Source organism: Actimicrobium sp. GrIS 1.19, assembly GCF_035984655.1.
Taxonomy (GTDB): Bacteria; Pseudomonadota; Gammaproteobacteria; order Burkholderiales; family Burkholderiaceae_D; genus Actimicrobium.
The window spans coordinates 115,344-170,822 of the sequence record NZ_JAXCHT010000005.1; the positions used below are offsets into that span (position 1 = coordinate 115,344).

The 55,479-nt window shown below is 61.6% G+C and carries 42 protein-coding genes (1 of these 42 cut by a window edge); 33 read left to right on the forward strand and 9 right to left on the reverse strand.

The annotated features are described in order from the left end of the window. The 9 genes from mdcA to RCH09_RS06070 all read left to right on the forward strand — a co-directional run. Positions 1-602, forward strand: the 3' portion of a protein-coding gene (gene mdcA, locus RCH09_RS06030; protein WP_326940146.1) for a malonate decarboxylase subunit alpha. 1,066 nt of this gene lie to the left of the window's left edge; the window shows 602 of its 1,668 coding nt (coding positions 1,067-1,668); its start codon lies beyond the left edge, outside the window; it ends in the stop codon at positions 600-602. An 11-nt stretch (positions 603-613) separates the two neighbouring features. Continuing rightward, on the forward strand, positions 614-928 hold the full coding sequence (mdcC, locus tag RCH09_RS06035; RefSeq protein ID WP_326940147.1) for a malonate decarboxylase acyl carrier protein: 315 nt from the start codon (positions 614-616) through the stop codon (positions 926-928). Next, positions 925-1,827, forward strand: coding sequence for a biotin-independent malonate decarboxylase subunit beta (locus RCH09_RS06040; RefSeq protein ID WP_326940148.1), 903 nt, complete (start codon positions 925-927; stop codon positions 1,825-1,827). Before mdcC ends, RCH09_RS06040 begins: the two co-directional genes overlap by 4 nt. Next, positions 1,827-2,543, forward strand: a complete 717-nt coding sequence (gene mdcE / locus RCH09_RS06045) for a biotin-independent malonate decarboxylase subunit gamma (protein WP_326940149.1) — start codon at positions 1,827-1,829, stop codon at positions 2,541-2,543. Before RCH09_RS06040 ends, mdcE begins: the two co-directional genes overlap by 1 nt. Continuing rightward, on the forward strand, positions 2,527-3,207 hold the full coding sequence (gene mdcG / locus RCH09_RS06050) for a malonate decarboxylase holo-[acyl-carrier-protein] synthase (RefSeq protein ID WP_326940150.1): 681 nt from the start codon (positions 2,527-2,529) through the stop codon (positions 3,205-3,207). The genes mdcE and mdcG overlap by 17 nt, the downstream gene beginning before the upstream one ends. Continuing rightward, positions 3,195-4,052 (forward strand): triphosphoribosyl-dephospho-CoA synthase MdcB, encoded by an 858-nt coding sequence (gene mdcB, locus RCH09_RS06055; RefSeq protein ID WP_326940151.1) that lies wholly within the window; start codon positions 3,195-3,197, stop codon positions 4,050-4,052. Before mdcG ends, mdcB begins: the two co-directional genes overlap by 13 nt. Then, positions 4,049-4,948 carry an ACP S-malonyltransferase gene (locus RCH09_RS06060; RefSeq protein ID WP_326940152.1) on the forward strand — a complete coding sequence of 300 codons (900 nt, stop codon included), beginning with the start codon at positions 4,049-4,051 and terminating at the stop codon, positions 4,946-4,948. Before mdcB ends, RCH09_RS06060 begins: the two co-directional genes overlap by 4 nt. Before the next feature lie 145 nt (positions 4,949-5,093). Beyond that, positions 5,094-6,971 carry a potassium transporter Kup gene (locus tag RCH09_RS06065; protein WP_326940153.1) on the forward strand — a complete coding sequence of 626 codons (1,878 nt, stop codon included), beginning with the start codon at positions 5,094-5,096 and terminating at the stop codon, positions 6,969-6,971. 2 nt (positions 6,972-6,973) lie between these two features. Then, positions 6,974-7,471, forward strand: coding sequence for an arsinothricin resistance N-acetyltransferase ArsN1 family B (locus RCH09_RS06070; protein WP_326940191.1), 498 nt, complete (start codon positions 6,974-6,976; stop codon positions 7,469-7,471). Between the two features lie 81 nt (positions 7,472-7,552). On the opposite strand, the gene RCH09_RS06075 is transcribed toward RCH09_RS06070, so the two are convergent. After that, on the reverse strand, positions 7,553-11,194 hold the full coding sequence (locus RCH09_RS06075) for a hydantoinase B/oxoprolinase family protein (protein WP_326940154.1): 3,642 nt from the start codon (positions 11,192-11,194) through the stop codon (positions 7,553-7,555). 29 nt (positions 11,195-11,223) lie between these two features. Between RCH09_RS06075 and RCH09_RS06080 the strand changes: the two genes are divergently transcribed. The 7 genes from RCH09_RS06080 to RCH09_RS06110 all read left to right on the forward strand — a co-directional run bounded on the left by RCH09_RS06080 (position 11,224) and on the right by RCH09_RS06110 (position 17,125). Continuing rightward, complete coding sequence (locus RCH09_RS06080) at positions 11,224-11,556, forward strand: hypothetical protein (RefSeq protein WP_326940155.1); 333 nt, start codon at positions 11,224-11,226, stop codon at positions 11,554-11,556. A 120-nt stretch (positions 11,557-11,676) separates the two neighbouring features. Next, a complete protein-coding gene (locus RCH09_RS06085) occupies positions 11,677-12,897 on the forward strand; it encodes an ABC transporter substrate-binding protein (protein ID WP_326940156.1) in 1,221 nt (406 codons plus the stop codon). 99 nt (positions 12,898-12,996) lie between these two features. Then, entirely contained in the window at positions 12,997-13,860 is an 864-nt protein-coding gene (locus RCH09_RS06090; protein ID WP_326940157.1) for a branched-chain amino acid ABC transporter permease, read from the forward strand. A gap of 73 nt (positions 13,861-13,933) precedes the next feature. Beyond that, complete coding sequence (locus tag RCH09_RS06095; protein WP_326940158.1) at positions 13,934-14,938, forward strand: branched-chain amino acid ABC transporter permease; 1,005 nt, start codon at positions 13,934-13,936, stop codon at positions 14,936-14,938. Beyond that, on the forward strand, positions 14,935-15,648 hold the full coding sequence (locus RCH09_RS06100; protein WP_326940159.1) for an ABC transporter ATP-binding protein: 714 nt from the start codon (positions 14,935-14,937) through the stop codon (positions 15,646-15,648). The genes RCH09_RS06095 and RCH09_RS06100 overlap by 4 nt, the downstream gene beginning before the upstream one ends. Further along, complete coding sequence (locus tag RCH09_RS06105; protein WP_326940160.1) at positions 15,648-16,352, forward strand: ABC transporter ATP-binding protein; 705 nt, start codon at positions 15,648-15,650, stop codon at positions 16,350-16,352. Before RCH09_RS06100 ends, RCH09_RS06105 begins: the two co-directional genes overlap by 1 nt. Beyond that, complete coding sequence (locus tag RCH09_RS06110; RefSeq protein WP_326940161.1) at positions 16,352-17,125, forward strand: putative hydro-lyase; 774 nt, start codon at positions 16,352-16,354, stop codon at positions 17,123-17,125. The genes RCH09_RS06105 and RCH09_RS06110 overlap by 1 nt, the downstream gene beginning before the upstream one ends. 110 nt (positions 17,126-17,235) lie before the next feature. On the opposite strand, the gene dbpA is transcribed toward RCH09_RS06110, so the two are convergent. From dbpA to RCH09_RS06125, 3 genes are read right to left on the reverse strand one after another with little or no spacing between them, the layout of a single operon-like run. Beyond that, the gene (dbpA, locus tag RCH09_RS06115) at positions 17,236-18,624 is read right to left on the reverse strand and encodes an ATP-dependent RNA helicase DbpA (RefSeq protein WP_326940162.1); all 1,389 of its coding nucleotides are present in this window, start codon (positions 18,622-18,624) and stop codon (positions 17,236-17,238) included. Further along, a complete protein-coding gene (locus RCH09_RS06120) occupies positions 18,625-19,092 on the reverse strand; it encodes a cyanophycin metabolism-associated DUF1854 family protein (protein WP_326940163.1) in 468 nt (155 codons plus the stop codon). Beyond that, positions 19,089-21,347: a cyanophycin metabolism-associated ABC transporter gene (locus RCH09_RS06125; protein ID WP_326940164.1), complete on the reverse strand. Its 2,259-nt coding sequence runs from the start codon at positions 21,345-21,347 to the stop codon at positions 19,089-19,091. The genes RCH09_RS06120 and RCH09_RS06125 overlap by 4 nt, the downstream gene beginning before the upstream one ends. Before the next feature lie 357 nt (positions 21,348-21,704). On the opposite strand from RCH09_RS06125, the gene RCH09_RS06130 reads away from it, so the two are divergent. Together RCH09_RS06130 and cphA are read left to right on the forward strand one after the other, a co-directional pair. After that, positions 21,705-23,876: a cyanophycin synthetase gene (locus tag RCH09_RS06130; protein WP_442785009.1), complete on the forward strand. Its 2,172-nt coding sequence runs from the start codon at positions 21,705-21,707 to the stop codon at positions 23,874-23,876. 47 nt (positions 23,877-23,923) lie between these two features. Continuing rightward, positions 23,924-26,494 carry a cyanophycin synthetase gene (gene cphA, locus RCH09_RS06135; protein WP_326940166.1) on the forward strand — a complete coding sequence of 857 codons (2,571 nt, stop codon included), beginning with the start codon at positions 23,924-23,926 and terminating at the stop codon, positions 26,492-26,494. A 61-nt stretch (positions 26,495-26,555) separates the two neighbouring features. On the opposite strand, the gene RCH09_RS06140 is transcribed toward cphA, so the two are convergent. Further along, positions 26,556-27,692 (reverse strand): class I SAM-dependent methyltransferase, encoded by a 1,137-nt coding sequence (locus RCH09_RS06140; RefSeq protein ID WP_326940167.1) that lies wholly within the window; start codon positions 27,690-27,692, stop codon positions 26,556-26,558. Between the two features lie 147 nt (positions 27,693-27,839). Between RCH09_RS06140 and RCH09_RS06145 the strand changes: the two genes are divergently transcribed. From RCH09_RS06145 to RCH09_RS06205, 13 genes are all read left to right on the forward strand, one after another. Next, entirely contained in the window at positions 27,840-29,024 is a 1,185-nt protein-coding gene (locus RCH09_RS06145) for an NAD(P)H-dependent flavin oxidoreductase (RefSeq protein ID WP_442785010.1), read from the forward strand. 26 nt (positions 29,025-29,050) lie between these two features. Beyond that, positions 29,051-29,488: a universal stress protein gene (locus tag RCH09_RS06150; RefSeq protein ID WP_326940168.1), complete on the forward strand. Its 438-nt coding sequence runs from the start codon at positions 29,051-29,053 to the stop codon at positions 29,486-29,488. 112 nt (positions 29,489-29,600) lie between these two features. Next, positions 29,601-31,541 (forward strand): phosphate transport regulator, encoded by a 1,941-nt coding sequence (locus RCH09_RS06155; protein WP_326940169.1) that lies wholly within the window; start codon positions 29,601-29,603, stop codon positions 31,539-31,541. Beyond that, entirely contained in the window at positions 31,541-33,253 is a 1,713-nt protein-coding gene (locus RCH09_RS06160) for a PEP/pyruvate-binding domain-containing protein (RefSeq protein ID WP_326940170.1), read from the forward strand. The genes RCH09_RS06155 and RCH09_RS06160 overlap by 1 nt, the downstream gene beginning before the upstream one ends. Next, positions 33,250-35,943, forward strand: coding sequence for a magnesium-translocating P-type ATPase (gene mgtA / locus RCH09_RS06165; protein WP_326940171.1), 2,694 nt, complete (start codon positions 33,250-33,252; stop codon positions 35,941-35,943). The genes RCH09_RS06160 and mgtA overlap by 4 nt, the downstream gene beginning before the upstream one ends. A gap of 302 nt (positions 35,944-36,245) precedes the next feature. After that, the gene (locus RCH09_RS06170; protein WP_326940172.1) at positions 36,246-37,898 is read left to right on the forward strand and encodes a 3-(methylthio)propionyl-CoA ligase; all 1,653 of its coding nucleotides are present in this window, start codon (positions 36,246-36,248) and stop codon (positions 37,896-37,898) included. A 56-nt stretch (positions 37,899-37,954) separates the two neighbouring features. Further along, on the forward strand, positions 37,955-39,196 hold the full coding sequence (locus RCH09_RS06175) for a branched-chain amino acid ABC transporter substrate-binding protein (protein ID WP_326940193.1): 1,242 nt from the start codon (positions 37,955-37,957) through the stop codon (positions 39,194-39,196). Positions 39,197-39,281: 85 nt separating this feature from the next. Then, positions 39,282-40,229 carry a branched-chain amino acid ABC transporter permease gene (locus RCH09_RS06180; RefSeq protein ID WP_326940173.1) on the forward strand — a complete coding sequence of 316 codons (948 nt, stop codon included), beginning with the start codon at positions 39,282-39,284 and terminating at the stop codon, positions 40,227-40,229. Next, complete coding sequence (locus tag RCH09_RS06185) at positions 40,226-41,503, forward strand: branched-chain amino acid ABC transporter permease (protein ID WP_326940174.1); 1,278 nt, start codon at positions 40,226-40,228, stop codon at positions 41,501-41,503. The genes RCH09_RS06180 and RCH09_RS06185 overlap by 4 nt, the downstream gene beginning before the upstream one ends. Next, positions 41,500-42,267 (forward strand): ABC transporter ATP-binding protein, encoded by a 768-nt coding sequence (locus RCH09_RS06190; protein WP_326940175.1) that lies wholly within the window; start codon positions 41,500-41,502, stop codon positions 42,265-42,267. The genes RCH09_RS06185 and RCH09_RS06190 overlap by 4 nt, the downstream gene beginning before the upstream one ends. Further along, positions 42,264-42,965: an ABC transporter ATP-binding protein gene (locus RCH09_RS06195; RefSeq protein WP_326940176.1), complete on the forward strand. Its 702-nt coding sequence runs from the start codon at positions 42,264-42,266 to the stop codon at positions 42,963-42,965. The genes RCH09_RS06190 and RCH09_RS06195 overlap by 4 nt, the downstream gene beginning before the upstream one ends. Before the next feature lie 60 nt (positions 42,966-43,025). Beyond that, on the forward strand, positions 43,026-44,252 hold the full coding sequence (locus RCH09_RS06200) for an ABC transporter substrate-binding protein (protein ID WP_326940177.1): 1,227 nt from the start codon (positions 43,026-43,028) through the stop codon (positions 44,250-44,252). Positions 44,253-44,412: 160 nt separating this feature from the next. Further along, positions 44,413-46,491: a 3-hydroxyacyl-CoA dehydrogenase NAD-binding domain-containing protein gene (locus RCH09_RS06205; protein WP_326940178.1), complete on the forward strand. Its 2,079-nt coding sequence runs from the start codon at positions 44,413-44,415 to the stop codon at positions 46,489-46,491. Positions 46,492-46,539: 48 nt separating this feature from the next. On the opposite strand, the gene RCH09_RS06210 is transcribed toward RCH09_RS06205, so the two are convergent. Continuing rightward, positions 46,540-47,328, reverse strand: a complete 789-nt coding sequence (locus RCH09_RS06210; protein WP_326940179.1) for a ferredoxin--NADP reductase — start codon at positions 47,326-47,328, stop codon at positions 46,540-46,542. A gap of 232 nt (positions 47,329-47,560) precedes the next feature. On the opposite strand from RCH09_RS06210, the gene RCH09_RS06215 reads away from it, so the two are divergent. Then, positions 47,561-48,607, forward strand: a complete 1,047-nt coding sequence (locus tag RCH09_RS06215) for an ABC transporter substrate-binding protein (protein WP_326940180.1) — start codon at positions 47,561-47,563, stop codon at positions 48,605-48,607. Positions 48,608-48,615: 8 nt separating this feature from the next. Continuing rightward, entirely contained in the window at positions 48,616-50,697 is a 2,082-nt protein-coding gene (locus RCH09_RS06220; protein WP_326940181.1) for an ATP-binding protein, read from the forward strand. Here RCH09_RS06220 and RCH09_RS06225 read toward each other — a convergent pair. From RCH09_RS06225 to RCH09_RS06235, 3 genes are read right to left on the reverse strand one after another with little or no spacing between them, the layout of a single operon-like run. Then, positions 50,671-52,059, reverse strand: coding sequence for a SpoVR family protein (locus RCH09_RS06225; RefSeq protein WP_326940182.1), 1,389 nt, complete (start codon positions 52,057-52,059; stop codon positions 50,671-50,673). The two genes, RCH09_RS06220 and RCH09_RS06225, sit on opposite strands and share 27 nt — an antisense overlap. Next, positions 52,056-53,228, reverse strand: a complete 1,173-nt coding sequence (locus tag RCH09_RS06230) for a DUF444 family protein (protein WP_326940183.1) — start codon at positions 53,226-53,228, stop codon at positions 52,056-52,058. Before RCH09_RS06230 ends, RCH09_RS06225 begins: the two co-directional genes overlap by 4 nt. Before the next feature lie 7 nt (positions 53,229-53,235). Continuing rightward, positions 53,236-55,155: a serine protein kinase gene (locus RCH09_RS06235; protein ID WP_326940184.1), complete on the reverse strand. Its 1,920-nt coding sequence runs from the start codon at positions 55,153-55,155 to the stop codon at positions 53,236-53,238. Positions 55,156-55,479: the final 324 nt, after the last annotated feature.

Sequence of the window (55,479 nt, forward strand, 5' to 3'; positions counted from 1 at the left end):
CGACGCTGCAGATTGATTTGCAGGGCAATTCGTCGACCGCCACGCTGGGCCGCATTGCCGGGTTTGGCGGCGCGCCGAACATGGGCGCCGATGCGCGCGGGCGACGTCATGCCAGTGCCGCATGGCTGAAGGCCGGGCAGCAGGCCGGACAGGGCCGCAACCGCATGCCGCGCGGGCAGAAGCTGGTGGTGCAGATTGTCGAGACCTTTCGCGAGCACATGCAACCGGCCTTCGTCGAGAAGCTCGACGCCTGGGAACTGGCCGAGCAGGCCGGCATGGCGCTGCCGCCGGTGATGATCTACGGTGACGACGTGACCCATATCCTGACCGAGGAGGGGATTGCCAACCTGCTGCTGTGCCGCACCGATGAAGAACGTGAACAGGCCATTCGCGGCGTTGCCGGTTACACCCCGGTCGGCATGGCGCGTGACCGTCGCATGGTGGAGAACCTGCGCGATCGCGGCATCGTCCAGCGCGCCGAGGACATGGGTATCGACAAACGGCTGGCCACGCGTGACTTGCTGGCCGCGCGCAACATGAAGGATCTGGTGCGCGCATCGGGTGGCCTGTACATGCCACCCAAACGCTTTCGGAACTGGTAACGAAAGAGACGATGGAAAATTTGATATTTCATTTTGACGGCGGACGCGCACGCGGTGCGCGACAGGCGCAACTGGTGGGCGTGGTCAGCTCGGGCAATCTGGAAGTGCTGATCGAGGCCGCCGCGCTGCAGGGCGCTTGCGAGATTCACGTGCAAACCGCGGCGCGGGGTTTCGGCGCGATCTGGCAAGCGGTCATGACCGATTTTCACGCGCGCTGGCAACTCGCCGACACGCGCATTTCGATTAACGACATGGGCGCCACGCCGGCCGTCGTGAGTCTGCGGCTGGATCAGGCGGTCGAATCGATGCTGGGAGAATCCGCATGATGGCGCAAGCCCACAGCTACCTCGAAGCGAGCGCGCGCGAGCGCCTTGGCTGGCTGTTCGAAGACGCCGGTTTCGAGGAATGGTTGCCACCGGCGGCGCGCATTGTCAGCCCGCATCTGGCGCAGCTCGATGCACCGATCTCGTTCGACGACGGCGTCGTGATCGGGCGTGGCACGCTGGCCTGCAAGGTTATTTTTGCCGCGGCGCAGGAGGGTGGTTTCATGGGCGGCGCGGTCGGTGAGGTGCATGGCGCGAAACTGGTCGGCCTGTTGCGGCGGGCGGTCGTCGAGCGGCCCGACGCGGTCATTCTGCTGCTGGAAACCGGCGGTGTGCGGCTGCACGAAGCCAATGCCGGACTGATCGGCGTCTCCGAAGTCATGCGCGCGCTGCTCGACGTACGCGCCGCAGGCATTCCGGTGATCGTGCTGATCGGCGGCTCGAACGGCTGCTTCGGCGGCATGGGCATCGTGGCTTGCTGCGCCAACGCCATCGTGATGTCGGAGCAGGCCCGCCTTGCCATGTCCGGTCCGGAAGTCATCGAAACCGCCAATGGCGTCGAAGAATTCGATTCGCGCGACCGTGCGCTGGTGTGGCGCACGACCGGCGGCAAGCATCGCTATCTGCTGGGGGACTGCGATTGCATCGTGGCCGACAGCGTCGACGCATTTCGTGCTGCCGCACTGGCGTTGCTGGACCAATTGGCGCCTGCCGATGTGCCGCTGACGCTGGCCGCGCTCGAAGCGGAACAGTTGCGGCTGCAGCGTCGCCTGACGCTACACGGCGCCGCCACCGAGCCGATGGAGATCTGGCGGCAGCGCGGGATTGTCGACCCGGACAGCATTGCGTTAATGGAGCCCGATGCATTCATGGCCGTGGCGCGCCCGGCAAGGAGTCGTTGATGGATTGGCAAACACTGACCGGGCAACTGTTTCCGCTCGGGCACCAGGTTACCGAGCAGGATTGTTTTCTGAGTGGCACGGCCCGCGTCGGCGAGCAGACCATGGCAATCATCGGCACCACCGGGCACACGCCGATCGGTGTCGAAATCGCACTGGCGCAGGCGAAGGCGGTGCTGGCGACGGTGCGGGATTTTCCGCAACGACCGATTCTGATCCTGGTCGATACCCAGGGCCAGCGCTTGCGGCATCGCGACGAAATGCTGGGCATCAATGCCTACATGGCGCATTTGGGCAAATGCATCGCGCTGGCACGGCAATCAGGTCACCGCGTCATCGGACTGGTGTACGACCAGGCCCTGTCGGGCGGTTTCATCACCAGTGGCTTGATGGCCGATGATTGCTACGCACTGCCGCAGGCGACTATCCGCGTGATGGGCCTGCCGGCGATGGCGCGCATCACCAAGGTGCCGGAGGCGCGCCTGACCGAGCTGGCCAAGGACAATCCGGTGTTTGCCCCTGGCCCGGAAAATTATGTGCGCATGGGCGGCTTGCAAGGACTCTGGGAAGGCGATCTGGCGCAGTGCCTGGCAAGCGCGCTGAGCGACGCCGATCCAGTCGATCGTCGCAGCAGCCTTGGCTTGCAGCGGGGTGGCCGCAAGATGGCGGCAACCGTGACCGCAGCGGTGCTTCGGGATGGTCATGCCACCGCGCCATAGTCTGGTCCGACTGTCCGCGGCAGGCTGGGATGTGGCGCACCGGCAGATTCCGGCGGCGTATCACGCTGATGTGCAGCGCTGGGCCGCGGCCGATTGGCCGGTGATTGCACGCCGCCAGGAACCGGATTGTCCGTCCGATATGTGTTGTCTTGGGTTGGCTTTACCGCCCCATCCCGTAACGTATGAAAAGGTTCGGCTGCCACTGCGCATTCCGGTCAACGAGATTACCGATGCGCGTGCACCGTTGATTCTGGCAGACGTCCTCGATACCGTTCCGGCGCCCTGGCGTGCGCCCTTGCTGGCTCTGGACGCCGAAGCGGAAACGGCCGAGCTGGCGCTGCGCGTGTACGGCTCGGCCGCGTTGCAGGCGATTACCGGCTTGCGCTACCTGCATGCGCAATCAGACCTGGATGTGCTGCTCAGCCCGGTCATCCCGGACCAGCTTGACCGCGGCCTGGCGCTGCTGATGGTGGCCAGCGCAACCTTGCCGCTGGACGGCGAAATCGTGTTCCCGTCCGGCGATGCGGTGGCGTGGAGAGAATGGCGCAATGCCGATGCACAGCAGGTGCCGTCGCGTGTGCTGGTCAAGCGCCGCGTCGGCGTTGCCTTGCTGACCATGTCGGCATTGCGCGCCACGCTGGAGGGTGCGGCATGCGCGGGCTAGTGCTGCAACCGGATGCCGGTCGCATTGATCCGGGCCGGATCGTTGCGCGCCTGGCCCTGCGCAGCCTGCATGCGGAACTGGTGTTGCATCCGAAGCCAGGACTGGTATCACCGCACGACAACGGCAGCCATCGCGACATGACGGCGGTGACGTTTGCGCGCAGCCTGTTCGCGTTGCGCCACTATTTTCGCGACATCGCCCGGGCCGGCGCGGACGGCGCGCCATTTCACGTGTTGCGCCAGCTCGGTATCGATGCCGAGCGCACCATGTTGCGGGCCACCGGCGGCGTCAACACCCATCGCGGTGCGATCTTTTCCAGCGGCATGCTGGCAGCGGCGATTGGCGCTGCGATGCAATCTCCGCGTCCGCTGAGTGCGGCATTGATCCGGCAAACACTGCGCGTGCGCTGGGGCGCGGCGCTGGCATTGCATACCAATGCCGCCGCCTCGCACGGGCAAACCGTGCGTCTGCTGCATGCCGCCAGCGGCGCGCGCGAGGAGGCCGAGCGTGGTTTTCCCGCCGTCTTCGAGCTGGCCTTGCCGCGCTTGGACGCGACGCTGGCGGCCGGACGCAGCTTGCGCGAAGCCTGTGTCGACACATTGTTTGCGCTGATCGCCCACATCAGCGATACCAATGTCGTGCATCGCGGCGGCGTGGTTGGCGGCATCAAGGCACGTCAGCTGGCGCAGGCTTTCCTGCAGGCGGGTGGCACCGCCGCCGCCGACTGGGAGGCGCGTGCCGACGCATGCGGCCGGCAGTTCGTGGCGCTGAATCTGTCGCCGGGCGGTGCGGCAGACCTGTTGGCGGCCACCTGTCTGGTCCATCACGCGACGCGGCAGCAATGACCTTGCGCTTTGCCATCTTGTGCCCGGGGCAGGGGGGCCAAACTGCGGCGCTGTTTGCGCTCACGCCTGACGCGCCACGACCTGCGCTGGCCGAGCCGATCGAGCACATCCTCAACGATCCGGCGCTCCTGTTCGCCAACCGCCATGCGCAACCGCTGATCGTCGCCGCAGGACTGGCGCGCTGGCAGGCGCTGCGAGCGCACATCCCGCCGCCAGCGCTGGTGGCCGGGTACAGTGTCGGCGAGCTGACTGCCTACGGAGTGGCCGACGCGTTGCCGAGCGATGCCTTGCTTGCGCTGGCAGTACAACGCGCCGTCCTGATGGACGCCTGTGTCGATCCGGCCTTGCCGCAGGTGATGCTGGCCATCGGCGGTATCGGGCACGCCGAGGCCGCGCTCTTGCTGCGTGAACACGGCATGGTCGTCGCGATCGACAATGGCGCCGACCGCATGATTGCGGGCGGGCTGGCGCGCGATGCGGCGGCACTCGAAACGGCCCTCGCCAGGGCCGGCGCCAGCTGCCAGCGGCTGCGGGTGGAAGTCGCCTCGCACACCCCCTGGATGGCCGGCGCGCAAGCCGGGTTCGCCACTGCGTTGGCGCAGCACGACTGGCATGCCTGTGCCGTTCCGGTGCTGGGCGGCGTGCGCGCCGAGCGTATTCAGACGCCCCTTGCGGCGCAGGCGGCGCTGGTCGATCAGCTGGCGTCGCCGATCGGTTGGGCCGATTGCATGGATGCGCTGGTCGAATGCGGTATCGCGGTGGCGCTGGAACTTGGCCCTGGCGATGCGCTGTCGCGCATGCTGCGCGAGCGTCATCCGGGGCTCGAATGCCGCTCGCTCGACGCCTTTCGCAGCATTGATGCGGCGGCGGCATGGCTGCAACGGCGCATCGCTTAGCCGAAGCGGCGCAAACGAATCGACCGGCAACCCATTCGCCACCATCACGATTGCACGCCCCAAGCCTCAAATCCGGTGCTGTTTAGTGCTACGATCCGTGCCTGAATGTGTGATGCCTCGAATTTGAATAGCGATCCCAACCTCAATGACTTCTTCGACTTCTTCAAAAAATGTCGCCGCCCTGACGCTGGCTGCCGTTGGCGTGGTGTATGGCGACATCGGCACCAGTCCACTGTATGCACTCAAGGAAGTGTTCTCCGGCAGTCATGGCGTCCCGCTCAACCATGCCAATCTGTTTGGCATTGTCTCGTTGATCGTGTGGGGGTTGACCATCATCGTGTCGCTCAAATATGTCACGCTGATTCTGCGCGCCGACAATCGCGGCGAGGGCGGCATCATGGCCCTGATGGCACTGGCGTTGTCGTCGGTCACCACGAAATCGGCCTGGTACCGGCCACTGACCATCATCGGCTTGCTCGGCGCTGCGCTGTTCTATGGCGACAGCGTGATCACGCCGGCGATCTCGGTGCTGTCGGCCATCGAAGGAATCGAACTCGCGACGCCAGCATTTAATGCGTATGTGGTGCCATTGACGGTGTTTGTGCTGGTCGCGCTGTATCTGGTGCAGTTCAAGGGGTCGGCCGGCATCGGCAAATGGTTCGGACTGGTGATGCTGGTGTGGTTTGCCACGCTGGCCACGATGGGCGTCATCAATATCATTCGCATGCCGGAGATTCTGCAGGCACTCAATCCGTATCACGCGTTGGCATTCATGGCCGGTCATCCCTGGATGGCGTTCGTTGCCCTGGGAGCGATCGTGCTGGCATTCACTGGCGCCGAAGCCTTGTATGCCGACATGGGACATTTTGGCCGCCAGCCGATCCGCATGGCGTGGGCACTGATCGTGTTTCCGGCGCTGGCGCTGAATTATCTGGGCCAGGGCGGGGTCCTGCTGGCCGACCCGGGCGCAATCATCAATCCGTTTTATCACCAGCTCGGCGCATGGAGCATTTATCCGCTGGTGATCCTGTCGACCATGGCCACCGTGATCGCTTCGCAGGCCACCATTTCCGGCACCTTCTCGATGACGCAGCAGGCCATTTCGCTGGGCTTTTTGCCGCGCATGCGGGTGGATCACACATCCGAGCGCGAAATCGGCCAGATTTACATTCCGACCGCAAACTGGGTGCAACTGGTGGTGGTGCTGCTGGCGGTGATCGGTTTCGGTTCGTCGACCAACCTGGCTGCCGCCTACGGCATTGCCGTGACGGCGACGATGACCACCACCACGATTCTGACTTTCTTCGTGGTGCGCTATGCGTGGGGCTACCGCTTGTGGTTGTGTCTGCTGGCGACCGGGTTCTTCTTCGTCATCGATGCCACGTTCTTCTCTGCCAACCTGCTCAAGGTGGCGCACGGCGGCTGGTTCCCGCTGGTGCTGGGCGCCATCATGTTCACCGTGATGATGACGTGGAAGCGCGGCCGCCAGCTGGTCTTCGATAATCTGCTCAAGCACGCCATTCCGCTGGAGGAGTTTCTGAATTCCCTGTTCCTGAGTCCGCCGGTGCGCGTGTCCGGCACCGCGATCTTCCTGCGCGGTGAAGGCGACGGCGTGCCACACGCCATGCTCCATAATCTGTCGCACAACAAGGTGTTGCATGAACAGGTGTTGTTTCTGACGGTGCGCAATCGTCATATTCCCCGGGTGCCGGAGAAAGATCGCATCTGCATCGTGCCGCTGGGACATGACTGTTATCAGATTTACGTTGATTACGGTTTCAAGGATGAGCGCGATATTCCCGCAGCATTGAACGCGTGCCGCATGAACGGCATCGATTTCGAAATGATGGAAACCTCCTTCTTCATCTCGCGCCAAACCGTGATTCCAACCGTGGGCAGTGGCATGGCCTTGTGGCGTGAGCGCCTGTTCGCCACGATGTCGCGCAACTCCCGCGATGCGGCAGATTATTTCCGGATTCCCAGTAACCGCGTGATCGAGTTGGGCACGCAAGTCGAGATTTGATGATGATTCGCCTCGCAACCCCCGCGGACGCGGCTGACATTTGCGCAATCTACAACCAGTACGTGATCAGTTCGACCATCACGTTCGAGGAGGTCGCCGTCAGTGTCGACGAGATGGCGCAGCGCATCGCCACCATCGGTGGCGCGCTGCCATGGTATGTCTATGAAGCGCAGGGAAGGGTGCTCGGCTACGCCTATGCAACGCCTTGGAAAGCGCGCAGCGCCTATCGGTTCTCGGTTGAAAGTACCGTCTACGTCGATTTGCACCATGCCAAGAAAGGCATTGGGATCGCGCTCTACGAAAGGCTGATTGACGATCTGCGCGCACGCAGAACGCACATCGTGCTGGCTGGAATTGCGCTGCCCAACCAGGGCAGCATTGCCCTGCACCAGAAACTTGGCTTCATGCAGGTCGCGCAGTTGCGCGAAGTCGGTCGCAAATTCGATCGCTGGGTCGACGTTGGTTACTGGGAGCTCGTGCTGGGCGATGCGCCAGACTGACACGCATCGCGCGTCGGTCCCTGGCAGCCGGCGCGCAATCCCGGTTCGACTTGAGATTGCGCGCCTGCGTGTCACGTCAGGTCATTGCTGCTCTGACGCTTTTCCGTAGCCGCCGCCGCCGGGCGTTTCGATCACAAAGACATCACCGGCCTGCATCTCGGTACTTGCCACGAACCCCAGTTCTTCACGACTGCCATCGGCACGAATGACATAGTTCTTGCCGCATTCCCCGGGCTCGCCGCCAGCGCAGCCGAATGGCGGCACGATGCGGTTGTTGGACAGGATCGATGCACTCATCGGCTCTAGGAAGCGCACCTTGCGCACACCACCATTGCCGCCATGCCACCGGCCCGCACCGCCCGAATGCGGCCGGATTTCGTAACTTTCCAACCTGACCGGATAGCGCCATTCGAGAATTTCCGGATCCGTCAGCCGCGAATTGGTCATGTGCGTCTGCACCACATCCGTACCGTTGAAGCCATTGCCGGCGCCGGAACCGCCCGCGATGGTTTCGTAGTACTGATGCTCCTTGTTGCCGAAGGTGAAGTTGTTCATGGTGCCGGGCGCCGATGCCAGCACCCCCAGTGCACCGTACAGGGCATTGGTGATGCAGCTCGAGGTCTCGACATTGCCGGAAACCACCGCCGCCGGATAGCGCGGGTTCAACATGGAACCCTCGGGAATGGTGACCGTCAGCGGCTTGAGGCAACCGGCATTGAGCGGGATCTCATCGTCGGTCAGCGTGCGGAACACATACAGCACGGCCGCCATGCAGATCGCGCTTGGCGCATTGAAATTGTTGTTCAGTTGCGGCGAGGTGCCGGTGAAGTCGATTTCTGCGCTGCGGGCCGACTGGTCAATCCGGATCGCCACCTTGATGACTGCGCCGTTGTCGAGCCGATACGTGTAACTCGAATCCTTCAGGGTCGTCAGGACCCGGCGAATGGCTTCTTCGGCATTGTCCTGCACATGTCCCATGTAGGCCCGGACCACATCCAGCCCGAAGTGGTCAACCATCTTCAGCAATTCATCGACGCCTTTCTGGTTGGCGGCGACTTGCGCCTGCAAATCGGCAAGATTTTGCGGAATGTTCCGCGCTGGATAGCGCCCCGACGACAGCAGAGCGATGGTTTCCGCTTCGAGAAACCGGCCGCCGCGCACCAGCTGGAAATTATTGATCAGCACGCCTTCCTCTTCCACCACGGTGCTGTCGGCAGGCATCGAGCCAGGGGTGATGCCGCCAATGTCGGCGTGGTGCCCGCGCGAGCCAACATAGAACAGGATGTTCTCGCCGGCGCGGTCAAACGCAGGCGTGATCACCGTGATGTCCGGCAAATGGGTGCCGCCATGATAAGGATCGTTGAGCATGAACACATCGCCCTGGCGCATCTTGCCGGCATTCTCGCGCATGATGGTCTTGATGCTTTCGCCCATTGAACCGAGATGCACGGGAATATGCGGCGCGTTGGCAATCAGGTTGCCGTCTGCATCGAACAGGGCGCAGGAAAAGTCGAGCCGCTCCTTGATATTCACCGAAAAGGCGGTGTTTTGCAGTCGCAATCCCATTTGCTCGGCGATGCTCATGAACAGGTTGTTGAAGACCTCGAGCATCACCGGATCGGCTGTCGTCCCCACGGCCCTGCGCTGTTTTCTGGCCTCCACCCGATTCATGACGAGATGATTGAGCGCAGTGACTTCGGCGACCCAACCCGGCTCGACGATATTCGTCGCATTTTTTTCTGCGATGATGGCCGGGCCACGAATCCGGTCGCCCGGGCGCATGTCGTCGCGCTGGTACAGCTCGGTTTCATGCCACTCGCCACCGGAGAACAACCGCACCAGCTCGGTGGGGCGCAGCGGCCCTGCGCGGGTCGACAGCAGCTCGTTGACTTCATCGCGGTCGAGCGACTTGCCAATCACCTCTACCGAAATGGCTTCGACGACCAAGGGCTTGTCGGACATCAGGAACGAATAGCGTTTTTTGTAGGACTGCTCGAATTGGGCGGTCATGCTGGCAATGCTGCCGAACGGCACCACGATGACCGAATCGGTCCCGTCGTAGCGCAGATGCACCCGTTCCAGCGTCTCGATCTGGGACGCCTGCACACCCTGCGCCAGCAAGTCGACCCGGCCTTCTTCGGCCAGCAGCCGCAGTTGCGCCGCCACGGTCGCCAGTGCACTCTCCGGCAGGGGGATCTCCAGGGCCTTCTCGCGCATCGCGGTTTGGTCCGCGAGACCCATTCCATAGGCCGACAGCACGCCGGCGAAAGGATGGGCAAACACGCGCGTCATGCCAAGGGCGTCTGCCACCAGGCAGGCGTGTTGGCCGCCAGCGCCGCCGAATGTGCTGAGCGTGTATTCGGTCACATCGTGGCCGCGCTGGACCGAGATGAATTTGATGGCATTGGCCATGTTTCCGACGGCGATTTCAATGAAGCCCTCGGCGACTTCTTCCGGCGTGCGCCGAATGCCGGTGGCACGGTAAATATCTTCCGCCATGGCGGAGAACTTTGCGGCAACGGCATCGCGATCCAGTGCGGCATCGGCATTGGGTCCGAATACGGCAGGGAAATAGCCCGGCTGGATCTTGCCCATCATGACGTTGCAGTCCGTAACCGCCAGCGGGCCGCCGCGCCGATAGCTGGCCGGGCCCGGGTTGGCGCCGGCGCTATCGGGACCGACACGATAGCGGGCGCCGTCGAAATGCAGGATCGAGCCGCCGCCGGCGGCAACGGTGTGAATGCTCATCATGGGCGCGCGCATGCGCACGCCGGCCACCTGGGTTTCGAATTCGCGTTCGAATTCGCCGGCGTAATGCGATACGTCGGTCGACGTGCCGCCCATGTCGAAGCCGATGATCTTGTCGAAGCCAGCCGTTTTCGCAGTGCCGACCATGCCGACGATGCCGCCGGCCGGGCCCGACAGAATCGAATCCTTGCCCTGAAAGCGGTGTGCATCGGTCAGGCCGCCATTGCTTTGCATGAACAGCAGGCGCACTCCGTTCATCTGGTCGGCGACCTGATTCACATAGCGTCGCAGAATGGGTGACAGATAGGCATCGACCACGGTGGTGTCACCGCGTGAAACCAGTTTCATCAGGGGGCTGACCAGATGCGACACCGAAATCTGGGTAAAGCCAACCTCGGCCGCGATCCGCGCAAGTGCAGTCTCGTGTTGCGTGAAGCGGTATCCATGCATCAGGACGATCGCCACGGCGCGCAGGCCCCTGGCATGCAGGTCGCGCAGGTCGCGCAACGCGGCAGCCTCGTCGAGCTCGGTCACAACGGCGCCGTGGGCGTCAATGCGCTCATCGACTTCGACCACCTGTTCATACAGTAGCTCGGGAAGAATGATGTGGCGGTCAAACAGGCGCGGCCGGTTTTGATAGGCGATGCGCAAGGCATCGCGGAAGCCGCGGGTGATCAGGAGTGCGGTTGGATCGCCTTTGCGTTCGAGCAGCGCATTGGTCGCAACGGTCGTCCCCATTTTTACGGCTTCGACCAGTTGTGGCGAAATTACCTCATCGCTGTGCAGGTTCAGCAGTCGCTTGATGCCGGCAACTGCAGCATCGGAATATTGTTCCGGATTTTCGGAGAGAAGTTTGTGCGTGAGCAATTTGCCGTCCGGTTTCCTCGCGACGATATCGGTAAACGTGCCGCCGCGATCGATCCAGAATTGCCATCGTTTGTCGAAAGTGCCGGCCGTGGTGAGATGCTGTTCCATAACGTGATCGTCCCTCCTGAAGGATTGAGATGAGCTGCAAGAATATTTTTAATATTGTAGTTGTCTTGATGAAAAATAGTAATATAATTTATCAACAATTTATCGGTAAAACGCCAGGCAGTAATCTTTGTGCGCGGCCGCCGGCAAATTTTTTATCACTGAATCACCGGAAAAAGATACCGTATCAAAGATATCTACGTTCCGGTTTTGCGCCGAAACATGCGTTGTTCGGAGACCGCAGGAATCGGGAAGAGAGAGTGCGCGGCGTGTGCGACATGGTCAGCAGAGCCATGCACATGCCGTCAAGCGCCACCCGGATAGCAATGCGTCCTGTTTGTGCTGGATTGCAAAAAAAGCAGTAGCAAATTTCTCCCCTATAGCTGGACCATGGCGGGATTGTTTTAGTTGGCACTAAAAAAAAGGAGCGTCTCACTATGCGAATCAAAAGTATGTTCAGGCATCTTGCGCAGGCAGGAGCGGCAATGGCAATCAGCGTTTCGGCCCATGCGCAACAGGAAGTAAAAATCGGCGTCATTTACCCGCTCACGGGTGCCGCGGCATCGTCCGGTGCGGAAATGAAAAATGCGCTCGAGCTCGCCGCCGACATCATCAATAACGGTGCGAAATCGGTGCCGAACCTGCCCTTTTCTGCGGGTGGCGGATTGCCAAACCTGAAGGGTGCAAAGATCAAGCTGGTCTTCGCCGACCACCAGGGCAATCCACAGGTGGGCGCGACCGAAACGGAGCGGCTGATTACGCAGGAAAAGGTCGTTGCCATTGTCGGCGCCTATTTCAGCAACGTCACGGCCACCGCCAGCCAGGTGGCGGAGCGCTACAAGATCCCGTTCGTCAATCCGGAATCCTCCTCGGCGTCGCTGACGCAGCGTAACTTCAAGTGGTTCTTCCGCACGACCGCGCACGACGACCTGTTCGTCCACAATTTCTTCGATTTCTTCAGGGATCTGGAAGCGAAGAAGGGCATCAAGGTCAAGCAACTGGCTTCGTTCAACGAAAACACGCTGTGGGGCAATGAAACCACCAAGCTGGAAACGAAACTGGCGGAAGAGAAGGGCTATGCGCTGACCAAATCGATTTCGTATCCGGCCAAGAGCACGCAGTTGACCTCCGAAGTGCAATTGCTCAAGGCTGCCGCGCCGCAGGTGGTGATGCAGTCGTCATATCTTGGTGACGCCATCATGGCCATGAAGACCTACAAGGAGCTGGGGTTTTCGCCGGACATGATTTTGGCCAATAACGCCGGCTTTACCGACACCGAGTTCATTCGCACGCTCGGCAAGGACGCCGACTATGTCATCACGCGCGATGTGTGGTCGCTGGATCTGGCAAAAAACAATCCGCTGATCAAGCAGGTCAATGACTTGTATTTTGAGCGTAACAAGGCAAATTTCACCGGCAATTCGTCGCGCACCTTTACCGGTCTGATGACGCTGGCAGATGCGATCAATCGTGCCGGATCCACCGAACCTGAGGCAATTCGCAAGGCACTTACGGAAACCAACATCCCCGGTAACAAGATCATCATGCCGTGGAAGGGGATCAAGTTCGACGAGAAGGGCCAGAACGTTTACGGCTCCGGAATCCTGGTGCAAATCATCGACGGGAAATACAACACGGTGTGGCCGTTTGACCTGGCAACCCGCGACGTCGTATGGCCGATGCCCAAGTGGGATCAACGCAAGTAACGGTCTTTTCTGGAAGTGGTGTCGCCTGTTTTTCGTTTGACAGGCGCACCCGTGATCGCTGCCGCCTGTTCGTCAACACGAAGTATTGAAGAGGAATATATGTCTGAAATTCTGATACAGACGCTGGTTTCCGGCTTGCTCATCGGGCTGATTTACGCGCTCGTCGCAATCGGCTTGACGATGATTTTCGGCGTGATGGATATCATCAATTTTTCTCACGGCGAGTTCCTGATGTTCGGCATGTATTCCAGCTTCTGGATGTACTCCCTCTACGCTCTCGACCCGTTGTTCACGCTGCCGTTGACGGCACTGTTCCTGTTTGCCCTGGGCGTCATCATTTATAAGCTCGTCATCAGCAAGATCACCAGCGCCCCCATGGTGTCGCAGATATTCACGACCTTCGGCCTGATGTTGCTGTTCCGTGGCCTCGCCCAGTTTTTCTGGAAGCCCGACTTTCGCACCATTGAGCGGTCACTGTCGAGCGGCAGTTTTTCCATTGCCGGAATCCAGATCGGCACGCCGCAGATTACCGCTGGTGTCGGCGCAATCCTCGTCACCGCCGGCGTCTATTTTTTCATCACCAGAACCCGGCTGGGTGCCGCGCTGGAAGCCACTGCTGCGGACAAGGAGGCAGCGCGTCTGATGGGCATCGATTCGCAAAAAATGTTTGCACTTGCATGGGGAATCGGCGCCGCCTGCGCCGGAGTTGCCGGTGGCCTGTTGTCGACGTTCTTTCCCATCTTTCCCGATGTCGGCGCCAACTTCATTCTGATTGCCTTTGTCGTCGTCAACCTTGGCGGTTTCGGCAGCATCGTTGGCGCGCTGGTGGCCGGGATTCTGGTCGGCGTGATCGAAGTCATGGGCGGATTTCTGCTCGGGCCGCAATACAAGCTGGCGATTGTGCTGGTGCTGTTCCTGGCGGTATTGATGTTCCGTCCTCAAGGCCTGATGGGCAAAGCCTGAAACCCCAACGCTCGAAGAAAGAACTGTCATGAGAAATAATGCCGTTGTCTCGCAGCCCGTTGAGTCCCAAGCGATGCTTCCCGTCCGGAATCCGAATCTGGCTTACGCGCTGCTGCTGGTGCTGTTGATCGTTGCCGGATTCGTGCCGGTGTTCATCCTGAATCCATCCCATCAAAATATTGCGATCCTGATCCTGATGGCCGCCCAGATGGGCGTGGCCTGGAATATTGTCGGCGGCTATGCCGGTCAGATATCGCTTGGTCAAGCCGCATTTTATGGAATTGGCGCGTACACCTCGACGTTGCTGTTTGCCCATACCGGCCTCAATCCCTGGCTTGCCATGCTGGCCGGCGGCGTGGTCGCAGCGCTCGTGAGCGTCGTCATCGGCTGGTCGTGCTTTCGACTGAAGGGCCATTATTTTGCAATGGCGACCATCGCTGTTGCCGAGATCATTCAAATCGTCTTTACGAATTGGGAATTCGCCGGCGCAGCAGTGGGCCTGACCCTCCCGATAGACAAGCAGGGCTGGGCAGTGTTCGTCTTCGATTCAAAGGTCCCGTACTACTACATCGCACTGGGTTTGTTGCTGGTGACACTGCTGGCCAATTTCATCATCGAGCGAAGCTATTACGGCTACTACTTTCGAGCGATCAAGGACGAACCGGATGCCGCACGAAGTCTTGGTGTCAATTTGCGCAAATACAAATTGATTGCGTTTGCCGTCAGCAGTTTTTTCACCGCCCTCGGTGGCAGCTTCTACGCACAGAAGGAGCTGTACATCGATCCCGCTTCGGTCCTGGGCACCGGCCTGTCGATCAAGATGGCCCTGGTCTCGATCCTGGGTGGCATTGGCACCCTGTTCGGGCCGGTGCTGGGCGCCGGGATTCTGACGCTGATTGACGAGGGCACCCGCGCACTGTTTGGCGGCTCGGGGCGCGGCACCGATTTGATCATCTATGCGGCGCTGATCATTGCCGTCGCTGTCTATTATCCGAACGGTGTGCTGGGCTGGTTCAACAACCTGATGGCGCGTCGCCGGGCGGTGAGCCTGCAGGCCGCACGAGGGGAACACCAATGACTTTGCTTAACGTAAAAGGCGTCACCAAGAAATTCGGCGGCATCACCGCCAACCACGATGTGTCGTTCGCATTGGGTGCCGGGCAGATCGTGGGGTTGATCGGGCCGAACGGCGCGGGCAAGACGACCATGTTCAATTGCATTGCCGGGTATTTCCCACCCACGTCCGGTGAGATCTACCTGAACGACGTGAAGATCTCGGGGTTGTCGCCCGAGCAGTGCGCGCGCGCCGGGATTGCCCGGACGTTTCAGGTCGCGCGCACGTTTACCAGCATGACGGCGCAGGAAAACGTCATGGTCGGCGCGTTCCTGGTCGACAAGAATGTGGCTGCCGCCCGCAAGATCGCAAACGGATTGCTCGACTTTGTCAATCTCGGCAAATTCAGGGACAAGCCGGCGGCCAGCATGACCATCAGCGAACAGCGCCGTCTGGCGGTTGCGCGCGCACTTGCGGTCAGCCCGAAGCTGCTGCTGATGGACGAAGTGATGGCGGGCTTGAATCCCACCGAAGTCAAGGAGACCGTCGAAGTGGTGCTGAAAATTCGTGATCGCGGCATTTCCTGCCTGATAGTCGAGCACGTCCTTGAAGGCATCATGCCCATTGCGAACGCCATCGTCGTGCTGGATTACGGCAAGAAAATCGCCGATGGAACGCCGCAGCAAGTGTCGAACGACCCGCAAGTGATCGCCGCCTACCTGGGAGAAGAATGATGTTGCAAGTTCGGAGTCTGCGGGTCAGTTATGACAAGGTGCTGGCCATTTCAAAGGTGGACATCAATGTCGGAGTCGGCAAGCTCGTTGCGCTGGTCGGCGGCAACGGCAATGGCAAATCAACGACGCTGCGTGCGATTGCCGGATTGAACGCGGCGGACGAAGGAAAGATCATCTTTAACAATACGGAGATCCAGGATACGCCGGCGCACCTGCGGGTGCCGTTGGGGTTGTCGCTGGTGCCGGAGGGACGGCGGATTTTTGCCCGCCTGACCGTTGAGCGCAATCTTGAGCTGGGCGCCTACACGCGCAGTGACAGCCATGAGATCGCCGAATCGCTCGACACCATGTACGGCTTGTTTCCGATCCTCAAGGAACGCCGTCATCAACTGGCGGGCACCATGAGCGGCGGCGAGCAACAAATGCTGGCCATCGGCCGTGGCTTGATGGCCAAGCCGAAACTGCTGTTGCTGGACGAGCCGTCATGGGGCATCGCACCGAAATTCGTCACCAAGGTGCTGGATACGATCCAGCTGGTCAATTCCAGGGGCGTGTCGGTCTTGCTGGTCGAACAAAGTCTGCACAAGGCGTTGGCCATTGCCGATTACGGTTATGTGATCCAGACCGGTCGCATCGTGATGGAGGGGACCGGCAAGGACCTGCTGAACAATGATGAGATCAAGAAGGCGTACCTGGGACTATGATGACAGACACCCTTTCCCTGTCGCCGCACGGCATTCGATTGTTGTGCCGCAATGGCAAGTGGGATGGCGCAACCGCCGGACTGGCCAGAGGCATCGTGCAGGCGAACTTGATGATCGTGCCGGCGGAATTTGCTTTTGACTTCCTGCTGTTCTGCCAGCGCAATCCCAAGGCCTGTCCATTGATCGAGGTCCTCGAACCCGGACAGTTCTCGCCACGCTGCGCCGCCAATGCCGATTTACGTTCGGACCTGCCCGGATACCGCGTCTATCGATCCGGTGAGCCGGCGAGCGAGGAAACCGATATCGTCGGTCTCTGGCAGGACGATTTCGTCAGTTTTCTGATTGGTTGCAGCTTCTCGTTCGAGAGCGCGTTGATGGACGCCGGCATCCCGCTGCGGCACGTCACCCAACAACGCAATGTCGCAATGTACAAGACGAGCATTGCCTGTACGCCGGCGGGCAGATTCTCCGGGAACATGGTCGTCAGCATGCGGCCGATCCGCAGCCGCGATGTGGCCCGGGCCGTCGAAATTTCGGCGCGGTTCCCGCAGGTGCATGGCGCGCCGCTGCATATCGGGCATCCGGAGGCGATCGGCATCGAGGACTTGAATCTGCCAGATTATGGCGATGCCGTGCGCATTGAGGATGACGAAGTGCCGGTGTTCTGGGCCTGTGGCGTGACGCCGCAATACATCGCCTGTCATAGCCGGATACCGCTCTGTATCACCCATGCACCGGGAAAAATGTTCGTGACCGATGAATTGGTGCGGTGAAGGACCGCAACGTCTGACAAACGCGCTGCCGCAAGCGACTGCGCTGCCCCACCAGGTCATCGGTTCGACCTGGTGGGGCAGTACGAGGCGCGGTGTTCAGTCGGCAGGCGTCAGATAAAGCGCATCTTGAAGTTGCGCCCCTTGATATTGCCGTTGCTCAGTTGGGCGAAGGCCTTGTCGGCGATGCGACGGTCAAGCGCCACATAGGTAAAAAATTCAAAGACGTTGATTTTCCCGACCTGCTCCTTGCTCAGGCCGGCGTCGCCGGTCAATGCGCCGAGCAAGTCTCCGGGACGCAATTTGTCTTTCTTTCCGCCCATGATGCAAAGGGTCACCATCGGCGCCTCCAATGGTCGGCCCTCAGCCGGCACCAGCGTGTCCAGATCGAACCAGCTGACCGGGCCATGCTGATATTCCTCGATCAGCTTGACCCATTTCTTTTCGTTTGGCGCGCACAGGCTCAACGCCAATCCGCGTGCGCCGCCGCGACCGGTACGACCGACCCGATGGATGTGGACCTCGGTGTCTTTCGAGACATCGACATTGATCACCGCACCCAGGCTCTGGATATCCAGCCCGCGTGCGGCGACGTCGGTCGCCACCAGCACGGAACAGCTGCCATTGGCGAACAACACCAGGATTTCGTCCCGTTCGCGTTGTTCAAGTTCTCCGTACAGCGCCATCGCACTGAATCCCTGGGCGCGTAGCTCATCGGCCAGTTCGCGGCAGTGGACCTTGGTATTGCAAAACGCCAGTGTCGACACCGGCCGGTAATGATTCAGCAATTGCGCGACGGCGGCATTGCGCTGTTCGTAACCGACTTCATAGAAGCGCTGTTCGATGCGGCTGTCGTCATGCTGCGCTTCCACCGTGATTTCGGTCGGATCGCGCAGAAACGGTGCACTGGATTTCCGGATGTCGTCGGGATAGGTCGCCGAGAACAGCAGGGTCTGGCGGCGGGTCGGGCAGGCCGAGACGATGCCGGCGATCTCTTCATAGAACCCCATGTCGACCATTCGGTCGGCTTCATCCAGCACCAGCGTTTGCACCGTCGACAGGTCGATGCTGTTGCGACCGATATGGTCACGCAATCGTCCCGGCGTGCCGACGATGATGTGCGCACCATGTTCCAGCGAGGCGATTTGCGGGCGCATCGGCGCACCGCCGCAGAGGGTCAGGATCTTGGTGTTGTCGGCAAAGCGGGCCAGGCGACGCAGTTCGTTGGCGACCTGGTCGGCCAGTTCGCGCGTGGGGCAAATCACTAGTGCCTGAATCGCAAACCAGGTGGGATTGAGGCGTTGCAGAATGCCGATGCCGAATGCTGCGGTCTTGCCGCTGCCGGTCTTGGCTTGCGCAATCAGATCGCGACGATCAAGAATCACCGGCAGGCTTTGTGCCTGAATTGGCGTCATCGCATGGTAGCCAAGCGACTCCAGGTTGGCGAGCAGCGAGGGTGACAGCGGCAAGCTGGCGAATGACGTGTCTGTGGTGTTGGGCATTTACAGGAACCGATCCAGAATTTTTCGTGAGACTTGATCCAGCGCCATGGTGTCGCGAATCAGAAAGTGAATGCCGTGACTGTCGGAAATCAACAGGGACGCGCTGCCGATGCGGCGAATGTCTTCCTCGCCGCGCAGGACGAAGCGGGTTGGGCCGCGATCGGTGTCGACCTCCCAGGTGCAGGGGGTGGCATAGCTGGTCACGTCGCGGATGGCGCTGATCTCGGGCATGAATTCGCGGCCTTCGAGTTCGGTTTCGATCAGTGTGCGAACCGGCGTCGGCAGGTCCTCCAGCCGGTCGATCCATGCGACTTCACGCCCATCCTGGCTGACCATCGCGATGCCGTCATCGGGCGCCTGGATCGGAAAGGCCCGCACCGGCGAAACGTTCTCATGCGCGACACCTGCGTCGGTGGTCAAGGTGAGCTTGCCGAAGGTGTCGCGCTGCAGGCTGAATTGCGTCGTCATGCTGTCTCTCCCGCATCGATATTGCGCGCTTGTGCCTCATACAGTCGGAAATAGGCGCCTTCGCTTGCCATCAGATCGTCGTGTGTACCGACCTCGACGATTTCGCCGCGATCCAGCACCACCAGGCGATCGGCCCGGTGCAGCGTTGACAGGCGATGGGCAATGGCAATCGTGGTGCGTCCGGCAACCAGATTGTCGAGCGCCTTTTGAATTTCCTTTTCGGTTTCCGAATCGACCGACGAGGTCGCCTCGTCCAGAATCAGAATGCGCGGATCGATCAGCAGGGCACGCGCAATCGAAATGCGCTGGCGCTCGCCGCCGGACAATCCCTGGCCGCGTTCGCCCACCATCGAATCGTAGCCCTGCGGCAGGCGCAGGATGAATTCATGCGCGTGCGCGGCACGTGCCGCAGCAATGATGTCGGCCCGGCTGGCGCCCGGTTTGCCATAGGCGATGTTGTCGCTGATGGTGCCAAAGAAAAGGAACGGCTCCTGCAGCACCAGTCCGATATTGCGCCGATAGTCGGCGATGGCGTACGAACGGATATCCACGCCATCGACCAGGATCGCGCCTTCGGTGACGTCGTAGAAGCGGCAGATCAGATTGACCAGCGTGCTTTTTCCCGAACCGCTGTGTCCGACCAGTCCGATCATTTCGCCCGGCTTGATGATCAGGTTGATGCCGCGATTGACGGAGCGATTGCCGTAGCGGAAACCGACGTCGCGCAATTCGATGCGGCCCTCGACGTGGCCAACCGCGACCGGTTGCGCTGGTTCCGGAACGCTGGAAACGTGATCCAGAATGTCGAAAATTCGCTTGGCGGCGGAGGCCGATTTCTGGGTTACCGAGACGATCCGGCTCATGGAATCCAGCCGCCCGTAAAAGCGGCTGATGTAGGCAATGAACGCGGTCAGCACACCGACCGTGATTTCGCCGCGCGAGACCTGCCAGATCCCGAAGGCCCAGACCACCAGCAAGCCCATTTCGGTCAGCAACGACACCGTCGGTGAAAACAGCGACCAGATTTTATTCAAGCGGTCGTTCACCGCCAGATTGTGTTTGTTGGCATCGCGAAAGCGGCTCGACTCGCGCTGCTCCTGCGCGAAGGCCTTGACCACGCGGATGCCGGGGATGGTGTCGGCCAGCACATTGGTGACTTCGGACCAGACCCGGTCGATCTTTTCAAAGCCGGTGCGCAGCCGATCGCGCACCACATGGATCATCCACGCAATGAACGGCAGCGGCAGCAGGGTCACCAGCGCCAGCCAAGGATTGATCGAAAACAGGATGCCGGCGGTCATGATGATCATCAGCACGTCGGTGGCAAAATCGAGCAGATGCAGCGACAGGAACACACAGATCCGGTCGCTCTCGCTGCCGATGCGCGACATCAGATCGCCAGTGCGCTTGCCGCCGAAGTATTCCAGCGACAGGCGCAGCAAATGGTCATAGGTCGAGGTGCGCAAATCCGCGCCAATGCGCTCGGAAACCAGCGCCAGCACATACGTCTTGGCCCAGCTCAGCGCCCATGCAACCAGTGCCGACCCAAGCAGGCCGACGAGGTAGACCACCACCAGCTTCTGGTCGATCTGCTTGCCGTTTTGATACGGAATCAGCACGTTGTCCATCAGTGGAATCGTCAGATACGGGGGAATCATGTGCGCCGCGGTGCCCAGCAGCGTGAGAATAAAACCCAGCAGCAGCTGGCCGCGATACGGTCGCGCGAAACGCCACAGGCGCAGCAAGGTCCATGTCGATGGCGGCGTGTGAATCACCTTGGTGCAGATCGGGCAGACATCCTGGTCCGGGTCCAGCGGCGCCTTGCAGCTCGGGCAGACGGTCTGGTCATCATTGACGACGTCGACGCCATTGACATGGCTGTCGAGTTGCGCCGAAAACTGGTCGATCAGGCGGATCGCCAGCAGGTTTTGCCCGAGCGTGAAGCGCCAGCTGGCCAGGCGGCCGGTCTCGTCGGCGATGTCAAGATGCCCGACACCGGCGTGGTCATGGTGTTTCAGCGCCAGTCCTTCGCGGAACTGCCAGTCGCGCCACAGCGTTTCGCCCGGCGCGCGCGCCAGGATGCGACGATCAGTGACCACCACCAGTCCCTTGGCAAAGCGCAGGCGCGCATCCAGATCCAGCTCGACCGCCGTTATGACAACTTCACCGACCTGCAACTGCGAACTGGTTTCGGCGCGCCAGTCTGCGGGGATTTCCTGATGGGGATGGGCGATGGGCGAATCGGCGATGATCATCGTGCAGCAAACTCCGGTATGAAAATCCAGCCCAATCTGGCTGGTCAGTTGAATTGCGGGTGAAAAATATTCACTGTCGATCTATTCCATAAAGCAATAAAAAGACGGGGCCAAACAGTTCCTGCGGGTCACGGCAGCGCAGTTTTGCGGTATTCTGTCTAGGGAAATAATCTGAAGGAAACTTGACCAGACAGATGGAAGGCAATGCGGAACGCAGTATACCGCAACACATTCCAGACGCCCACGCCGGATGCCCCAGGCGCTGCGCAAAACTGAGCGAAACCCTTTGCGAACCGACCTGCACATCGCTTGCGATGCGGCTCCGCAGTAACCTGGCAAGCTGAACTTAGAGAAATGATGAAGAAGAAAGATATCGAAATCCTCCGTGTAACCCATTTGCACGGACCTAATATCTGGACGTACCGGCCCTGCATCGAAGCCTGGGTTGACATTGGCGCTCTGGAAGATTTCCCCTCTGACTTGATTCCCGGCCTGTATGAGCGGCTGACCGCGTTGCTGCCGAGCCTGATCGAACATCGTTGCGGCGTCGGCGAGCGCGGTGGTTTTTTGCAGCGCCTGCGCGAGGGCACCTACGCTGCCCATATCCTGGAGCATGTCACCCTCGAATTGCAAAACCTGGCGGGCATGCGCACCGGCTTCGGCAAGGCCCGCGAAACCAGCGTGCGTGGCGTCTACAAGGTGGCCTTCCGCACGCGCGAGGAGCAGGTCGGCCGCGCCGCGCTGGCGGCGGCACGCGATCTGTTGATGGCCTTGATCGAAGAACGCTTTTTTGATTTGCCCGCCACACTGGTGACGCTGCGCGACCTGGTGGATCGACGCTGTCTCGGCCCGAGCACGGCGCATATCGTCGATGCGGCGACCGTGCGGCAGATTCCGGCAATTCGTCTTACGGACGGCAACCTGGTACAGCTTGGCTTTGGCGCGCACCAGCGCCGCATCTGGACCGCAGAAACCGACCAGACCGGCGCGGTTGCAGAAAGCATTTCACGCGACAAGGATCTCACCAAGTCGCTGCTCAGCGCCTGTGGCGTGCCGGTGCCGGAAGGGCGCATGGTCACCAATGCCGAAGAGGCATGGGACGCGGCAGAAGACATTGGCGTGCCGGTGGCGGTCAAGCCGTACGATGGTAATCATGGGCGTGGCGTGTCGCTCGACTTGAGCAGCAAGGCCGAAATCGTCGCCGCTTATCACCTGGCCCATCGCAAGGGCGGCGGCAGCGTCATCGTCGAACAGTTCGTGCCTGGTAACGAGCACCGGTTGCTGGTGGTGGGCGACCGGGTCGTCGCCGCAGCCGCCGGCGAAGCGGCCTGGGTGACCGGCGACGGAACCGCCAATATCATCGAGCTGGTGGACCAGCAGATCAACTCGGACCCGCGTCGTGGTCTCGGGGAAGAATTCCCGCTCAATACGGTATCGCCGCAAATCGCCGCCGAAATCATCCTCGAACTCGAACGCCAGGGTCTGACTGCCTACGACGTGCTGGAAGCCGGTCGCAAGGCGCTTATCCAGCGCAATGGCAATGTCGCATTTGATGTGACGGATAACGTCCATCCGGAGGTCGCCGCGATGGCCGTGCTGGCCACCCGCATCGTCGGCCTCGACGTCGCCGGGATCGATCTGGTGACACAGGATATTTCACGTCCGTTGTCGCAGCAGCGCGGTGCAATCATCGAAGTCAATGCCGGTCCCGGTTTGCTGTCGCACCTGAAACCGGCGAGCGGATCGCCGCGCGCGGTCGGCGCCGCGATCGTCGATCATCTCTTTGCGCCGCATGAAAGCGGACGACTGCCGATCATCGGGGTGGCCGGTTCACGCGGCACCACCCTGATCGCGCGGCTGGTGGCGTGGCTGATCCAGATCGACGGCAAGCACGTTGGCCTGGCATGTTCGGACGGACTGTATCTCGACAGCCGCCAGATCGCGCCAGCCAGGACGCCAGACTGGGAATCCGGTCAACGTCTGCTGATCAACCGCAGCGTCGAAGCCGCCGTTTTTGAAAATTCAGCGCACATGATCCTGAGCGAGGGCCTGGCCTACGACAAATGCGAAGTGGGTGTGGTGACCGATATCGACGGCCACACCGCGCTCGGTGAGTTTTACATCGACGCGCCGGATCAGATGTTCAGCGTGTTGCGCACCCAGGTCGACGTGATTTTACCGAGCGGCACCGCGATCCTGAATGCCGCCGAGCCGCAAGTTGTCGAAATGGCCAGCCTGTGCGACGGCAAAGTTATCTTCTACGGACTGGATGGACGCCTCGATCCGATTGTTTCTCATCGCGCAGTTGGCGATCGCGTCATCTTTTTACGAGATGGAAACGTTGTACTCGCCGAGGGTGCCGAAGAACTGACCTTGATGACGCTTTCGTCACTGAAAGCCAACAAGGCAGCGCAACCGGAAAGCATCCTCGCCGCAGTTGCCGCAGCATGGGCGCTGGGCGTGAGTCCGGATTTGCTGGCTGCCGGGCTGACGACCTTTGAACTTAATCCGCGTAAAACACATTACTGAAGTCGACACACCAGGTCGGCTCAACCATTGGACAGGACAGCTGCTTTATGGAAGTTTCAAGAATCCGGGCCTTACGTGGCCCGAATCTCTGGAGTCATCACACCGCAATCGAAGCGATCGTCGGATGCAGCGAGATGGAAGGTTCGATTGATAACCTGCCCGGATTCGAGGCCCGCCTGCGCGAGTTGTTTCCCTCCATCGGATCGTTGCAGCCAAGTGGTCAGCAGTCGGCCATTGTGCTGGCACATGTGCTGGAAGTCGCAGCGCTTGGCCTGCAGGCGCAGGCAGGTTGCCCGGTCACCTTCAGTCGCACCAACCAGACGCTCGAACCCGGCATTTTTCAGGTCGTCGTCGAATATTCCGAAGAGGCCGTAGGTCGCCTCGCGATGAAGCTGGCAGAAGAACTCTGCCAGGCCGCGCTGGGCGACACGCCGTTCGAGCTGGCTGACGCACTGCAGCAACTGCGCGACCTCGACGAAGACGTGCGCCTCGGACCCAGCACCGGTGCCATCGTGCAGGCCGCAGTGGCGCGCAATATTCCCTTTCGACGCCTGACCGATGGCAGCCTCGTGCTGTTCGGCTGGGGCAGTCGACAGCGACGCATACAGGCTGCCGAAATGGACACCACCAGCGCCATCGCCGAAGCGATTGCGCAGGACAAGGATCTGACCAAGAAACTCCTGAGCGCCGCCGGTGTGCCGGTGCCGCAGGGCCGCGAAGTCCACGATGTCGACGATGCCTGGGAAGCCGCTTGCGAAATCGGCTTGCCGGTGGTGGTCAAGCCGCTCGATGGCAATCAGGGCAAAGGCGTCACCGTCAATGTCACCAGTCGGGAACAGCTCGTCGCCGCGTATGCGTCGGCCGCCGAATTCCGCGATTCGATTCTGGTCGAGCGATTTTTGCCCGGCAATGACTTCCGGCTGCTGGTGGTGGGCGACAAACTGGTCGCCGCCGCCCGGCGAGATCCGCCGCAGGTAGTCGGCGATGGCAAGCATTCAGTGCGCCAGCTGGTCGATCAGGTCAACCTCGATCCGCGCCGCGGCGCCGGTCATGCGACCTCGCTGACGAAGATCCGCTTTGACGATATCGCGTTGTCGAGTCTTGCCAAGCAAGGTTACGACGCCGAGTCGATCCCGCCCAAGGGCCGCCGTGTGGTGTTGCGCAACAATGCCAACCTCTCTACCGGCGGTTCCGCTACCGACGTCACCGATGATGTCCATCCTGAAGTTGCGGCGCGGGCGATTTCCGCCGCGCGCATGGTCGGCCTCGACATCTGCGGCGTCGACATGGTCTGCGACAACGTCCTGAAACCGCTGGAAGAGCAGGGCGGTGGCGTGGTCGAAGTCAACGCCGCGCCGGGCCTGCGCATGCACCTGTCGCCGTCGTTTGGCAAGGGACGTGCCGTCGGCGAAGCCATCATTGCCGACATGTTCGGACGCGGTGATGACGGGCGTATTCCGATCGTCGCCGTCACCGGCACCAACGGCAAGACCACGACGGTGCGCCTGATTACCCATCTGCTGTCGCACAGCGGTTTGCGCGTCGGCATGACCAATACCGATGGCATCTACATTCGCGGCAAGCGCATCGATACCGGCGATTGCAGCGGTCCGCGCAGCGCCCGCAATGTGCTGCTGCATCCGGATGTCGATGCGGCGGTGTTCGAAATTGCCCGTGGCGGCGTGCTGCGCGAAGGGCTGGCGTTTGATCGTTGCCAGGTCGCCGTAGTCACCAACATCGGCACCGGCGACCATCTCGGCCTGAACTACATCACCACCGTCGAAGACCTGGCCGTGCTCAAGCGCGTGATCGTGCAAAACGTCGCCGACAGCGGCGTGGCGGTGCTCAATGCGAATGATCCGATTGTCGCGCGCATGGCCGATGATTGTCCCGGCTCGGTCACGTTCTTCGGCATCGACCGGCGCAATCCGGTGATGGCCAAGCACCGCGCGCAGGGACGGCGTGTGGTCTACGTCGAAGGCGACATGCTGGTTGCCGCCGAAGGCAAGTTCGAACACAAGATCGCGCTGGCAAGCATTCCGATCACACACGGCGGCACCATCAGTTTTCAGGTTGAAAACGTGATGGCCTCGGTCGCAGCTGCCTGGGCCGTCGATCTGAATTGGGGCACCATCGCCGCCGGCCTGAAAACCTTCGTCAACGACATCGACAATGCACCCGGCCGGTTCAACATGTTCCAGTTCCGCGGCGCCACGCTGATTGCTGACTACGGCCACAATCCGGATGCCATCCTGGCGCTGGTCAAGGCCATCGAAGCGATTCCGGCCAAGCGCCGTTCGGTGGTCATCAGCGGCGCCGGCGACCGACGCGATGAAGACATCCGTCAGCAAACCCGCATCCTCGGCAGCGCGTTCGACAACGTCCTGCTGTACCAGGACCAATGTCAGCGTGGTCGCGAGGATGGCGAAGTCGTCGCGTTGTTGCGCGAAGGACTGGTCGGGGCGACCCGCACCAGCCTGATCGATGACATTCGCGGTGAGTTTGTCGCCATCGATACCGCGCTTGAGCGCCTGCAACCGGGTGACCTGTGCCTGATCCTGGTGGATCAGGTGGAAGAGGCTTTGGCGCATATCGCCGTGCGCATCGCACAGGGATAGTCGGAAAATCCGTTGTCCTGAAGAGGCCCGTCGACAATCGCGCATTGTCGGCGGGCTTTTTCTATTGTGCCGCGAGCCGCCACAAGGACGTTACTTCTGCGGCCCGTGCGGCATGCAACGGATCGCTGGCATCGGCGGCGCGGGGATGGGTTGGGCGCACGTCGTTGCGGCCGAGCACCTTTAATCCGGCCGCCTCGATCCATGCCAGCAACTGGGCGCGCGGCCGCAGGCCAAGATGTTCCGCCAGGTCCGAGAGGATCAGCCAGCCTTCGCCGGCAGGCGTGAGGTGCGCCGCCAGGCCACTCAGAAAGCCGCGCAGCATCGCGCTGTCGGGGTCATACACGGCGTATTCGAGCGGCGAGCTGGGACGCGCTGGCAGCCACGGGGGATTGCAGACAATCAGCGGCGCACGTCCGTCCGGAAACAGGTTGGCCTCGACCACGCTGACTTGCCCGGCATAGCCAAGACGCGTCAGGTTCTCGTTGGCGCAGCGCAGTGCGCGCGTGTCCTGATCCGTGGCAATGACCTGCGCGACGCCCCGCCGTGCCAGCACCGCTGCCAGCACGCCGGTGCCGGTGCCGATGTCGAAGGCCAGCGTCCGGCCCGGCAGTGGCGTCGCTGCGACCAGCCCGACATACTCGCCGCGCACCGGCGCAAACACGCCGTAATGCGGATGGATGCGCGCCTCCAGCGCAGCGATCTCGACGCCTGTCTTGCGCCATTCGTGCGCACCGATCAGTCCCAGCAGTTCACGCAGCGAAGCGACATACGGCTCGTTCGCCGCACCATACGCCTCGGTGCAGGCAAGCTGTATGTCCGGCGCCCGGCGCAGCGGCAGGCTGTGGTCGGCATTGAACGGCAGCAGCAACATTGCCAGCGTACGCGCCCGTTGCGACTGGGCCTGACGATGCAGGTTGAAGGCTTCCGTGGGCGTCGTGGCGGCTTTGCGTTCCTTGCGGTCAATGCGTCGCGCCATCGCCTGCAGCAACTGCCGCGCATTCTGGAAATCGCCGCGCCACAGCATCGCCGTACCCTCGCAGGCCAGCCGCCAGGCCGCGTCGGCGGTGGTGCGGTCATCCGCGAGCACCACCCGCTTGGGTGGCGGCGTGCCACTCTCGGCGCGCCAGCGTGCGCTGTGCGGCTGGTCATGTTCAATCCAGTGGATCAGGGGAGTGGCGACGGCAACGGGCGAGGACATGGAAAAATCACGATCGGAAAGGAGACTGCAGGCAGCAAGTCGGCATTTTATGCCAGCGCGGGCATCGGGTGCCGATTGATCCACATCAAGTGGATTTTCTGGGCAATTTGCTACTTTGATGCGTCGCATCTACAAACAGGAATTTCCATCGTGTTGTCCAGTCCATTCAAACCGTTGCAGCTCAAAAACCGTGCCGTTCTGCCCATCGTTCAGGGCGGCATGGGGATCGGCATTTCGGCGCACCGGCTGGCCGGAACGGTCGCCAGCTTCGGCGCCGTCGGCACCATTTCCAGCGTTGACCTGCGCCGCCATCATGCCGATCTGATGGCGCAAACCAAGGGTTCGCGCGACAAGGAATTCATCAACGCCGTCAATCTGGTCGCGCTCGATCGCGAAATCAAGGCCGCCAAGGACATTGCCCAGGGCCGCGGCATGATTGCCGTGAATATCATGCGCGCCGTCGCCGACTACGCCGCGTATGTGCGCCAGGCCTGCGAAAGCGGCGCCGATGCGGTGGTGGTGGGCGCCGGCTTGCCGTTCGACCTGCCGGATTTGACGGCGGAATTTCCGGACGTGGCACTCATTCCGATCCTGTCCGACGCGCGCGGCATCAGCGTGATCCTGAAAAAATGGATGCGCAAGAATCGCCTGCCCGATGCCATCGTGATCGAAAACCCGCAGTTCGCTGCCGGCCATCTGGGGGCGACCAGCCTGGATCAGGTCAATGACCCGCATTTTGCGTTTGCCACGGTGCTGGAGGAAACCTTCGCCCTGTTTCGCGAGCTCGGCATTGAGCGCGAACGTATTCCGCTGATCGCCGCCGGCGGCGTGCACAGCCATCAGCAAATGTCCGAACTGCTGGCGCTGGGCGCGTCTGCAGTCCAGCTCGGCACCCCGTTCGCGGTCACCGAAGAAGGTGACGCCCACATCAATTTCAAGAAGGTCCTGGTCAACGCCCAAGCCGAGGATATTGTCACCTTCATGAGCGTGGCCGGGCTGCCGGCGCGGGCGGTGCGCACGCCGTGGCTGGCCAATTATCTCGACAAGGAAGCCAAGCTGCAGCGCCTGGCCAAGCCCAAGGCCTGCACGGTCGGCTTCGACTGTCTGCAGCATTGCGGACTGCGCGATGGCAATCCCAAGGCAGGTCAATTCTGCATCGATACCCAGCTGGGTTTCGCGATGCAGGGCGACGTCAAGCGCGGCCTGTTTTTCCGCGGATCGGAAAGCTTGCCCTTCGGCGGCGCGATCCGCCCGGTAAAGGAGTTGTTGATGTACCTGCTGACTGGCGTCCAGCCGGTGGTGCAGGCGCCTGTGCCGATGCCAACGGCTTAACCCTTAAAAATAAAAGGAAATTCATCATGTTCAAGACCATTCTTGTACCGACCGATGGCTCGCCCCTGTCGGACAAAGCCGTCAACGCCGCGATCGAGTTTGCCAGGCTCAGCGGCGGCAAGATCATCGGCCTGTCGGTGGCCGAGCCGTATCCCTATTCGCCGCTGTCGGAGGGCGCGATGTCGGTCGATGCGGTCGCTTATCAGGAAAAAATGCTGTCGATGGCGCAGCAGCATGTCAAGACCATCGCCGAAGTCGCCGCCGCCGCCGGCGTGCCGTACGAAACCTGCGTTGCCCAGTCATTCAGCCCGTACGAAGAAATCATCAATGTGGCCAACAACAAGAGCTGCGATGTGATCTTCATGGCCTCGCATGGTCGCAAGGGGTTGAACCGCTTGTTTGTCGGCAGCGAAACGCAGAAGGTGCTGGCGCACACGATGATGCCTGTCATGGTGTTCCGCTAACCCTATTGTGACTGCGCCGGCGTGCGTTGGCGAACCGATGGTGCGAAGCTGGTTGTTTATATTGGAGCGTCGATCACCGCAGGTGCGCTGACGTCGTCTGACTAAGGATGTCATGCAAAAAGAACTTGCAGTTGCCTCGCTCGGGCAACGAGGATTATTGTTGCCGGCCTGGGTGACGGCGGCATTGCGCGCCAACGACAGGCTCAAGCTGTATTTAACGTTGTTGCAGGCGGCCTCGACGCACGCATCGCATCCGCAGCGCGAGGCGCCGGATCTCGGTGCCGAAATGCGTGCCGCCGGAGTCGATGGCGCTTGGCTGCTGGCGCTCGTCGCCAGCGCCCGGCGCGCCGACGAGGCGCTGACCTTTCCCGATCAGCCCAAACTGATCAACGCACTGCTGGACGATCTGGCCACCATGGCGCGACCAGTGATGGAAATCACCGAGGCCAGCGACCCGCTGCATCAGCGCGTGGCGCATTGGTTGGACTGGCTCGGCGGTTTGCCGGCCGATCGCCTCAGTGACGCCCGTCTGGCCGCACTCATACATGGCCAGCGCGGCGGCGCCGACAGCCTTCATCTGCTGATCATGGATTTGCACAAGCAGATCAACCATCTGGCCAGCGAACTGAGCAGCGAAGTGATCGACGGCGCGCATGTCTGGCATCTGCACGAGGACGATCGCGCCCTGGTGGCGGCGTTCATGCGTGGGCTCAATCGCACAGCAGCGCTGAAATTCGATCATCCCGGTCTCGATACTGCGGCGACCCGCGACGGCGACCGGCTGCTGCTGCAGAACGACATCGGCACCAACGACGCCCATGTGCTGGTCATCCAGATCACCGGAATGACGATCGCGCTGACCTATTCCGACCTGCATCGGGTGCGCTTCGAATTCTTTGCTGCGCTGCTCACGCCGTTCGGCGCGCACTGGTCGGCGCTGGAATCGCGTGCCAGCGCCGCGCTCAATGGCGGCGAGGCGTATTCGGTCGGCACCGCGCATTTCGATTGTGTCGATACGGCGGCACTGCAGACGACTCTCGAAGGAATTGGTTCGCGCATCGTCTTTCTGATCGACTGGAATCGGGCCCGCAAGCGCCTGCAGGCGTTCATTGGCAAGCAGGACGCGATTGCCGTGTTGGCCGAAGCGGCGCGTCAGGATATTGGTCATCGCGGCTGGCTGCAGGCCGGTGGCGAGCGCCTGATCTTTGCCGCCATGCAGGCCGCCGGTGGCGGCGCGTTTCAGATCGGCGACCGGCTCGACGAGGTGATGGGCGCGGCTGATGCGCGCGCTTTTTTGCTGGCGGTCATGCGCGCTGCCTGCGAGGCGCTGCAGCATGGCCAGCCGCCCGCGCTGGTGGCCGACGAGACGCGCATGCTGTTGTCGCGCCATGTGCGTCATCGCACCACCGAATTCGATCTGCTGGCCGAACACGCCGGCTATTGTCATGAGCTGGCGCAGGCAGTCAGCGATGCGCTGGCGCATGGCATCGAGACCGCGCCGAAGGCAGTGCACCAGCTGGCAACGCGCGCAAAAAGTTGGGAGCGGCGCGCCGATCATCTGGTCATGCACGCGCGCGAACAGGCGCTGCGGCAACCGCGCTGGCGGCCGTTCGCAAAACTGGTCGAGCAGTCCGACGATGTCGCCGACGCACTCGAAGAGGCGGTGTTCGTCATCACACTGATCGCCGATGACCATGCCAAAGGCTGGAACGATGCGGTGCGCGACGCGCTGGCGCGGTTGGCGACAACGGTGCTGATGGCCACGCAGGATCAGGTCAAGGCGCTGGCCATTGCGCGCACTCTTGGCGCCGACAGCAGCGTCGTCGACAACGACGCGTTTCTGGCCGCTACCTGGCGCATTCTGCAGGCCGAGCGTCAATGCGATGCGCTGTTGCGCGAGGCGCGCAGGGTCATTCTGGGCACGCTCAAGGATGCCGCGTCACTGACGTTGGCCAACGACCTGGCGGCGACGCTGGAACTGGCCTCGGACTGTTTGCTGGTGGCCGCATATGGCTTGCGGGATGTTGCCTTTGACACCGCCGGGGTGCTCTGATGAAGCGACGCCATCGGCATTCGGCTGCCGCCGTGCGGCTGCCGATGCTGCATCCGTTTCCACGCGCGGCCGATCGGGTCCGGGCCGCGCCGGTTGCGCCGGTTGCGCGACAACTGCCGTGGCCCGACGAGATGTATTTGATCGACGGCACGACACCGGCGCCGCCGGGCGCCTCGGCAACATCGATGGGCTTCAAGGGCTGGAACCTGTTGCGCATGGCGCAACTGGGCTTGCCGGTGCCGCCTGCCTTCGTGCTTGGCACACACTATTGCCTCGATGCCGAGGCCCGCACGCAGGCCGCGACGGCGGCGTTCTATCAGCCCGGTTTGCAGTCGCTGGAACGTGCCAGTGGATTGGCGTTTGGTGATGCCGCGCGGCCGTTGCTGCTGTCGGTACGTTCCGGCGCGCCGGTGTCGATGCCGGGCATGATGGAAACGCTGCTCAATATCGGCCTGTGCGACCGCACCGTGGTCGGCCTGCTGCGTCAGACCGGCAATCCGCGGCTGGTATGGGATGCCTATCGGCGTCTGGTTGCCAGCCATGGCGAAGTGGTGGCGGGTCTGCCGGCAAAAGTGTTCGAGGACGCCAGCACCGCGCTGTTTGGCGAACGCGATGAGCGCGAGCTGGATTTCATGGAGCTGCGCGCCATGACCGAACGCTTTCTGGCGGTGTATGCCGATGCGGCCGGGACGCCGTTTCCGCAGGACCCCGGTGTGCAACTGCGCTCGGCGATCCAGGCCGTGCTGCAGTCGTGGCAGTCCGACAAGGCGCGGTCGTACCGCCGCATGAACGGAATCGACGACGCCATCGGCACCGCCGTCACGGTGCAGCGCATGGTCTTTGGCAACGCTGGCGGCCTGTCCGGCGCCGGGGTCGGATTTACGCGCGATCCGGCCTCCGGCGCGCCCGGCCTGTGGGTTGACTTTCTGTTCAATGCGCAGGGCGAGGACGTGGTGTCGGGACGGCGCAGTGCGCATGGACACCAACAGCTTGCCGCCGTGTTGCCGCAGATCTGGCAAGCGTTGCAGGATGCTGCACATCTGCTCGAACGCGCTTTCGGCGACATGCAGGATATCGAATTCACGGTGCAGGAAGGCAGCCTGTTCATGCTGCAAACCCGCACCGGCAAGCGCACCGCGCTGGCGGCCGCGCGCATCGCGCTGGATCTGTGCGACGAAGGCGTCATCGACGCCGCTACCGCGCGCGCGCGCACGGCCGGACTGGATCGCACCCGGCTGGCGCAGCCGCGCGTGGTCGCCGCGGGTGGGGCAACCCTCACGCCGCTGGCGCTTGCGGCGGCGGCCAGCAACGGCGTGGCCATTGGCGAAATCGCGCTGGACGAAGCGCGCGCCCGTGTTCGTCACGATGCCGGCGCAGCCGTGATTCTGGTGCGTCGCGACGCCGAGACCAGTGACCTCGTCGCGCTTAATCTGGCGGAAGGTCTGCTCACCGCCTGCGGCGCCCGCACTTCGCACGCCGCCGTGGTGGCGCGGCAACTCGGCAAGGTCTGCCTGGTCGGCTGCACGGCCCTGCAAATCGATGCGCAGACCCGCACCGTTACGATCGGCAAAGTCACCGTGCGCGAAGGTGATCTGATCACGCTCGACGGCGACAGCGGCGCGGTCTACGCTGGCAGCGCGGGCACCGAAATCACGTATCCGGACGACTTGCTGGCCCGACTTGCGCGCTTGCGCGACACCGCTCCGGCATGACAGCGCTGCTGACCGACTGGTTCAGCGGCGTCTTGCTGCGTCGGCGCCGGCGCCGCCATTTCAGCCGCCATCGGCTGATTGATACGCTGGCCGGGCAGGGGCCGGCGCAACCGCCGTCGGACCAACTCGGGCGGCTGTTGATGCAAGCTGCCAGCGATGCACCGGCCGACGCGCTGGCGCGACTGGCGTCGCACGCCGATGGATTGACGGTCGCCGAAGCCCGCCGCAATCTGCGCCGCCTGGGGCCGAACGAAGTCGCTCATGACAAACCGCTGCCGTGGTGGTTGCACCTGTGGCACTGCTATGCCAATCCATTCAATCTGCTGCTGTCGGTGCTGGCGCTGTTGTCGGCACTGAGCGGCGACAGCAAGGCGACGGTGGTGATAGGCGTGATGGTGGTGCTGAGCACCGCCATCCGCTTCGTGCAGGAGGGGCGCTCGCATCGTGCGCTCGACAGCCTGAAAACGCTGGTGAGCAACTCCGCCACCGTGTTGCGGCAAGGCGTGCAGCACGACATCCCGTTGCGCGAGGTGGTGCCGGGCGACCTCGTGGTGCTGTCCGCCGGCGACATGATCCCGGCCGACTGTCGCGTCATGAGCGCGCGCGACCTGTTTGTCGGACAAGCCGCATTGACCGGTGAATCGCTGCCGCTCGAAAAGTTTGCCGAGCGACGCGGCAAGGCTAGCGCACCGCTGGAGCAGAGCAATCTGGTCTTCATGGGCACCAACGTGGTCTCGGGCGCGGCGACAGCGCTGGTGATCGGCACCGGCGGCAAGACCTTTTTCGGCACCCTGGCCCTTAGCGCCAGCCACACCGAGAGCACGCCGAATGCCTTCCAGGCCGGTGTCAACAGCGTGAGCTGGCTGCTGATCCGGTTTGCGCTGGTGATGGTGCCGATTGTGTTGCTGGTCAATGGCTTCACCAAGGGCGACTGGACCGAAGCGGCGCTGTTTGCCTTGTCGGTTGCGGTGGGGCTGACGCCGGAGATGCTGCCGATGATCGTGACCACCACGCTGGCCAAAGGCGCGGTGCTGCTGTCGCGCAAAAAGGTGGTCGTCAAGCGCCTTGATGCGATCCAGAACTTTGGCGCCATGGACGTGCTGTGCACCGACAAGACGGGCACGCTGACGCAGGACAAGATCGCGCTGGCGCACAAGCTCGACGCGTTCGGCCAACCGTCGAGCGAGGTGCTGCACTACGCGTTCCTGAACAGCCATTACCAGACCGGCCTGAAAAATCTGCTCGATCGCGCGGTGCTCGAACACGTCGAGTTGCCGCTCGAATTGAAGCTGGAGCAGGACTACCGCAAGATCGACGAAATACCGTTTGATTTCACGCGCAGGCGCATGTCGGTGGTGGTCGCACGCGCTGACGGGCAACACCAGTTGATCTGCAAGGGCGCACTGGAAGAGACCCTGGCGATCTGCACCCTGGTGCGGCGCGCAGCGCAGGATGTGCCGCTCGATGGCGCACTGCTGGCGCAGGCGCAACAGGTGGCGCAACGGCTCGGCGCGGAGGGCTTGCGGGTGGTGGCGGTGGCGCTCAAGACCTTGCCGCCGGACCAGTCGGTGTATGCGGTTGCCGACGAATCGGCGCTGACGCTGATCGGCTTCATTGCATTTCTCGACCCGCCCAAGGATTCGGCCGCACCGGCGCTGCTGGCGCTGGCTGCGCATGGCATCGCCGTCAAGGTGCTGACCGGCGACAACGCACTCGTCACGCAGCGAGTCTGTCGGCAGGTCGGCTTGCCCGGCACGGCCTTGCTGCTGGGCCCCGAGGTCGATGCGATGGACGACGCCGCGCTGGCGCTGGCGGTCGAGCAGCATCAGTTGTTTGCCAAGCTCATGCCGATGCACAAGGAGCGCATCGTGCGGGCGCTGCGTGCCAACGGCCACGTGGTCGGCTTCATGGGCGATGGCATCAATGATGCACCGGCGCTGCGCGCGGCCGATATAGGCATCTCGGTCGACTCGGCAGTGGATATCGCCAAGGAGGCCGCCGACATCATCCTGCTCGAAAAAAGCCTGCTGGTGCTAGACGATGGCGTCGTACAGGGGCGCATCACCTTCTGCAACATGCTCAAGTACATTCACATGACGGCCAGTTCCAACTTCGGCAACGTGCTGTCGGTGCTGGTGGCCAGCGCCTTCCTTCCGTTCCTGCCGATGCTGCCGCTGCAGCTGCTGGTGCAGAATCTGCTGTATGACATCGCGCAAACCGGCATTCCGTTCGACAACGTCGATGACGAACTGGTCAGCAAGCCGCTGCAATGGAATCCGGGCGATATCGGCCGCTTCATGGGATTCTTCGGTCCGATCAGCTCGCTGTTTGACCTCGCCACGTTTGCGCTGATGTGGTGGGTGTTCGATGCCAACTCGGTGGCGACCCAGAGTCTGTTTCAATCCGGCTGGTTCGTCGTCGGCCTGCTGACCCAGACACTGGTGGTGCACATGCTGCGCACGCCGAAACTGCCCTTCATCGAAAGCCGCGCCGCCGCCCCGTTGCTCTGGCTGACGCTGGCGATCATGGCCTTCGGCCTGTTCCTGCCACAGGGGCCACTGGCCGGATACTTCCGGTTAACCCCGTTGCCGCCGGCGTACTTTGGCTGGCTGGCGTTGATCCTGTTTGGCTACTGCCTCCTGACCACCGGCATGAAGCGGTTTTATCTGCGCCGCTACGGCTGGCAATAAACGCATCGCGAACGATTGTGGATTCTACGTAATCAACGCGTTTTGCCGGCACGGGCGTGGTATTTTTCTCTCACGCAGAGAAACAGTTGCTGGCAGTGCCAGACCGCCTTTTTGTTTCCTGTTGCGATGCAATAAGAAGCGCCTGCGGTGTGCGGAAAAAAGCAGGACGCAAAAAAATTTGGACGGCGGCGCGTGGTTTTATCAGCCTGTGCGGCGCTGCAGCATCGAAATGCATTGACGCTTTAAGCACGACCGTACAAAAATCAGCCTCGTGATTTTATAAAAACAATTCAGGAGACAAGATGGCGTCGTATCCAAAGAGCCCGTTGATGGGCCAGATGATGGATCAGCCTTTGCTGATCTCCAGCATCATCCAGCATGCCGATCGCCATTTCGGGAAAACCGAGATCGTTTCGCGCCGGGTTGAAGGCGATATTCACCGGTACACCTATCACGATTGCCATACGCGTTCGCGGCAACTGGCCAACGCCCTGGCGACTCTGGGCGTGCGCATGGGCGACCGGGTTGCCACGCTGGCGTGGAATGGGTACCGGCATCTGGAAGCGTATTACGGCGTGTCAGGCTCGGGCGCCGTGCTGCACACGATCAATCCTCGCCTGCATCCGGAGCAGATTGCTTACATCGCCAATCACGCCGAAGACCAATATCTGCTGTTCGACATGACCTTCCTGCCGCTGGTCGAGGCCTTCGCCGCGCACTGCAAGACCGTCAAGGGCTTCATTGCGCTGTGCGACCGCGAGCACATGCCAGCCGACAGCAAGATCCCCAACCTGCTGTGTTACGAAGAATTGCTGGCCGACGCCTCGCCTGACTACGTCTGGCCGCTGTTCGACGAATACTCGGCCTCCAGCCTGTGCTACACCTCCGGCACGACCGGCAATCCGAAGGGCGCGCTGTATTCGCATCGCTCGACGGTGCTGCACTCGTATGCCTCGACCATGCCCGACAGCCTGAACGTCTCCGGTCGCGATGTCGTGCTGCCGGTGGTACCGATGTTTCATGTGAACGCATGGGGCCTGCCGTATTCGGTGCCGCTGACCGGCGCCAAGATGGTCTTTCCAGGCGGCTCGCTCGATGGCAAGTCACTGTATGAGTTGTTCGAGCAGGAGAAGGTGACCTTCTCCGCCGGCGTTCCGACCGTCTGGCTGGGCCTGTTGAATTTCATGGCGCAGCACGACCTGCAGTTTTCCTCGTTCAAGCGCACCGTGATTGGCGGCTCGGCCTGTCCGCCGGCGATGATGAAGACGCTGCGCCACAAGTACGGCATCGAAGTCGTACACGCGTGGGGCATGACCGAAATGTCGCCGCTGGGCACAGCCTGCACGCTGCAGGCCAAGCACATGGAGCTGTCCGAGGACGCCAAGCAGGCCATTCTGGAAAAACAGGGTCATGCGATTTATGGCGTCGACATCAAGATCGTCGACGATGCCGGCCTCGAGCTGCCGTGGGACGGAAAAACGTACGGCAACCTGCTGGTCAAGGGGCCATGGATCATCTCCAGCTATTTCCGTGAAGAGGGCGGCAAGGTGCTCGAAGACGGCTGGTTCCCGACCGGCGACGTCGCTACCATCGACGCCGACGGGTACATGCAGATTACCGACCGCAGCAAGGACGTGATCAAGTCCGGCGGCGAATGGATCGGCACCATCGATCTTGAAAACATTGCGATGGCCCATCCGGCTGTGCTGCAAGCGGCGTGCATTGGCGTGTTTCATCCGAAGTGGGATGAGCGGCCGCTGCTGATCGTGGTCAAGCGTCCAGGTGTCGATGTGACGAGGGAAGAATTGTTGGCCTTCTACGACGGCAAGATCGCCAAGTGGTGGACACCCGACGATGTGACGTTTGTCGATGCGCTGCCGATTGGCGCAACCGGCAAATTGTTGAAAAACAAAATGCGGGAGCAATTCAAGGACTACAAGCTGCCTACCGCATAGTTGTTCGTTACCGTTGTTCTGCAGTATCCATAAAACATAAAAGGAAGAGACAAATGATGACCCCGTTCCGCCCACTTGTGCTTGTGCTGTCCCTGGCTGCGGCGTTCGCCGCTCCGGTTGCTGTCGCCGAAAATGTCAAGATCGCCTTCATCGATACGCTGTCCGGCCCGTTTGCGCCGATCGGATCGAATGAACTGAAAAGTTTTCAAATGTTCGCCGAAACCGTCAACCAGCAAAAGCTGGCTGGCGACAACACCCTCGAATATGTCGGCTTCGACAACAAGGGCAGTCCGCAGGAATCGCTGACCCAGCTCAAGAACGTGATCGACCAGGGCTACCGCTACATCACCCAGGGCAATGGCTCGGGTGTGGCACTGGCCCTGATCGATGCGATCAACAAACACAACGAACGCAATCCGGGCAAGGAAATCCTGTTCCTCAATCACGCCGCGATTGATCCTGACCTGACCAACAGCAAATGCAGCTTCTGGCACTTCCGCTTCGACGCCAACTCGGACATGAAGATGGAAGCGCTGACGTCGTTCATGGCCAAGGACCAGGCAATCAAGAAGGTCTACATCATCGGCCAGAACTACGCGCATGGTCATCAGGTCACACGCGCTGCCAAGGAATACCTCAAGCGCAAGCGTCCTGACATCCAGATCGTCGGCGACGATTTGCATCCGATCGGCCAGGTCAAGGATTTCTCGCCGTACGTGGCCAAGATCAAGGCCTCCGGCGCCGACACCGTCATTACCGGTAACTGGGGCGCCGACCTGGCGCTGCTGATCAAGGCCGCCAAGGACGCCGATCTGAAGGCGAATTTCTACACCTATTACGCCGGCACCACCGGCGTGCCGACGGCAATGGGCCCGTCCGGCGCCGATCGCGTGAAGATGATCGCCTACTGGCATCCGAACAATGAAACGTTCAGCGGCAAGGAAGTGGTCGACGCGTTCAAGAAGAAGAACAACGACGACTTCTATGCGCTGGCCACCTACTCGATCACCAACATGCTGGCGCGTGCCATGAAAGATGCCAAGTCGACCGACCCGATCAAGGTGGCGCTGGCGCTGGAAGGCATGAAATTCAAGGATCTGAATGGCGAAGTCGAAATGCGCAAGGGCGATCACCAGTTGTTGCAGCCTCTGTACATCGCGACCTGGTCCAAGGTCGATGGCAAGGCCGTCAAGTTCGATCAGGAAAACACCGGCTATGGCTGGAAGACCGATCAGAAAGTTGATACGTATGTCGCCACGCAGCCAACCTCCTGCCAAATGAAACGTCCAGGCGCCTGACGCCTGTGCAGCGCGATCGTGATCCGGTCGCGCTGCCGTTTTTCGCACTTCCGCTTTTCCCCATTTTGTCGAACAGGATAACCACGTGGAATTCACGCTAATCACCTTGCTCAACGGCTTGAGCTATGGACTGCTGCTGTTCATGCTTTCGTCGGGGCTGACGCTGATCTTCAGCATGATGGGCGTGCTGAATTTTGCGCACGCAAGTTTCTACATGCTTGGTGCGTATTTCGCCTACACCATCGCCAGCGTGCTCGGCTTCTGGCCAGCGCTGGTGGTCGCACCGCTGGTCGTCGGCGCACTTGGTGCGCTGGTCGAGCGCTTCGGTTTGCGTTCGGTGCACAAGTACGGCCATATTCCCGAACTGTTGTTTACGTTCGGCCTGTCGTACGTGATCGTCGAGCTGGTGCAGTTGATCTGGGGCCGGTCGACGGTCCCGTACAAGATTCCTGCCGAACTCGATGGCCCGCTGTTCACGTTGTACACCACCACCTTCCCGATCTATCGCGGCTTCATGATGCTCATTGCGTTGCTGATGCTGCTGGCGATTTATCTGGTATTGACACGCACCCGCATCGGCCTGGTGATCCAGGCTGCGCTGACCCACCCGGACACGGTCGAAACGCTGGGCCATAACGTGCCGCGCGTGCTGATGCTGGTGTTTGGCGGCGGTTGCGCGCTGGCCGGGCTGGCCGGCGTCATCGGCGGCAATGCCTTCGTGACCGAACCGGGCATGGCCGGCACGGTCGGCAGCATCATCTTCGTGGTGGTGGTGGTCGGCGGCATGGGTTCGCTGGTCGGTGCACTGCTGGCATCGCTGCTAATCGGCGTGCTGCAAACCTTCGCGGTGGCGATCGATTACTCGTTCATCAGCCTGCTGTCGCAGTTCGGCGCCGAGATCACGGCGGCCACGCCGGGCTATGCGGTCCTCAAACTCACCATTTCACAGGTCGCGCCCATCATGCCGTACCTGTTGCTGGTACTGATTCTGATCTTCAGGCCCAAGGGCTTGATGGGTACACGAGAGGGATGACGATGACTTACCAACCACTCAATCTCGCACGCTGGATCATCTGGTCAGGCTTCGCCCTGTTGCTGATTGTTGCGCCGCTGCTGTTCCATTCCGGCGCCTCGCTGTCACTGCTGTCGCAAATGGGCACGGTGATGATTTTCGCACTGTCGTTCAACATGCTGCTGGGGCAGGGCGGCATGCTGTCGTTCGGCCATGCGGTGTACTCCGGCCTTGGCGCCTTCTTCGCGATCCATGCGATGAATCTGGCCACCGCCGGCGCGCCGATTCCGGTCACGCTGATTCCGCTCATCGGCGGGATCGCCGGGATGGGCTTCGGCGTGCTGTTCGGCTATGTCACGACCAAGAAGAGTGGCACCACGTTCTCGATGATCACGCTTGGTCTGGTGGAGCTGGTGTTCGCGGCCTCGCTGATGTTTCCGGAGTTCTTTGGGGGCGAGGGCGGTGTCTCGACCAATCGCGTCATCGGCAAGGCGTTCCTGGGGGTGACCTTCGGCCCGCAGATCCAGGTGTACTACCTGATCGCCGCGTGGCTGTTCGTCAGCACCGCCGGCATGTACGCGTTCACGCAAACGCCGCTGGGCCGCATCACCAATGCGGTACGCGACAATCCGGAGCGGGTCGAATTCATTGGCTACGACACGCAATGGGTGCGCTACATGACGCTGATCCTGTCGGCCTTCTTTGCCGGCATTGCTGGTGGCCTGTCGGCGATCAACTTTGAAATTGTCAGCGCCGAGAATGTCAGTGCGATCCGCTCCGGCAGCGTGCTGCTGTTCACCTTCATCGGCGGTATTGGCTTCTTCTTCGGGCCGATGATTGGCGCCGTGATCGGTATCTTCCTGACCGTCATGCTGTCGGATTTCACCAAGGCCTGGCAACTGTATCTGGGCGTGTTCTTCATCCTGATCGTGATGTATGCGCCGGGCGGCGTGGCGAGCCTGCTGATGATGAATGTCCAGCTCATGGTGCACGGGAAATTCAAGCGGGTCGCGCCGCTGCTGGGCGCCATTTGCGCGAGCGTGCTGGTGATCTTCGCCGGCGCGGCAACGCTGATTGAAATGCTGTACCACGTCACGCTCGATGCCGGCACCGGCCCGATGATGCGACTGGTCGGCACCGAGATCAATACGGCGGCGCCGACCGCCTGGATCGTCGGCGTGGTGCTGGTGGCCATCGGCACGTTTGCCTTTCGTCGTGTCAAAACGCCGTTCCAACACGTCTGGAGTGAAGTGAGTACCGAAATCGAAGCAGCTACCCGAAAGGCCGAGGCATGAGCGCCTATTCGCTGGAATTGAAGGATGTCAGCAAGCGTTTCGGCAAATCCGAAATCATTCGCGGCACCAATCTGCAAGTCCCCACCGGCGAGCGTTTCGCGGTGATTGGTCCGAACGGCGCCGGCAAGTCGACGCTGTTCAACCTGATCTCGGGACGCTTTGGCATTAGCAGCGGCGACATCCTGCTCAATGGCGTGAGCACGGTCGGTTTGCGGCCGTTCGAAATCAACCGTCTGGGCCTGTCGCGCAGCTTTCAGATCACGAATATCTTCCATCGGCTGAGCGTGTATGAAAACCTGCGTTGCGCCGTGCTCTGGTCGCTCGGCTACAAGTATTCGTTCTGGCATCGCCTGAATGGCTTGAAGGATGCGCACGAACGCGCCGAAGCGGTGCTGGAGCAGATTGGCCTGAAGCGCCGCCGTGCCACCGCGGCCGGCCTGCTGACCTACGCCGAACAACGCGCCCTTGAAATCGGCATCACCATCGCCGGCGGCGCCGACGTGATCCTGCTCGACGAGCCAACCGCCGGCATGAGCCGTTCCGAATCCGATGCGGCGGTGGAGTTGATCCGCAAGGTCACGGTCGGCAAGACCCTGTTGATGGTCGAGCACGACATGAGCGTGGTGTTCGGACTGGCCGACAAGATTGCGGTGCTGGTCTATGGCGAGATGATTGCCTGCGACACCCCGGCCAATATCCGCGGCAACGCCAAAGTCCAGGAAGCCTATCTGGGCGGCCATGCACCGGTGGAGGCAGCAGCATGACAGCACTCCTCGATATTCATGATCTGCATGCCTACTACGGCAAGAGCCATGTCCTGCATGGTGTCAACCTGGTTGTCAATGAAGGTGAAATCGTCAGTCTGCTGGGACGCAACGGCGTGGGTCGCTCGACCACAGTGCGCTCGGCCATGGGACTGGTGCAGGCGACCGGCTCGATCCTGTTCAAGGGCGAGGAACTGCTTGGCCTGAAAGCGTTTCAAATTGCCCACAAGGGCCTGGGCTACGTGCCCGAAAACCGCGACATCTTTCCTTCGCTGACGGTCGAGCAGAACCTGATCCTCGGCGAAAAGAAGGGGCATAAATCGCGCTGGACCATCAACGACATGTACCAGATGTTCCCGCGCCTGCGTGAGCGTCAGCACACTGCTGCCGGCGTGCTGTCCGGCGGCGAGCAGCAGATGCTCACGCTGTGCCGCACGCTGATGGGCGATCCCGACCTGATCATGATTGATGAGCCGACCGAAGGACTGGCGCCGAAGATCGTCGACCTGGTGGCCGAATACCTGAACGCCCTGAAGAATCGCGGCATTTCGATTTTGCTGGTGGAGCAGAAGCTGGCCATCGCGCTGGATATCTCGCAACGGGTCTACGTGATGGGGCACGGTTCGATTGTGTTTGAAGGAACGCCTGACGAACTCAGACGCAATGGCGCCATCCGCAAGGAATGGCTGGAAGTGTAGTCCCGGTGCGCTGCCCTTGAAATCACTGCGCCGATGTTACCAATGAGGACCACAATGCTCATGACGAAGACCACAATGGTGTCAGGCGCACCGCGACTGCTGTGCATGTTGTTCGGGCTGTTGACGCTGCCACAGGCGCATGCCCAGATCGGGCCGACGCCGACCATCCGCATCGGCGTGTCCGGTCCCTTCACGGGGGGCTCCGGTTCGCTCGGCGAGAGCATGCGCAACGGCATTCGGCTGGCAGTCGATGAAATCAATTCGATTGGCGGCATCAATGGCCAGAAGTTCGAGCTGATCGAACGCGACGATGAGGCCAAGGTCGAGCTCGGCGCAAAAATCGCCGATGACATGGTCAAGCAACACGTTACCGCCGTGATCGGGATTGCCAACACCGGGGTCGGGCTGGCATCGATCGATGCCTATCAACAGGCGCACTTGCCGCTGATGGTCGCGGTCTCCACCGGTACCGCACTGACCAAGAAATTCGCGCCACCGAACGCCCCCGAGAATTACATTTTCCGGATCTCGCCGACGCTCGACCTGGAGGCCCGCACCCTGGTGGCCGAACTCAAGCGTCGCAAGCTGAGCAAGGTTGCGTTGCTGGCTGATACCACTGCGTATGGCGACGCCGGCACCAAGGCCTTCAAGGCGGAGAGTCTGGCCGGCGGCGTCGGGCTGGCATCCGAAGACCGCTTCAAGATCGGTGACACCGACATGCTGGCGCAGATCAAGCGCGCCATGGCCACCGATGCGCAAGCGCTGGTGGTTTGGGGCATCGGCCCGGAACTGGCCGTCATCGCCAGGAACAAGGAAACGGCCGGCTGGAAGGTGCCGACGCTGGGAAGCTGGGTCTATTCGAGCCGCAATTTCATCGACGGCGCCGGCAAGGCTGGCGAAGGCGTGATGATGCCGCAGACCTTCATCCAGGAACTCGGCTCGACCAGCAAGAATGGTTTTTTGCTGGCCTATCGACGCGCCTTCAAGACCGACCTGATCGCCTCGCCAATGAGCGCTGCGCAGGGCTATGACGGCATGCACTTGCTGTACCGCGCGATCCGTCAGGCCAACTCGGGTGACGGCAGCAAGATCCGGGAAGCGCTGGAAAACCTGACGAGCCGCTACCAGGGCGTCATCACCAGCTACGCGAAACCGTTCTCGAAGGTCGACCACGATGCGATCACGCAGAACATGCTGTGGATCGGCCGGGTGACCAACGGGCGGATTGACTATGCCAACAGCGAGGATCAGCGCAAGAGCGCGTTGTTGCGGCTAAAAGGCGAGTAGCGCCGGTGTTCGGCCGCGCGCCTGCGCGCGGTCAAGCAGGCCCCACAAAAAATAATACGACCGTTCTTTTCAGGGTATAGTGCGACTTCAATAAGTGGCATACTCAAGCCCCAGCGATCATTCAAGAACCCCCCATTATTCATCCAAAAAAGGAAGAGACATGACTGCCCAATACCAGGTCAACGGCAACGCCGCCATCATTACGCTCAACAACCCCCCGGTCAACGGACTGGGCTTGTCGACCCGCGCTGCAGTGGTCGACGGCGTGCGTCGCGCGCTGGCCGATGCGGCAGTCAAGGCGATCATCATCACCGGCGCCGGCAAGGCCTTTTCGGGCGGCGCCGATATCAAGGAATTCAATTCGCCCAATGCGTTTGCCGAACCGTCGCTGCACACCCTGATCAACGTGGTCGAAGGCGCCAGCAAGCCGGTCATTGCGGCCATTCATACCGTCTGCATGGGCGGCGGACTGGAACTGGCGCTGGGTTGCCATTACCGCGTGGCGAGCGCCGGTGCGCAAATCGCGCTGCCGGAAGTCAAGCTGGGCATCCTGCCGGGCGCCGGTGGCACGCAGCGCCTGCCGCGCGTGCTGGGTCTGGAGATGGCACTGAACATGATTGTCTCGGGAACCCCGGTGGCTTCCGAGAAGCTGGCCAAGACCGCGCTGTTCAACAAGATGATTGACGGTGACTTGCTGACCGGCGCGCTGGCTTTCGCGGCGGAGATCGCCGACCAGCGGCCGCTGCCGAAAGTGCGCGACCTGAAAGTCGACTATCCGAATTACGAAGCCTTCCTGCAGTTCTCGCGCAATACCGTCAAGGCCATGTCAGGTCCGTATCCGGCGCCGCTGAAATGCGTCGAAGCGGTGGCTGCAGCGGTAACGATGAAATTCGACGACGGCATCAAGTTCGAACGCGATCTGTTCATTGATCTGGTCCAGACCACCGAATCGAAAGCGTTGCGCCATGCGTTCTTCGGCGAACGCGCCGCCGGCAAGATTGCCGATGTGCCGGAGTCGACCCCGGTGCGCCCGATCAAGTCGGCTGCCGTGATCGGCGCCGGTACGATGGGTGGCGGCATTGCGATGAACTTCGTCAACGCCGGCATTCCGGTGATGCTGCTGGAAACCCGGCAGGAAGCACTCGACAAGGGCATCGCGACGATTCGCAAGAACTACGAAAACACCATGAAGAAGGGCAAGCTGACGCAGGAGAAGTTCGATGAGCGCGTCGGCATGATCAGCGGCACCCTGAATTACGCCGACATCGGCCAGGCCGACATCGTGGTCGAGGCCGTGTTCGAAGAGATGGGCGTCAAGGAAGCCGTGTTCAAGAAGCTCGATGAAGTCATGAAGCCGGGCGCGATTCTGGCCTCCAACACCTCGACGCTGGATCTGGACCAGATCGCCGCGTTCACCAAACGCCCGCAGGATGTGGTCGGGACGCATTTCTTCAGTCCGGCCAATGTCATGAAGCTGCTCGAAATCGTGCGCGGCAAAGCCACCGCGCATGACGTGCTGGCGACCACCATGGCGCTGTCGAAGAAAATCAAGAAGACCGGCGTGGTGTCGGGCGTCTGCGATGGCTTCATCGGCAACCGCATGATCGAACAATACAGCCGCCAGGCCGGCTACCTGCTGGAAGAAGGCGGACTGCCGGAGCAAGTCGACAAGGCGATGGAAAAATTCGGCTTTGCGATGGGACCGTTCCGCATGGGCGATCTGGCCGGCAACGATATCGGCTGGGCGATCCGCAAGCGCCGCTATGTCGAGAAGCCACAAATCGTCTATTCGAAAACCGCCGACCTGCTGTGCGAAATGGGACGTTACGGCCAGAAGACCGGCGCGGGCTGGTATGACTACAAGGCGGGCGACCGCAAGGCCTATCCGGCGCAGATCGTCAACGACATGATCATCAAGCATTCGGCCGACCTCGGCATCGAACGCCGCAAGATCAGCGATGCGGAAATCGTCGAGCGACTGGTGTATGCACTGGTCAATGAAGCGGCGCTGATTCTGGAAGAGGGCATTGCGATGCGCGCTTCCGACATCGACATGGTCTACCTGACCGGTTATGGCTTCCCGCTGTATCGCGGTGGCCCGATGTTCTATGCCGATACGGTGGGACTGACCAACGTCCTGATGGCGATGGAAAAGTTTGCCAAGGGCCGTCACGGTGAAGCATGGAAGCCGGCGCCGCTGCTGGTGCGCCTGGCCGCCGAAGGCAAGACCTTCAACTGATTGGCAGACCTGTGTAATCTGGCCCCGCGATGCTTGCGGGGCTTTTTTTTACCAATAATTTTCGGTGACAAACTGGCCCGGCAGCGCCCGCCGCACCGGTCGCAGCCCGCGTGCATGCAGCAACGCGCGCATGTCCTCGATCATGGCCGGATTGCCGCACAACATGACGCGTGCGCTGGTCAACTGCAATTGCGTTCCGGCGGCCTGTTCCAGGCTGCCATTGTCCAGCAGCGCGGTGATGCGGCCGTGCAGTACGTCTGGCGCCGCAGCGCTGTCGCGGGTGACTGCATGGACCAGCGCCAGGCGCGCGCGGGTATCGCGAAATGGTGGCGCCGCGGCCATCTCGCGCAGGCTGTCGGCATAGGCAAATTCGGCGCTGTGGCGCACGCCGTGCACGACGATGAGGCGGGCGAACTGATTCCACAGCGCCGGCTCCTGCAGCATCGACACATACGGACCGAGTCCGGTGCCGGTGGCGATCATCCACAAATCGTCGCCATCGACAAAGCGGTCGGGGGTCATGAAGCCGAAGCGCTTGCGATCGAGGTGGATCGGATCGCCCACCACGGTGCGGTCGAGCACGCCGGTAAACGCGCCGCCGGGAACGCTGACGACCAGGAATTCGAGCCAGTCCTGCTGCGTCCCGGAGGTAATGGAATAGGCCCGCCACACCAACTGGCCATCGATTGGCAATCCCAGCCGGACATATTGGCCGGCCTTGAAGTCAAATCCGGCCGGACGGGTGATGCGAAATGAAAACAACTGGTCACTCCAGCGCTGCACGTGGGTGATCGTTTCGGTGGAATACGGCAGGGGCGTGTGGATTTGTTCAGACATGATGAGGCGCTACGATTCGGATGGCTGGAGGGAGCGCACATTGTAGCCCGACGACGGTTGCAGCCGCGCCAGCCGGATTGGGCGCGATATCGGCTACTATTGCGCCTGATAAAGTTCTTCGGCCGTAATATCGACGGGTTTTGGCCGGAATTTCGAGCTACCATCGGTATCCGCCAGATGCAGTCGGTCTGCGCACTGCAGTTGCTTGCGTCACCACGAAAGAAGCACCGTCATGAGATTCCCGGCAGTCCGCAAAGTTGGCAAGCACGCGACCAGATACAGCAGCGCATTAATCTGCGGCGCGCTGGGGCTTGGCGCGTTGTCGGTTCTGGCGTACGCGCTGCTGCGGGATCGCCAGGCGCCGGCTGCCGCGCTGCCGAAGGTGATCGTCGCGGTGCCGATGCAAATCGTCAGCGCGCCGATGCTGGTCGCCAGCGGACAGGGGTTGTTTCGGGCCGAGGGCGTCGATGTAACGGTCCAGCCATTTCAGATCGGCAAGGACGCCTTGAAGTCGGTGCTGGAGGGCCATGCGGATCTGGCGCTGGTGGCCGATACGCCATTGATGTTCGCGCTGGCTGGCGGTGCCGACATCGCGATGCTGGCAAGCGTTGCCGAGTCACGCCGTTCGCTGGGCATCGTCGCGCGTCGTGATCGCGGCATCCGTAATATCAGGAATTTGAGCGGAAAAACGATCGGCCTGACCATGGGAACCAATCTGACGTATTTTCTGGATGCGCTGTTGCAGGTCAATGGCGTTGCCAATGACGCAGTCGTCTGGAGCGATCGGGGTATCGATGCGCTGTACGCTGACTTTGTCGGCGGACGGCTGGATGCGGCGGTGATGTTCCAGCCCCATCTGAAGCGCATCGAAAATGAAATGGGCGACCGCGTCCAGGTTTTTTATGGCGAAGACGTGTACGCGTTCCGGTTGATCCTGGCGGGCCGGCCCGGCTGGATTGACAGCCATCCGGACGCCGTCAAGCGGGTCCTGAAGGCGCTGATTGCGGCGGCTGACTCGATTCAGGACAAGCCGGTGCAAGCGCGCAAGGTGGTGGGGCCGATGATCGGGATGGACGATGCCATGCTGGCGCAGCTGTTCGATCCGGAGGATTTCACGATTGCGCTCGACCAGGCCACGCTGCTGGCGCTGGACGACCAGACCCGCTGGGCCATGAAAGAACATCTGGTGACAATGCGGCCGATGCCAAACTATCTGGGCGCGATGCGCTATCACTACCTTGAATCGTTGCTGCCGGATGCAGTAACGCTGGTGCATTAGGAGCCAACTTGAAGATACGCACACAGATCAATTGCCTGCTGCTGTTTGGCGCACTGGTGATACCGGCGACGGTCGGCATGGCGCTGATGGCCGCGCGTCACATCGAACAGGACATCAGCGATATCCGCGCCGCCGAGGATCTGATCATCAGTGCCGCGCAACTGAGCCAGGTGGTGGTCGAAACCGCCTTGTTCCACGAGGCGCGCAGCCAGGACCAGTGGCAACGCAAGATCGCCAGCATGAATCTGCAGATCGGGCGCATGCGTCCCATGCTGACCGCGGTCCAGCCCGAGCTTGAGCGCATCCAGAAGAAAATTGCCCTGATGCAGACAATCTACGCGCGCCTGATCCGGCCGCCTGATACACCTGACATGCCATTGCGGCGACCCTCCGCGCTGGAATCTGCGGTCGAGGCGCGTTCAGTCGCGTCGCTGCTGGTGTTGACGCAGGAAGTCACCGGCATCGCGCATGAACTGATCGGTGCCACCCGTGCCGTGCAGGCAGGCACCTTGCGCGACATGCAGATTTATATCGGTCTGTTCCTGCTGGCGATTTCGGCGTTGATCGGTTTTGTCTGGCATCTGGTCAGCCGGCGCATCCTGCAACCATTGCGCGTGTTCGAGCTGGCCACGCATCATGTGGCCGGCGGCAATTACGTGCACCGGCTGGGACTGCGGCAGGGCGATGAAATCGGCGAACTTGCCGCGGCCTTTGACGGCATGGCGGCGCGGGTCGAAAAGGCCGATGTCGACCTGAAAGCCCACCGCGACAACCTGGCGCAGGAAGTCGTCGCCAGGACCGCCGAACTGACTGCCGCCAAGGAGGGTGCCGAGGCATTGTCGGTGGTGCTGCTGGAGAAAAACGTCGCGCTGGAAGAGGCCCGGCTGGTGGCCGAGAAAGCGGATCGGGCAAAATCCGATTTCCTCTCCAGCATGAGTCACGAACTGCGCACGCCGCTCAATGCGATCCTCGGTTTCGCCCAGCTGATTGACAGCGCCACGCCGCCGATCTCTGCAGCGCACAAGCGCTACATCGAACAGATCCTCAAGGGCGGCTGGTATTTGCTCGAGCTGATCAACGAAATTCTCGACCTGGCGTTGATCGAGTCAGGCAAGGCAACGCTGTCACCCGAGCCGGTGTCGCTGTTGTCCCTGCTGCTGGAATGCCGGGCCATGGTTGAGCCGCAAGCGAATGCGCAACAGATCACGCTGACCTTTCCGCAGCAACACAGCGCGCAGTTCATCGAAGCCGATCGCACCCGCATCAAGCAGGTGCTGATCAATCTGCTGTCCAACGCCATCAAATACAACCACCCCGGCGGCGAAGTCGCGGTGGACTGGACAGTGCGCCACGCCGACCGGCTGCGCATCACCGTGCGCGACACCGGGTCAGGCATGTCGGAGGAGCAGCTGGGGCAATTGTTCCAGCCATTTAACCGGCTCGGCCGCGAGACCGGTGCGGAGGAGGGCACCGGGATCGGGCTGGTGGTCACCAAACGGCTGGTTGATTTGATGGGTGGTTCCATCGGCGTCCACAGCGAAGTCGGCGTCGGCAGCACCTTCTGGATCGAATTCACTGTGACCAGTCCCAAGCAGTTGCAGCACGACGATGCCGAAACCGCCGATCAGGCGTTGCTGCAGGTGCGTGATGGTCTGCCACAGCGCACCGTGCTGTATGTCGAGGACAATACGGCCAACCTCGATCTGGTCGAGCAGCTGATCGCGCGCCGTCCCAATCTGCAATTGCTCAGTGCGGCCAACGGCAGCCTCGGCGTCGAATTCGCGCGCGCGCACCAACCTGCGCTGGTGCTGATGGATATCAACCTGCCGGGCATTAGCGGGGTGACTGCCATGAAGATCCTGCAAGCCGATCCGAGCACCGCGCACATTCCGGTCATCGCGCTGTCGGCCAACGCAATGCCCAATGAAATCCAGCGCGGTCTGGACGCCGGCTTTGCGCGCTACCTGACCAAGCCGATCAAGGTCAACGAATTCATGGAAACGCTCGATGAGATGCTGGCATCGGTGCGGCGCGACGCTGGTACTGCGATCGATCACCCGGCCTCAGCGTTCCCGGGCGCGGCCGAATAGCGTACGGCGGTTATTGCGCTCGTCGAGCGTGTGCAGGCTGACTGGCCGGCGCCAGATCTTGCTGATGTAACCCAGAACGCTTTCGGCGCGCTTGGGGTCGAGGCCGCGGCCATCGGTCACGCTGTCGTGTTCGAGTTCCAGGCTGCCGTCCGCATGCAGCTGGGTCACTGCCACGCGCGGCGCTCCGTAGTTGAAGCGTGGCGCCAGGATCGCTTCGTGCAGGCTGTGAATATCATTCTGGCCGATCCGCACGGCGCCGTCGGGCTGGGCGTTGTAGACAAACAGATCCAGTTGCGCGGCCAGCCCGGCGTCGAGGTAATTGCGGATGAAACCGAAGTCGTCCTCTTCATCGCGAATGCGGCGCGCCGCCTCCAGCCCCAGCTTGTCGATCACATGCTCCCAGATCGAAAACCCGAGGTGGTAGGGATTGACCGACAGCGCCAACTGCCGTTCCGCCGCGAACGGACGGACTACATCGGAGTGCGCCTTCAATGCCGACAGGTACAGGTCGTGCGGCAGTAAATCTGCCTCGCGCAGCAAGCGCGCATGCCAGTAGGAAGCCCAGCCTTCGTTCATGATCTGACAGGCGAACACCGGGAAAAAATAGAACGACTCCTCACGCACCGCCAGGAAGATGTCGCGTTCCCAGCCTTCCAGCTCCGGCGCGTAATTGGCGATGAACCAGAGCAGGTCATACTCTGGCGCCGGCGGAACCGGCATGCGTTGCGGCGCGCTCGCAAGCGGAGCGGGCGCGGCCTCGCCGGGCAATTGCTGGAAGCGTTGCTGGAACCGGTCGCGTGGCTGGCTGACGGCGGCCGGATGCCATTGCGGGTAAGGATCTCGATGCAGCGGCTGGCCGACATTGACATGCGGCTCCAGCGCCAGCGCGGCATCGAGGATGGCTTCGACCCGTTGCTGGCCATGTTCGGCCAGGGCTGCGTCGATCCGGTGCGCACGCGCCGCAGCCTGCTCCAGGATGCGTCCACCCGCCATCTGCATGAAGCGTGCGAACAACTGGTTGTTGCGACTGAAATCGGCATGGCCCAGCACATGACAGATCACCAGCACATTTTCGGCCAGCGAGTTGCTGTCGACCAGATAGGCGCGACACGGATCGCCCGGAAACATCACTTCGAAAATATGCGAATGTCCCATCCCCTGCCGGATCAGCTGGTGGATGTAGCGCACGCCGAACGACCAGTGCGGCATGCGCACCGGCAAGCCGTACACCGCGATCTCGGTCATGAAGGCGGGCGGCACCAGCTCGAATTCGACCGGATCGAAATCCATGCCAAGGCGGTGGGCCAGCGCGGTGATGCGGGTGGCGAGCGTCTGCAGCTGATCGACGCTGGCGCCGCTCATGGGAGCGACTCCTCGTGCTGGTTTTGCTCGACCAGGAATTTCCGGATCGCCTCCCAGATATCTTCCTTGCGCACCAGTACGCTGATGGCCAGTGGCGCGCCGGCGCGCTGCAGCTCGCGGCAAATCGACTTCATCTCCGTGTCGGTCGCATGCATGGTGCCGGGCGTGGTTTCGACATACCCGATGTAGTTCAGCTGGGCCGTCAGGCGCTGCAGGCTCTCGGTGGCGGCGGCGCGGTCCTCGCTGAAGTTTTCACCATCGGAGGCATACAGCATGTAGGCATTGAAGCGATCGGGCGGAAATTCATCCTGCAGCAGCTCCAGCGCGAGCCGAAAGGCGCTCGATGCGCCGGTGCCGCCGGTGCCGCTGACGCTGAAGAAGTCCGCCTCGGAGAACTGCCAGGCGTGCGTGGTGTGGCCGATGAAGCGTGTCTCGACGGTGCTGTAGTTACGCCGGATACCTTGCAGCGCCAGAAAGAAGAATGTCTTGGCCAGTTTGCGTTCGCGTTCGGTCATGCTGGCCGATACGTCGAGCACAAACAGCACCACTGCGCTGGTGACCGGCTTGCGACGCAGCACCAGTTGCCGAAAGCGCAGGTCTTCGTTGGAGAACGGCGGCGCATCCGGCTGGATGGCGCGCCGCTTGACGGCTTCCTTGACGGTGCGGCGGCGGTCCAGTCGCGACAGGGCGCCGCGTTTGTCCCAGCCTTCGCGGATCAAATCGGCATCGGTGATGCCGGCGTTGCGACGCGGCTGCAGCCACGGCAGCCGCATTTCTTCCCAGATCCAGTCGACGATGTCGTCAAGACGGAATTCCAGCAGCAACCGGATCTCGCCTTCCTGTTCGGCGCCGTCGGCATCGTCATCGCCGCCACGGCGCGGCAGCGGCCGCAACAGGTCACCCGGCTTGCCGTGGCCCTGGCCGGCTGCGGCCGACGCCGGGCCGCGCACGTCGGCCAGACGAAAGCGTGCATGCTCCAGCAGTCGCACCGGCACCTGCACGGTGCGATCCTGCGTCCCGGTGATGAGGTCGGGTCCGGTCAGCAGGTCGCTTATGTTGTGCTGGACTGCCTCACGCACTTTCTGGTTATGGCGCAGCCAGTCGCGCGCGCCGCGCGAGAACAGCTCGAACCATGCGGTGTCGGACGAGATGCTGAGAATGCCGCTCATGATGGATTTACTCCTGTGCCAGCAGGGTTGTCACATAGTTCATCGCCTCGCGCGCGCTGTGGGCGTCATAGCCATATTCGTCGACCAGGCGTCGTTCGACCGCCGAGATTTTCTGCTTGACGTCGTCATCCGGCCGGGTCGTTGAACTGACCAGTCGCAGCACGTCGCGGCGCTGTTCGAACAAATACTGTTGCACGGCATCGTGCAACTGCGCGTGACTGTCGAGCGAAAATTTTTCGGCGCGCTTGTAGGCCCCCATCGCCTTGCGCACCACTTCCTGCCGAAACGACTGCTTGCCGGAATCGGAGATGTGAATTTTTTCTTCGACCGCGCGCAGGAAGCGTTCGTCCGGCTTGCGCTCTTCGTTGGTGATCGGATCGGTGATGATGCGGTTGTCGAGCGCGGCTTCGACTTCGTCGAGGTACTTCTCCAGCAGCTGCTGCGCTTCCGATTCGAACGACACGAACAGCGCCTTGTGGACATCTTCCTTGACCCAGCGGTTATAGAACGTCTTGCGGGTCAGCACCAGATAGTCGATCCACTTGCGCTTTTTCTTGGGATCGATGCGGGCGTCGTTTTCAATCGCATCCTTGAGTGCCAGCAGCACGTCCATCGTGGTCAGGCTGTGCGCGTCGGACTGGATGATCGCGTTCGACAACGCATTGATGACAAAACGCGGCGACACGCCCGACAATCCGTCCTCCGGCGTTTTCTGGCGCAGCCGCTCGGCCTCGGCGCGCGGCAGGTCATCGACGTCTTCATTGGCATGGAGCCGCACCTTGCGTGCCAGTTCGCCGTCCTTTTCCTCGCTGTCGGTGAGGCGGGTGAGGGTGGCAAACACCGCCGTCGCGTGCAATGCATGGGGATCCAGATGCACATCGCGAAACGCTGGCGCAGCGGCCGAAATCAGCTTGCGGTAGATGCGTGCTTCATCATGGTAGTTGAGCGTGTAGGGCACCTGGATGATCACCATGCGGTCGAGCAGGGCTTCATTTTCGCTTTCTTGCAGGAAGCGGCGAAACTCCGCCAGATTGGTATGCGCGAGGATGGTTTCATCCAGATGAATCAGCGGAAAGCGCGACACCTTGACGTTTTTTTCCTGGGTCAGGGTCAGCAACAGGTACAGGAATTCGCGCTTGACCTTGAGAATCTCGATCATCTCCAGCATGCCGCGGCTGGCCGCGTACACCGCGCCGGACCATGACCATGCGCGCGGGTCGCCCTCGTCGCCGACCTCGGCTACCTTGGACAGGTCGACCGAGCCGACCAGATCGGCCAGGTCGGCGGTGCTGGGATCATGGGGTGCATAGGTACCGATCCCGCAGCGACCGGCTTCCGAGATGAAAATGCGCTCGACCGGCATCTGCATGAAGTCGCCGGCATGCCGGTCTTCCAGCACGGTGCGGCAGAACGGGCAAGGCTCGCCCTGGATATCGACGCCCCAGAGCTCGCGAAAACGGGCACGCAGGCGGTGCGGCACCAGATGCAGCGGCGATTCATGCACCGGGCAGCCGGCGATGCCGTACAAGGCGCCGGCGTCGGTATAACTGTATTCTTCGAGTCCGCGCTTGAGCAGGATCACCAGCGTCGATTTGCCGCCGGAGGGCGGTCCCAGCAACAGCAGCAGCCGGCGTCCGACTTCCGAGCCGCTGGCGGCGGCCTTGAAGTAATCGACCACCCGTTCCAGTGCCGGATCAATGCCGAACAGCTCGTCCTGGAACAGCCGGCCGTTGCCGCTGGCGGCGCCGGTCCAGCGAATCATGTCCCAGATGTACTGGTGCGAGGTGCGCACCGCCATGGTCGGGTCCGGCGCCACGATTTCCTGCAAAAAGCGCGTCAGCGTCCCGCTCCAGTGAATCGCGCGATGCTCTCGGGTAAATGCCACCAGACTGTCGAGCAACTCCTGCGTGTCGTGTTGATCACTCATCACCATGCCTCCCCGGTCAGGTATGCGGGTTGGATTGACCGCACGGCGTTGGGTTCGCCATGGATGCGGCGCAAGTTACTCTTTTTCTGCGCAGGCCTAAGGAAACGCGGATTTATTCGTCGATACCGGCCAACCTATTTCGAAGCATAACCGTTATAGCAAGATAGCCATCAACACTTCCCCCAAGATGAAGCCAACGTCGCCGAGCCAAGTTAGTTTCGCCCAAGCCGAGTACGACAAGAAGAAAAAGCGTACGCGGCGTGAGATATTTCTGGAGAAGATGGACCAGGTCGTTCCGTGGGCGAGGTTGATGGAAGTGATCGA

Bases quoted from the DNA above. Each gene is read 5' to 3' on its own strand.
- RCH09_RS06085 (WP_326940156.1), top strand. From the start codon at position 11,677: ATGGCAATCAGCGTTTCGGCCCATGCGCAACAGGAAGTAAAAATCGGC.
- RCH09_RS06130 (WP_442785009.1), top strand. From the start codon at position 21,705: ATGAAGAAGAAAGATATCGAAATCCTCCGTGTAACCCATTTGCACGGA.
- RCH09_RS06235 (WP_326940184.1), bottom strand. From the start codon at position 55,155: ATGAGTGATCAACACGACACGCAGGAGTTGCTCGACAGTCTGGTGGCA.
- RCH09_RS06090 (WP_326940157.1), top strand. From the start codon at position 12,997: ATGTCTGAAATTCTGATACAGACGCTGGTTTCCGGCTTGCTCATCGGG.
- dbpA (WP_326940162.1), bottom strand. From the start codon at position 18,624: ATGCCCAACACCACAGACACGTCATTCGCCAGCTTGCCGCTGTCACCC.
- RCH09_RS06125 (WP_326940164.1), bottom strand. From the start codon at position 21,347: ATGATCATCGCCGATTCGCCCATCGCCCATCCCCATCAGGAAATCCCC.
- RCH09_RS06210 (WP_326940179.1), bottom strand. From the start codon at position 47,328: ATGTCTGAACAAATCCACACGCCCCTGCCGTATTCCACCGAAACGATC.
- RCH09_RS06100 (WP_326940159.1), top strand. From the start codon at position 14,935: ATGACTTTGCTTAACGTAAAAGGCGTCACCAAGAAATTCGGCGGCATC.
- RCH09_RS06195 (WP_326940176.1), top strand. From the start codon at position 42,264: ATGACAGCACTCCTCGATATTCATGATCTGCATGCCTACTACGGCAAG.
- RCH09_RS06095 (WP_326940158.1), top strand. From the start codon at position 13,934: ATGCTTCCCGTCCGGAATCCGAATCTGGCTTACGCGCTGCTGCTGGTG.
- RCH09_RS06215 (WP_326940180.1), top strand. From the start codon at position 47,561: ATGAGATTCCCGGCAGTCCGCAAAGTTGGCAAGCACGCGACCAGATAC.
- RCH09_RS06190 (WP_326940175.1), top strand. From the start codon at position 41,500: ATGAGCGCCTATTCGCTGGAATTGAAGGATGTCAGCAAGCGTTTCGGC.
- RCH09_RS06230 (WP_326940183.1), bottom strand. From the start codon at position 53,228: ATGAGCGGCATTCTCAGCATCTCGTCCGACACCGCATGGTTCGAGCTG.
- RCH09_RS06040 (WP_326940148.1), top strand. From the start codon at position 925: ATGATGGCGCAAGCCCACAGCTACCTCGAAGCGAGCGCGCGCGAGCGC.
- RCH09_RS06120 (WP_326940163.1), bottom strand. From the start codon at position 19,092: ATGACGACGCAATTCAGCCTGCAGCGCGACACCTTCGGCAAGCTCACC.
- RCH09_RS06070 (WP_326940191.1), top strand. From the start codon at position 6,974: ATGATTCGCCTCGCAACCCCCGCGGACGCGGCTGACATTTGCGCAATC.
- RCH09_RS06150 (WP_326940168.1), top strand. From the start codon at position 29,051: ATGTTCAAGACCATTCTTGTACCGACCGATGGCTCGCCCCTGTCGGAC.
- RCH09_RS06185 (WP_326940174.1), top strand. From the start codon at position 40,226: ATGACGATGACTTACCAACCACTCAATCTCGCACGCTGGATCATCTGG.
- RCH09_RS06080 (WP_326940155.1), top strand. From the start codon at position 11,224: ATGAGCTGCAAGAATATTTTTAATATTGTAGTTGTCTTGATGAAAAAT.
- RCH09_RS06160 (WP_326940170.1), top strand. From the start codon at position 31,541: ATGAAGCGACGCCATCGGCATTCGGCTGCCGCCGTGCGGCTGCCGATG.
- RCH09_RS06205 (WP_326940178.1), top strand. From the start codon at position 44,413: ATGACTGCCCAATACCAGGTCAACGGCAACGCCGCCATCATTACGCTC.
- mgtA (WP_326940171.1), top strand. From the start codon at position 33,250: ATGACAGCGCTGCTGACCGACTGGTTCAGCGGCGTCTTGCTGCGTCGG.
- RCH09_RS06060 (WP_326940152.1), top strand. From the start codon at position 4,049: ATGACCTTGCGCTTTGCCATCTTGTGCCCGGGGCAGGGGGGCCAAACT.
- mdcC (WP_326940147.1), top strand. From the start codon at position 614: ATGGAAAATTTGATATTTCATTTTGACGGCGGACGCGCACGCGGTGCG.
- RCH09_RS06170 (WP_326940172.1), top strand. From the start codon at position 36,246: ATGGCGTCGTATCCAAAGAGCCCGTTGATGGGCCAGATGATGGATCAG.
- RCH09_RS06105 (WP_326940160.1), top strand. From the start codon at position 15,648: ATGTTGCAAGTTCGGAGTCTGCGGGTCAGTTATGACAAGGTGCTGGCC.
- RCH09_RS06175 (WP_326940193.1), top strand. From the start codon at position 37,955: ATGACCCCGTTCCGCCCACTTGTGCTTGTGCTGTCCCTGGCTGCGGCG.
- RCH09_RS06110 (WP_326940161.1), top strand. From the start codon at position 16,352: ATGACAGACACCCTTTCCCTGTCGCCGCACGGCATTCGATTGTTGTGC.
- mdcG (WP_326940150.1), top strand. From the start codon at position 2,527: ATGCCACCGCGCCATAGTCTGGTCCGACTGTCCGCGGCAGGCTGGGAT.
- RCH09_RS06155 (WP_326940169.1), top strand. From the start codon at position 29,601: ATGCAAAAAGAACTTGCAGTTGCCTCGCTCGGGCAACGAGGATTATTG.
- RCH09_RS06140 (WP_326940167.1), bottom strand. From the start codon at position 27,692: ATGTCCTCGCCCGTTGCCGTCGCCACTCCCCTGATCCACTGGATTGAA.
- RCH09_RS06200 (WP_326940177.1), top strand. From the start codon at position 43,026: ATGACGAAGACCACAATGGTGTCAGGCGCACCGCGACTGCTGTGCATG.
- mdcE (WP_326940149.1), top strand. From the start codon at position 1,827: ATGGATTGGCAAACACTGACCGGGCAACTGTTTCCGCTCGGGCACCAG.
- cphA (WP_326940166.1), top strand. From the start codon at position 23,924: ATGGAAGTTTCAAGAATCCGGGCCTTACGTGGCCCGAATCTCTGGAGT.
- mdcB (WP_326940151.1), top strand. From the start codon at position 3,195: ATGCGCGGGCTAGTGCTGCAACCGGATGCCGGTCGCATTGATCCGGGC.
- RCH09_RS06075 (WP_326940154.1), bottom strand. From the start codon at position 11,194: ATGGAACAGCATCTCACCACGGCCGGCACTTTCGACAAACGATGGCAA.
- RCH09_RS06225 (WP_326940182.1), bottom strand. From the start codon at position 52,059: ATGAGCGGCGCCAGCGTCGATCAGCTGCAGACGCTCGCCACCCGCATC.
- RCH09_RS06065 (WP_326940153.1), top strand. From the start codon at position 5,094: ATGACTTCTTCGACTTCTTCAAAAAATGTCGCCGCCCTGACGCTGGCT.